At 67.9% G+C, this 54,854-nt stretch carries 53 protein-coding genes and 1 pseudogene (2 of these 54 cut by a window edge); 23 read left to right on the forward strand and 31 right to left on the reverse strand.

Annotated features, from left to right (window positions below; translation table 11 throughout):
* The 3 genes from argF to EIK80_RS19405 form a co-directional block, all read right to left on the reverse strand.
* Window positions 1-853: the 5' portion of an ornithine carbamoyltransferase gene (argF, locus tag EIK80_RS19395; protein ID WP_125158664.1), read on the reverse strand. Its footprint begins 83 nt before the window's first position; only the first 853 of its 936 coding nucleotides appear in the window; its start codon is at window positions 851-853; the stop codon falls past the left edge of the window.
* A gap of 69 nt (window positions 854-922) precedes the next feature.
* Window positions 923-2,137, reverse strand: a complete 1,215-nt coding sequence (locus EIK80_RS19400; RefSeq protein ID WP_125158665.1) for an aspartate aminotransferase family protein — start codon at window positions 2,135-2,137, stop codon at window positions 923-925.
* Window positions 2,138-2,290: 153 nt separating this feature from the next.
* On the reverse strand, window positions 2,291-3,112 hold the full coding sequence (locus EIK80_RS19405; protein WP_125158666.1) for an ABC transporter permease: 822 nt from the start codon (window positions 3,110-3,112) through the stop codon (window positions 2,291-2,293).
* Between the two features lie 239 nt (window positions 3,113-3,351).
* Here EIK80_RS19405 and gcrA point away from each other — a divergent pair, with 239 nt between their 5' ends.
* Complete coding sequence (gcrA, locus tag EIK80_RS19410) at window positions 3,352-3,873, forward strand: cell cycle sigma 70 cofactor GcrA (protein WP_125158667.1); 522 nt, start codon at window positions 3,352-3,354, stop codon at window positions 3,871-3,873.
* A 64-nt stretch (window positions 3,874-3,937) separates the two neighbouring features.
* Here the strand turns inward: gcrA and EIK80_RS19415 are convergent, their stop codons facing one another.
* Window positions 3,938-4,417, reverse strand: a complete 480-nt coding sequence (locus EIK80_RS19415; RefSeq protein ID WP_125158668.1) for a hypothetical protein — start codon at window positions 4,415-4,417, stop codon at window positions 3,938-3,940.
* Window positions 4,418-4,453: 36 nt separating this feature from the next.
* On the opposite strand from EIK80_RS19415, the gene xseA reads away from it, so the two are divergent.
* From xseA to EIK80_RS19435, 4 genes are all read left to right on the forward strand, one after another.
* A complete protein-coding gene (xseA, locus tag EIK80_RS19420) occupies window positions 4,454-5,980 on the forward strand; it encodes an exodeoxyribonuclease VII large subunit (protein WP_125158669.1) in 1,527 nt (508 codons plus the stop codon).
* Between the two features lie 28 nt (window positions 5,981-6,008).
* Complete coding sequence (locus EIK80_RS19425) at window positions 6,009-6,224, forward strand: DUF2093 domain-containing protein (protein ID WP_125158670.1); 216 nt, start codon at window positions 6,009-6,011, stop codon at window positions 6,222-6,224.
* Window positions 6,209-7,060 carry a M23 family metallopeptidase gene (locus EIK80_RS19430; RefSeq protein WP_125158671.1) on the forward strand — a complete coding sequence of 284 codons (852 nt, stop codon included), beginning with the start codon at window positions 6,209-6,211 and terminating at the stop codon, window positions 7,058-7,060. Before EIK80_RS19425 ends, EIK80_RS19430 begins: the two co-directional genes overlap by 16 nt.
* 132 nt (window positions 7,061-7,192) lie before the next feature.
* Window positions 7,193-7,711 carry a response regulator gene (locus tag EIK80_RS19435; RefSeq protein WP_125158672.1) on the forward strand — a complete coding sequence of 173 codons (519 nt, stop codon included), beginning with the start codon at window positions 7,193-7,195 and terminating at the stop codon, window positions 7,709-7,711.
* Here EIK80_RS19435 and EIK80_RS19440 read toward each other — a convergent pair.
* Window positions 7,708-8,655 (reverse strand): lysophospholipid acyltransferase family protein, encoded by a 948-nt coding sequence (locus tag EIK80_RS19440; protein ID WP_125158673.1) that lies wholly within the window; start codon window positions 8,653-8,655, stop codon window positions 7,708-7,710. The genes EIK80_RS19435 and EIK80_RS19440 overlap by 4 nt on opposite strands.
* Before the next feature lie 125 nt (window positions 8,656-8,780).
* Between EIK80_RS19440 and EIK80_RS19445 the strand changes: the two genes are divergently transcribed.
* Together EIK80_RS19445 and hisN are read left to right on the forward strand one after the other, a co-directional pair.
* Window positions 8,781-9,170 carry a helix-turn-helix domain-containing protein gene (locus tag EIK80_RS19445; RefSeq protein ID WP_125158674.1) on the forward strand — a complete coding sequence of 130 codons (390 nt, stop codon included), beginning with the start codon at window positions 8,781-8,783 and terminating at the stop codon, window positions 9,168-9,170.
* Between the two features lie 42 nt (window positions 9,171-9,212).
* A complete protein-coding gene (gene hisN / locus EIK80_RS19450; RefSeq protein ID WP_125158675.1) occupies window positions 9,213-10,049 on the forward strand; it encodes a histidinol-phosphatase in 837 nt (278 codons plus the stop codon).
* Here the strand turns inward: hisN and EIK80_RS19455 are convergent.
* The 5 genes from EIK80_RS19455 to EIK80_RS19475 form a co-directional block, all read right to left on the reverse strand.
* The gene (locus EIK80_RS19455) at window positions 10,024-11,007 is read right to left on the reverse strand and encodes an alpha/beta fold hydrolase (RefSeq protein WP_125158676.1); all 984 of its coding nucleotides are present in this window, start codon (window positions 11,005-11,007) and stop codon (window positions 10,024-10,026) included. The genes hisN and EIK80_RS19455 overlap by 26 nt on opposite strands.
* Before the next feature lie 6 nt (window positions 11,008-11,013).
* Complete coding sequence (locus tag EIK80_RS19460) at window positions 11,014-11,322, reverse strand: SCP2 sterol-binding domain-containing protein (protein WP_125158677.1); 309 nt, start codon at window positions 11,320-11,322, stop codon at window positions 11,014-11,016.
* A gap of 90 nt (window positions 11,323-11,412) precedes the next feature.
* Window positions 11,413-12,060 (reverse strand): hypothetical protein, encoded by a 648-nt coding sequence (locus EIK80_RS19465; protein WP_125158678.1) that lies wholly within the window; start codon window positions 12,058-12,060, stop codon window positions 11,413-11,415.
* The gene (locus tag EIK80_RS19470) at window positions 12,057-12,953 is read right to left on the reverse strand and encodes a class I SAM-dependent methyltransferase (RefSeq protein WP_125158679.1); all 897 of its coding nucleotides are present in this window, start codon (window positions 12,951-12,953) and stop codon (window positions 12,057-12,059) included. The genes EIK80_RS19465 and EIK80_RS19470 overlap by 4 nt, the downstream gene beginning before the upstream one ends.
* Window positions 12,954-13,011: 58 nt before the next feature.
* On the reverse strand, window positions 13,012-13,854 hold the full coding sequence (locus tag EIK80_RS19475; protein ID WP_125158680.1) for a class I SAM-dependent methyltransferase: 843 nt from the start codon (window positions 13,852-13,854) through the stop codon (window positions 13,012-13,014).
* 232 nt (window positions 13,855-14,086) lie between these two features.
* Here EIK80_RS19475 and EIK80_RS19480 point away from each other — a divergent pair, with 232 nt between their 5' ends.
* On the forward strand, window positions 14,087-14,548 hold the full coding sequence (locus EIK80_RS19480; protein WP_125158681.1) for an Hsp20 family protein: 462 nt from the start codon (window positions 14,087-14,089) through the stop codon (window positions 14,546-14,548).
* A gap of 75 nt (window positions 14,549-14,623) precedes the next feature.
* On the opposite strand, the gene EIK80_RS19485 is transcribed toward EIK80_RS19480, so the two are convergent.
* The 3 genes from EIK80_RS19485 to gpmA form a co-directional block, all read right to left on the reverse strand.
* A complete protein-coding gene (locus EIK80_RS19485) occupies window positions 14,624-15,886 on the reverse strand; it encodes a pentapeptide repeat-containing protein (RefSeq protein ID WP_125158682.1) in 1,263 nt (420 codons plus the stop codon).
* Between the two features lie 100 nt (window positions 15,887-15,986).
* Complete coding sequence (locus EIK80_RS19490; protein WP_125158683.1) at window positions 15,987-17,246, reverse strand: pentapeptide repeat-containing protein; 1,260 nt, start codon at window positions 17,244-17,246, stop codon at window positions 15,987-15,989.
* A gap of 93 nt (window positions 17,247-17,339) precedes the next feature.
* Window positions 17,340-18,053, reverse strand: a complete 714-nt coding sequence (gene gpmA, locus EIK80_RS19495) for a 2,3-diphosphoglycerate-dependent phosphoglycerate mutase (RefSeq protein ID WP_125158684.1) — start codon at window positions 18,051-18,053, stop codon at window positions 17,340-17,342.
* A 163-nt stretch (window positions 18,054-18,216) separates the two neighbouring features.
* Between gpmA and EIK80_RS19500 the strand changes: the two genes are divergently transcribed.
* From EIK80_RS19500 to EIK80_RS19510, 3 genes are all read left to right on the forward strand, one after another.
* Window positions 18,217-18,492: a hypothetical protein gene (locus EIK80_RS19500; RefSeq protein WP_233586896.1), complete on the forward strand. Its 276-nt coding sequence runs from the start codon at window positions 18,217-18,219 to the stop codon at window positions 18,490-18,492.
* Window positions 18,489-19,445 (forward strand): SIS domain-containing protein, encoded by a 957-nt coding sequence (locus EIK80_RS19505; protein WP_125158686.1) that lies wholly within the window; start codon window positions 18,489-18,491, stop codon window positions 19,443-19,445. The genes EIK80_RS19500 and EIK80_RS19505 overlap by 4 nt, the downstream gene beginning before the upstream one ends.
* A 98-nt stretch (window positions 19,446-19,543) precedes the next feature.
* Entirely contained in the window at window positions 19,544-21,040 is a 1,497-nt protein-coding gene (locus tag EIK80_RS19510; RefSeq protein WP_125158687.1) for a phosphomannomutase/phosphoglucomutase, read from the forward strand.
* 197 nt (window positions 21,041-21,237) lie between these two features.
* On the opposite strand, the gene EIK80_RS26915 is transcribed toward EIK80_RS19510, so the two are convergent.
* On the reverse strand, window positions 21,238-21,372 hold the full coding sequence (locus EIK80_RS26915; RefSeq protein WP_255414603.1) for a hypothetical protein: 135 nt from the start codon (window positions 21,370-21,372) through the stop codon (window positions 21,238-21,240).
* 174 nt (window positions 21,373-21,546) lie between these two features.
* On the opposite strand from EIK80_RS26915, the gene EIK80_RS19515 reads away from it, so the two are divergent.
* The 3 genes from EIK80_RS19515 to EIK80_RS19525 are packed head-to-tail and all read left to right on the forward strand — an operon-like array spanning window position 21,547 to window position 23,951.
* Window positions 21,547-21,984, forward strand: coding sequence for an acetyltransferase (locus EIK80_RS19515; protein ID WP_125158688.1), 438 nt, complete (start codon window positions 21,547-21,549; stop codon window positions 21,982-21,984).
* Window positions 21,985-22,044: 60 nt separating this feature from the next.
* Complete coding sequence (locus EIK80_RS19520) at window positions 22,045-23,322, forward strand: amidohydrolase family protein (RefSeq protein ID WP_125158689.1); 1,278 nt, start codon at window positions 22,045-22,047, stop codon at window positions 23,320-23,322.
* Entirely contained in the window at window positions 23,322-23,951 is a 630-nt protein-coding gene (locus EIK80_RS19525) for a hypothetical protein (protein ID WP_233586889.1), read from the forward strand. Before EIK80_RS19520 ends, EIK80_RS19525 begins: the two co-directional genes overlap by 1 nt.
* A 110-nt stretch (window positions 23,952-24,061) precedes the next feature.
* On the opposite strand, the gene EIK80_RS19530 is transcribed toward EIK80_RS19525, so the two are convergent.
* Window positions 24,062-24,439 carry a response regulator gene (locus EIK80_RS19530; RefSeq protein ID WP_125158690.1) on the reverse strand — a complete coding sequence of 126 codons (378 nt, stop codon included), beginning with the start codon at window positions 24,437-24,439 and terminating at the stop codon, window positions 24,062-24,064.
* 148 nt (window positions 24,440-24,587) lie between these two features.
* Here EIK80_RS19530 and EIK80_RS19535 point away from each other — a divergent pair, with 148 nt between their 5' ends.
* Both EIK80_RS19535 and EIK80_RS19540 read left to right on the forward strand, forming a co-directional pair.
* The gene (locus EIK80_RS19535) at window positions 24,588-25,490 is read left to right on the forward strand and encodes a 5'-methylthioadenosine/S-adenosylhomocysteine nucleosidase (RefSeq protein ID WP_125158691.1); all 903 of its coding nucleotides are present in this window, start codon (window positions 24,588-24,590) and stop codon (window positions 25,488-25,490) included.
* A 56-nt stretch (window positions 25,491-25,546) separates the two neighbouring features.
* Window positions 25,547-25,780 (forward strand): CsbD family protein, encoded by a 234-nt coding sequence (locus tag EIK80_RS19540; protein ID WP_199743549.1) that lies wholly within the window; start codon window positions 25,547-25,549, stop codon window positions 25,778-25,780.
* A gap of 8 nt (window positions 25,781-25,788) precedes the next feature.
* On the opposite strand, the gene upp is transcribed toward EIK80_RS19540, so the two are convergent.
* From upp to EIK80_RS19555, 3 genes are read right to left on the reverse strand one after another with little or no spacing between them, the layout of a single operon-like run.
* Window positions 25,789-26,418 carry a uracil phosphoribosyltransferase gene (gene upp / locus EIK80_RS19545; protein ID WP_125158692.1) on the reverse strand — a complete coding sequence of 210 codons (630 nt, stop codon included), beginning with the start codon at window positions 26,416-26,418 and terminating at the stop codon, window positions 25,789-25,791.
* A gap of 32 nt (window positions 26,419-26,450) precedes the next feature.
* Window positions 26,451-28,619: a xanthine dehydrogenase family protein molybdopterin-binding subunit gene (locus EIK80_RS19550; protein WP_125158693.1), complete on the reverse strand. Its 2,169-nt coding sequence runs from the start codon at window positions 28,617-28,619 to the stop codon at window positions 26,451-26,453.
* A 2-nt stretch (window positions 28,620-28,621) separates the two neighbouring features.
* A complete protein-coding gene (locus EIK80_RS19555; RefSeq protein WP_125158694.1) occupies window positions 28,622-29,086 on the reverse strand; it encodes a (2Fe-2S)-binding protein in 465 nt (154 codons plus the stop codon).
* A 290-nt stretch (window positions 29,087-29,376) separates the two neighbouring features.
* Between EIK80_RS19555 and EIK80_RS19560 the strand changes: the two genes are divergently transcribed.
* The 4 genes from EIK80_RS19560 to EIK80_RS19575 all read left to right on the forward strand — a co-directional run bounded on the left by EIK80_RS19560 (window position 29,377) and on the right by EIK80_RS19575 (window position 32,000).
* Complete coding sequence (locus tag EIK80_RS19560; protein ID WP_125158695.1) at window positions 29,377-29,946, forward strand: NUDIX hydrolase; 570 nt, start codon at window positions 29,377-29,379, stop codon at window positions 29,944-29,946.
* A 79-nt stretch (window positions 29,947-30,025) separates the two neighbouring features.
* On the forward strand, window positions 30,026-30,751 hold the full coding sequence (gene nth / locus EIK80_RS19565; RefSeq protein ID WP_125158696.1) for an endonuclease III: 726 nt from the start codon (window positions 30,026-30,028) through the stop codon (window positions 30,749-30,751).
* Window positions 30,752-30,782: 31 nt separating this feature from the next.
* The gene (locus tag EIK80_RS19570) at window positions 30,783-31,496 is read left to right on the forward strand and encodes a DUF72 domain-containing protein (protein WP_125158697.1); all 714 of its coding nucleotides are present in this window, start codon (window positions 30,783-30,785) and stop codon (window positions 31,494-31,496) included.
* Between the two features lie 90 nt (window positions 31,497-31,586).
* Window positions 31,587-32,000, forward strand: coding sequence for a hypothetical protein (locus tag EIK80_RS19575; RefSeq protein WP_125158698.1), 414 nt, complete (start codon window positions 31,587-31,589; stop codon window positions 31,998-32,000).
* Here the strand turns inward: EIK80_RS19575 and EIK80_RS19580 are convergent.
* From EIK80_RS19580 to EIK80_RS19615, 8 genes are all read right to left on the reverse strand, one after another.
* Window positions 31,997-32,980 (reverse strand): M15 family metallopeptidase, encoded by a 984-nt coding sequence (locus EIK80_RS19580; protein ID WP_125158699.1) that lies wholly within the window; start codon window positions 32,978-32,980, stop codon window positions 31,997-31,999. The two genes, EIK80_RS19575 and EIK80_RS19580, sit on opposite strands and share 4 nt — an antisense overlap.
* Before the next feature lie 16 nt (window positions 32,981-32,996).
* The gene (locus EIK80_RS19585; protein ID WP_125158700.1) at window positions 32,997-34,493 is read right to left on the reverse strand and encodes a CoA-acylating methylmalonate-semialdehyde dehydrogenase; all 1,497 of its coding nucleotides are present in this window, start codon (window positions 34,491-34,493) and stop codon (window positions 32,997-32,999) included.
* Window positions 34,494-34,558: 65 nt separating this feature from the next.
* Window positions 34,559-35,083 carry a flavin reductase family protein gene (locus EIK80_RS19590; protein ID WP_125158701.1) on the reverse strand — a complete coding sequence of 175 codons (525 nt, stop codon included), beginning with the start codon at window positions 35,081-35,083 and terminating at the stop codon, window positions 34,559-34,561.
* Window positions 35,084-35,121: 38 nt separating this feature from the next.
* On the reverse strand, window positions 35,122-36,126 hold the full coding sequence (locus EIK80_RS19595) for a hypothetical protein (protein WP_125158702.1): 1,005 nt from the start codon (window positions 36,124-36,126) through the stop codon (window positions 35,122-35,124).
* A complete protein-coding gene (locus EIK80_RS19600; protein ID WP_125158703.1) occupies window positions 36,042-36,962 on the reverse strand; it encodes a glycosyltransferase family 2 protein in 921 nt (306 codons plus the stop codon). The genes EIK80_RS19595 and EIK80_RS19600 overlap by 85 nt, the downstream gene beginning before the upstream one ends.
* Window positions 36,962-38,113: a GNAT family N-acetyltransferase gene (locus EIK80_RS19605; protein WP_125158704.1), complete on the reverse strand. Its 1,152-nt coding sequence runs from the start codon at window positions 38,111-38,113 to the stop codon at window positions 36,962-36,964. Before EIK80_RS19605 ends, EIK80_RS19600 begins: the two co-directional genes overlap by 1 nt.
* A 96-nt stretch (window positions 38,114-38,209) precedes the next feature.
* Window positions 38,210-38,704 (reverse strand): GAF domain-containing protein, encoded by a 495-nt coding sequence (locus EIK80_RS19610; RefSeq protein WP_125158705.1) that lies wholly within the window; start codon window positions 38,702-38,704, stop codon window positions 38,210-38,212.
* 50 nt (window positions 38,705-38,754) lie between these two features.
* The gene (locus EIK80_RS19615; protein ID WP_125158706.1) at window positions 38,755-39,843 is read right to left on the reverse strand and encodes a ChaN family lipoprotein; all 1,089 of its coding nucleotides are present in this window, start codon (window positions 39,841-39,843) and stop codon (window positions 38,755-38,757) included.
* Window positions 39,844-39,981: 138 nt separating this feature from the next.
* Between EIK80_RS19615 and EIK80_RS19620 the strand changes: the two genes are divergently transcribed.
* Window positions 39,982-41,073: a serine hydrolase gene (locus EIK80_RS19620; RefSeq protein ID WP_158624735.1), complete on the forward strand. Its 1,092-nt coding sequence runs from the start codon at window positions 39,982-39,984 to the stop codon at window positions 41,071-41,073.
* Here the strand turns inward: EIK80_RS19620 and EIK80_RS19625 are convergent.
* The 3 genes from EIK80_RS19625 to EIK80_RS19635 form a co-directional block, all read right to left on the reverse strand.
* Window positions 41,070-43,418 (reverse strand): methyl-accepting chemotaxis protein, encoded by a 2,349-nt coding sequence (locus EIK80_RS19625; RefSeq protein ID WP_125158708.1) that lies wholly within the window; start codon window positions 43,416-43,418, stop codon window positions 41,070-41,072. The genes EIK80_RS19620 and EIK80_RS19625 overlap by 4 nt on opposite strands.
* 121 nt (window positions 43,419-43,539) lie before the next feature.
* Window positions 43,540-45,855, reverse strand: a complete 2,316-nt coding sequence (locus tag EIK80_RS19630) for a glucan 1,4-alpha-glucosidase (RefSeq protein WP_125158709.1) — start codon at window positions 45,853-45,855, stop codon at window positions 43,540-43,542.
* A 34-nt stretch (window positions 45,856-45,889) separates the two neighbouring features.
* A complete protein-coding gene (locus tag EIK80_RS19635; RefSeq protein WP_199743551.1) occupies window positions 45,890-47,419 on the reverse strand; it encodes an MFS transporter in 1,530 nt (509 codons plus the stop codon).
* A gap of 317 nt (window positions 47,420-47,736) precedes the next feature.
* Between EIK80_RS19635 and EIK80_RS19640 the strand changes: the two are divergent.
* Window positions 47,737-48,758: pseudogene (locus EIK80_RS19640) on the forward strand (LacI family DNA-binding transcriptional regulator).
* Here the strand turns inward: EIK80_RS19640 and EIK80_RS19645 are convergent.
* Window positions 48,755-50,398, reverse strand: coding sequence for an alpha-glucosidase (locus EIK80_RS19645; RefSeq protein WP_199743552.1), 1,644 nt, complete (start codon window positions 50,396-50,398; stop codon window positions 48,755-48,757). The pseudogene EIK80_RS19640 and the gene EIK80_RS19645 sit on opposite strands and share 4 nt — an antisense overlap.
* The gene (locus EIK80_RS19650) at window positions 50,377-52,173 is read right to left on the reverse strand and encodes an alpha-amylase family glycosyl hydrolase (RefSeq protein WP_125158713.1); all 1,797 of its coding nucleotides are present in this window, start codon (window positions 52,171-52,173) and stop codon (window positions 50,377-50,379) included. The genes EIK80_RS19645 and EIK80_RS19650 overlap by 22 nt, the downstream gene beginning before the upstream one ends.
* A gap of 301 nt (window positions 52,174-52,474) precedes the next feature.
* On the opposite strand from EIK80_RS19650, the gene EIK80_RS19655 reads away from it, so the two are divergent.
* Window positions 52,475-54,854, forward strand: the 5' portion of a protein-coding gene (locus EIK80_RS19655) for a TonB-dependent receptor (RefSeq protein WP_125158714.1). 350 nt of this gene lie beyond the right edge of the window; only the first 2,380 of its 2,730 coding nucleotides appear in the window; it begins with the start codon at window positions 52,475-52,477; its stop codon lies off the right edge, out of view.

The following is a 54,854-nucleotide window of genomic DNA, read 5'->3' on the forward strand; positions in this document are numbered from 1 at the left end:
GCGGGCCGTCCAGGACGGCGTCGGTGACTTCCTCGCCCCGGTGGGCCGGCAGGCAGTGCAGGAAGACGCCGTCGCTCGCCGCCAGGTCCATCAGGGCGTCGTCGACCTGATAGGGTTCCAGCGCGGCCAGGCGCTCGTCATGGTCGGTGTCGCCCATCGAGACCCAGGTGTCGGCCACCACGACGTCGGCGCCGGCCACGGCGGCCTTGACGTCGGTGGTCATGCTGACCCGGCCCTGCAGGCTCTCGGCGCGAGCCAGGTCGTGGAGATCGGCATGATAGACCGCCGGGCAGGCGATCTTCAGCGTAAAGTCCAGCAGCGGCGCGGCGTGGACGAAGCTGGAGCAGACATTGTTGCCGTCGCCGACCCAGGCGATCGTCTTGCCGGCGATCGGGCCGCGATGCTCCTCGATGGTGAGGATGTCGGCCATGATCTGGCAGGGGTGGCTCTTGTCGGTCAGGCCGTTGATCACCGGCACGGTCGAGACCTGGGCGAAGCGCTCGACGTCGGCGTGGTTGTTGGCGCGGATCATCACCGCGTCGACCATGCGCGAGAGCACCTTGGCGGTGTCCTCGATGGTCTCGCCCCGGCCCAGCTGCATGTCCGACGAGGTCGAGATGATCGCCGACCCGCCCAGCTGACGCATGGCCGCGTCGAACGAGAAGCGGGTGCGGGTCGAGTTCTTCTGGAAGATCATCGACAGCACGCGATCCTTGGCCGGCGCGTCGGCGTCGACCTTGCCCTGCGGCCAGCCCTTGCGAGCGGCCTTGCGGGCGTGGGCGTCGTCGAGCAGCAGGCGCAGGGTCGCGCCGTCCAGCTTCCACAGGTCGATGAAGTGCCGGGGGGTGGTCATCTTGGCCATGTCCCTAACGGTTCCGCCCGCCCCAGTGTCCTGGAGCGGGCGGCCAATACGTGTTGTCGCCTAGGCGGCGGCCTTGGCGCGGGCGACTTCGCAAGCCTTTTCCAGCTTGGAGATCGCTTCGCTGGCTTCCTCGACGGTCAGGTTCAGCGGCGGCAGCAGGCGCACGCAGTTGTCGCCGCCCCCCGCGATCAGCAAGTGCTGGTCGCGCGCCATCACCATGAACTCGCGGTTATTCGGGATAACCTTGATGCCGATCAGCAGGCCCTTGCCGCGGATGTCGACGATCACGTCCGGGAAGCGGTCCTTCAGGCCGTTCAGTTGCTGGGTGAAGTAGCCGGCGACGGTCTTCACGTTGTCCAGCAGTTCGGGCGTGTTGATCGCGCTGAAGGCCGCGATGCCGACCGCCATGGCCAGCGGGTTGCCGCCGTAGGTCGAGCCGTGCGTGCCCGGGGTCATGCCCTTGGCCGCCTCGTTGGTGGCCAGGCAGGCGCCGACCGGGAAACCGCCGCCCAGGGCCTTGGCCACGCACATGATGTCCGGTTCGCTGCCCGGCGCCCACTCGTGGGCGAACAGCTTGCCGGTCCGCCCCATGCCGCTCTGGACCTCGTCATAGATCAGCAGAACGCCGGCCTCGCGGGTGATCTCGCGCAGCTCCAGCAGCTGGGCCTCGGTCAGGGCGCGCGCCCCGCCCTCGCCCTGCACCGGCTCGATGATCACCGCGGCGGTCTTGTCGGTGATGGCGGCCTTCAGGGCCTCCAGATCGCCGAACGGCAACTGGCTGAAGCCCGGCAGGCGCGGACCGAAGCCGTCCAGATAGCTGGCGTTGCCCGAGGCGTTGACCGCCGCGTACGAACGCCCGTGGAACGAGCCGTCGAAACCGATCACCTCGATGCGGTCGGCCTGGCCATTGACCGCGTGATAGCGACGGGCGGCCTTCAGGGCGCACTCGATCGCCTCGGTGCCCGAATTGGTGAAGAACACCACGTCGGCGAACGTGGCCGCGCACAGCTTGTCGGCCAGCGTTTCCTGCTCGGGGATCGTGTAGATGTTGGAGACGTGCCAGAGCTTCTCGCCCTGGGTCTTCAGCGCCTCGACCAGCGCCGGGTGGGCGTGGCCCAGGCCGCATGTGGCGATACCGGCCACGCAGTCCAGATATTCGCCGCCGTCGGTCGAGAACAGGCGCGCGCCTCGGCCTCGCTCGAACGCCAGCGGGGCGCGGTTGTAGACGCCCATGATGTGGTGCTGCGAGGGGTTGGACGACGTCGCGGTGCTCAAGACCGGCCTCCCAAAAAGGAAAGAAGCCCCCGTGCGTGAGCACGGGGACCGGAAGGCCGCAGGTTGTCGCCGTGGAACGACGTCCTGTCAATCAACGGACTATGAAGGCCGCTGAAAAACCGATGAATTTCGAGCCTTCCCCGGACGGGGGCCTCAGCTTTTCAGGCGATATCCCGTGACGAACAGGCGCCAGCACCACAGGAACATCCCCGCGGTCAGCACGCCCATGCTGATCACGCCGATCAGGATCGAGCCGTCGGCGTGGCCGATAAAGCCGTAGCGGAAGCCGTCGATCAGATAGAAGAACGGGTTGAAGTGGCTGGCCGAGCGGAACGGCTCGGGCAGCTTGTCGACCAGGTAGAAGGTGCCCGACAGGAAGGTCATGGGCATGATCAGGAAATTGGTCACGGCCGCCAGCTGGTCGAACTTCTCGGCCCACAGGCCGGCCAATATGCCGGCCAGGCCCAGGATCAGCGAAGCCGTCACGGCGAAATAGACGATGGCCCAGGGGTGGGCCAACTGCAGGCCAGCGCCCGGCAGCACGCCGATGACCAGGGCGGTGACGGCCCCGACCACCACGCCGCGCGTCGCCGCGCCCAGGGCGAAGCCCAGCACCTGCTCCAGCGCCGACAGCGGCGGCGTCAGGAAGTCCGGCGTCAGGCCCATCATCTTGGCCTGGATCAGCGACGACGACGAATTGGCGAAGGCGTTGTTCAGGATCGCCATCATGATCAGGCCCGGGGCCACGAAATGGCCGAAGGTCACCCCGCCCACGGCCGGCCGGCTGGCGCCCACGGCGACCACGAAGACCAGCATGTAGAGTAGGGTCGTCACCACCGGCGCGGCCACCGTCTGGGTGCCGACCTTCCAGAATCGGCGGATTTCACGCTGGTACAGCGTGACGAACCCGGACCAATTCCAGCCGTGATAGTCGCGCGGCTGCGGCGGAATGACGCTGTCGGCCATGTCTCTCATACGCTCAACCCGTTGTGTTGCTTGGCCATGTGCGCCCTGGGGCGCCTTTCCGCAAGCTTGGGCTTGCCTGAATCAACATCTTGTTTCTGTGGACAGAGTCGTTACCGCCTATTGTGCGCCTTAACACATTCTTTACGATATCTAGTAGGACGACCGCCGGCGGGGCGGTTTGAGCACCAGATATGGGGTGAGGAGCGTGGGGACGCGCTTCACCTCCATCGAAACGGCGGAGACGGGTTATGAGCTGGACCGACGAACGGGTTTCGACCTTGAAAAAGCTCTGGCTGGACGGCCTTTCGGCCAGTCAGATCGCCAAACAACTGGGCGGCGTCACGCGCAACGCCGTCATCGGCAAGGTGCACCGCCTGGGCCTGTCGGGCCGCGCGGCCCCCTCGCAGCCGGCGCGTCCGGCGTTCAAGGCTCCGCGTCCGGCGCGTCCGGCCGCCCAGGCCATGCCGTCGGCCCCGCGTCGCGTGACGCCGGTCGAGGCGCCGTCGTCGGTTCCGGTGGCGTCCGCCCCCGCGCCGCTGCCGGCCTTCCGGCATGAAGAGCCGGGTTCGGCCACCGTGCTGACCCTGGGCGCGCACATGTGCAAGTGGCCGATCGGCGACCCGTCGTCGGAAGGCTTCACCTTCTGCGGCCGGCGCTCGTCGGAAGGCCCCTACTGCGTCGAGCACGCCCGCGTGGCCTATCAGCCGCAGCAGACCAAGAAGAAGGGCGGCGCCACCGAGCTCGCCCGTTCGCTTCGCCGCTACATCTAAGAACAACAAAAGTCTCTCAGGCGGCGGATCCCGGGGCGCTCACGCGCCCCGGGATTTTCCATTTCTAGAGCCAGCCGAAGACCAGGGCCAATCCAGCCAGCACCACCAGAAGGCCCGCCGCGATCGCCAGGATCGGCGGCTCGGGCTTGACCGGCGCTTCGGTGAGATTGGGCTCCCGCCCCTCCAACACCGCCAGGATGCGGGGCCATTCCTCAGCCATCAGCTGCTTCTTCAAACCGCCGGTCAGGAACCGGCTCGCTTGCGGACGGCCTAAGGCCAACAGGATCCGCTCACGCAGGACATCCGCATCGAAGCCGGCCCATTCGCCCGCGACCTGCATCAGGTTGAAGGCCAGCGCAGGGAAGACCTCGCGCTCGAAGATGTCGCGGACCTGATCCGTCGAGAAGCCGCCCTCCCGCGCCGCCCGGGCGATCGCCTCGTAGTCCTGGCGCTGCATCTGGGTGTCGAGAAACAGTTCGGACAGCGCGCACCACAGCGGCATCCGCGCCGTGATCTGATCCTCGCTGAGCACACGTTCGACCATTTATCCTCGCCCCGGCTTTGGCCTATCTAGAGTCCCATGAGCGATCTGCCGCCAAGCGATTCCAACGCCCCGCCCTATTCGGTCTCCGAACTGGCCTTCGCCCTGAAGCGCACGCTGGAGGACCGCTACGGCTTCGTGCGGCTGCGCGGCGAGCTGTCCAAGGTCACGCACCACTCCAACGGCCACGTCTATCTGACCATCAAGGACGACAAGTCCGCCATCGACGGCGTTGTCTGGAAAGGCAATGTCCGGGCCTTGAGCGTGCGGCCCGAGCACGGGCTTGAGGTCATCGTCACCGGCAAGATCACCACCTATCCGGCCGGGTCGCGCTACCAGATCGTCATCGACAGCATGGAGGCGGCCGGCGTCGGCGCGCTGCTGGCGCAGTTGGAACGCCTGAAGGCCAAGCTGGCCGCCGAGGGCCTGTTCGCGCCGGAGCGAAAAAAGCCGCTGCCCTCGATGCCGGCCGTGGTCGGCGTCATCACCAGCCCGACCGGCGCGGTGATCCGCGACATTCTCCATCGCATCCGCGACCGCTGGCCGTGCCAGGTGCTGGTCTGGCCGTGCGTCGTGCAGGGCGACGCCGCCGCCGTTCAGGTCAGCGCGGCCATCCGCGGCTTCAACGCCATCGCGCCGGGCGGCCCCGTGCCGCGTCCCGACATCCTGATTGTCGCGCGCGGAGGCGGTTCGGTCGAGGACCTGTGGGCCTTCAACGACGAGGCCCTGGCCCGCACCGTGGCCGAGGGGACCATCCCGCTGATCTCGGCGGTCGGACACGAGACCGACACCACCCTGATCGACTTCGTCTCCGATCGCCGCGCCCCGACCCCGACGGCCGCCGCCGAGATGGCCACGCCTGTGCTGGCCGAACTGCGCGCCCTGATCTCGGACTTCGATCGGCGCCTGAACCGCTCGGGCGCGCGCCTGATCGAGGATCGCCGCACGCGCCTGGTCAGCGCCGCGCGCGGCCTGCCGCGGCCGGACGACATCCTGGCCCTCGCCCAGCAGCGGTTCGACATCGCCTCCGGGCGACTGGACGCGGCCCTGCATCGCAACACCACCGTCCACGCTCAGGCGTTGCTGAAGGTCACCGCGCGCCTGACGCCGGAGGTGCTGACCCGGCAGCGCGCCATCAAGGCCGAGCGTGTCGGCGACCTTGGCCGTCGCCTGGACCTGGCCGCCCGCCGCGCGCCCGACCGTGTCGCCCAGCACGCTCGCCTGCCCGCCCTGTGGCAGCGCCTGAACGCGGCGGGAGACCGTCGCCTTCAGCGCGACGCAGAACGCCTGGCCGGCTTGGAAAAGCTGCGTCAGTCGCTGAACCCGGAACGACCGCTGGAACTGGGCTTCGCCCTGGTTCGCAAGGGCGACGGCACGCTGGCCCGTTCGGCGTCCGACCTAGTCTCGGGGGAACGGGTGAGCCTGAAGTTCAAGAGCGGCGACCGCGACGCGGTGATCGACGGCGAAGGCGGGTTTGTCCCGCCGCCAGCGCCGACATCCGTCCCCGCGCCGAGGCCTCGCCCCAAGCCGGCCGCGCCGCCCGTCGATCAAGGCGATCTGTTCTGAAGCCCCTTCCTGGCGTAGAGTAGAATTCATGAACGCTTTCGATCGTGATCTCGGCAAGTCCGACGGCTTGGCCGTCCTGCACTATGGGGACGGCGAGTACGCCGTGCTCAGCCCCGGCCGCTTCGTGCTGTGCGCCATCACCAACAAGCCAATCCCGCTGGAAGCCCTTCGCTACTGGAGCCCCGAGCACCAGGAAGCCTATGCCGGTCCCGCCGAGGCGCTGAAGCGTTGGCAAGGGGCCTGAGCCGCCGCGCGGTCCTCGCCGCGCTTCCGCTCTCGGCCGCCTTCACGACGACAGCCCGCGCCGCCGCGCCGGGCCTGTCGCTGACGGGCAAGTTCGTCCAGGGCGGCTATGCGGTGGGCCGAACGACGCCTCGCGCGGTGATCGATCTCGACGGCCAGGCGCTGACCACCGCCTCGGCCAACGGGTGGTTCGTGATCGGCTTCGACCGCGACGCCCTCCCGACCAGCAAGCTGACCGTCACGACGCCGGACGGCTCGGCCGTCGACGACCGAACGATCGCGGTCGGCGACTTCGACGTCCAGCGCATCGATGGCCTGCCGCCGCAACAGGTGACGCCGACCGACCCGGCTCTGCTGGAGCGGATCACCGCCGAGAACGCCCGCAAGGTCGCCGGCTTCGCCAGCCAGGCCGATCTCGAGGGATTTCGCGATGGCTTCATACTTCCGGTTGTGGGCGCGCGCCGTTCGGCCCGGTTCGGCGGCCAGCGCATCCTCAACGGCGAACCCAAGCGTCCCCATTATGGGGTCGATCTGGCCACCCCGGTGGGCGCGCCGGTGCGCGCCCCGGCCGGCGGCCTGGTGTGTTTCGCCGAGACCGGACTGCATTATGAAGGCGGTCTCGTGCTGGTCGATCACGGCCAGGGCCTGGTCACCGCCTATCTTCACCTGTCGAAAATCCTTGTTGCGACGGGCACTTACGTCAAGCAAGGACAGCTGATCGCCGAAACGGGCAAGGAAGGCCGCGCGACCGGGCCGCATCTGTGCTGGCGGATGAAATGGCGCGGCCGCAATCTCGATCCGTCGCTGCTGGTCGGCGCGGGCCCCTTCCGCGCTTGAGATTCTGCCATTTCGCCCCTGGCGCGAATTTCAATCCTTAGGTAGCTATGCCGCCGCATCGGGACATGGAGACGCGGGGGAGCGGCTTCGGAGTTCCGGTCTTCCCGTATGATCTGAGGAGGCGGCTTCCGCATGTCGGCGGCGTTCGAAAAGCTGCGCTTTCTGCTGGTGGATGACAACCAGCACATCCGGTCGATCGTCTCGGCGATCCTCAAGGGCGTGGGCGTTCGGCACATCCGTGAAGCCATGGACGGGGCCGAGGGCCTGCAGATCCTGCGCGACTGGCAAACCGACATCGCCATCGTCGACTTCAAGATGACCCCCCTGGACGGGGTGCAGTTCACCCAGCTGGTCCGCAACTCGCCCGACAGCGTCGACCCGTTCTTGCCCGTCATCATGCTGACCGGCTTCGCAGAGCGTCACCGTGTGTTCGAAGCCCGCGACGCGGGGGTGACCGAGGTGGTGGTCAAGCCGGTGACGGCCCGCTCGCTGCTGGACCGGATCAACACGGTGATCTTCCATCCGCGGCCGTTCATCCGTTCGGAGGACTATTTCGGTCCGTGCCGCCGCCGCCGCGTCGACCCCTACTATAGCGGCCCCTTCCGCCGCTCCGGCGAGAAGGACGCGGCCGCCGACACGCTGGAAATCTAGGCGCTGGCGGCTTGCGCCGCGCGCTCGCGGTCGGCCAGTTCGGCATAGACCTCGTTCGGCCAGCGGCGGTGGACCCAGAACCACTCGGCCGGCCGCTCGCGGATGCGGTCTTCCATGAAGGCGTTGATCATCCTCACCCCGGCCTCGATGTCGGCCGTGCGATTGCCCGTGTTGGGCGGGACGATCGGCGGGTGCACCACCGCCCGGAACCGCGCGCCCTTCAGCCGCTGCACGGACATCGGCTGCAGCACCGTGCCAAAACGGATCGCCAGGCGCGTCGGCGCCGGTGCGGTGCGGGCGTCGTGGCCGAAGAACGGGGCGGCCACGCCGCTATTGAACTTCTGATCGTTCATCAGGGCGACCGACCGCCCCTCCATCATGCCCTTCAGCAGTTCGCGGGACCCGTCGCCGCCCTTGGGCGCAAACAGGCGCACCCCGTAGCGGAAGCGGCTGTCGCGGATGCGCTTGTCGACATAGGGATTGTTGGCCGCGCGATAGGTCATCTCGCAGATCACGCCGCTGTCGACGATGGCCGCGGGCATAACCTCCCAGTTGGACAGATGGCCTGACACGAACACCACCGGCGTCTTCTGCTCGGCGATCTGCGCCAAGCGCTCGGCATTGACCACCTCGACCCGGCCGGTGGACGGCAGGATCCTGTCCATCAAAGGAAACTCGGCGAACGAGCGGCCCAGGCCCTCCCATTGCTCATCCAGAATCCGCGCATGCCAGGCGGCGTCCTTTTCCGGAAAGGCCAGCTTCAGATTGCGCGTCGCGACCTTGTGCGCGCCGCTGAGGGGTCCGAACGTGCGGCCCAGCCAGCCGCCGAAGTCCGAGGCGCGGTCCACGCCCATCAGACGCACGGCGCCGATAAAGAGGTCGAAGCCCAGGGCCTCCAACCGCCACAGAATGTCCTGAACCCAGGGCTGACGCTTATCCGACATAGGTCCTAAGTAGGCTGGCTCCCACGTCCCGCGCAACTTCGCTTCGCCCGGCACGCGACTTGCGGCTGTCAGCCTAGGTCGTTCCGTTTCGGGACGGCTCCAGAAAGCTAGGGGGCACGGCTTCCATGGGTAACGACATCGATACGCACCTGGGCAAACGCCTGCGTCGCCGCCGTCGTCTGCTGGGTTTGACCCAGCAACAACTGGCGGGCGCCGTCGGCGTGCGGTTCCAGCAGATTCAAAAGTACGAGTGCGGCGCCAACCGCATCTCCGCCGCGCGTCTGTGGCAGCTGTCCGAGGCGCTGGAAGTGCCGGTCGGCTACTTCTACGATGGTCTCTCGGACGTGCGCCGCGAGAGCGCAGGCGAGTCGGCCGAAGGCGGCGAGATGTTCGCCCGCAAGGAGACGCTGGACCTGATCCGCGCGTACTACCTGCTAGGCGAGCGTCCGCGCCGTCGCCTGCTGGACCTGGCCAAATCGCTGAACGGCGGTGGTCCCGAGCACGCGGACGCCTGACAACGGTAGCTTACGTGAGGCGGGGGCGCTAAACCCCCGCTCATGACGCTTTCCGCTGACCGGCTCACGGCGCTCGACGCCTTCATCATCGATCTGAACCGCGCGTCCGCGGATGCGATCTTGCCGCTTTTCCGGGCCGACCATGGCCTGGAGGACAAGGGAGCCGGCAAGAACCTCCCGCGCGACAGCCACGCGGCTTTCGACCCCGTGACCGAGGCCGACCGCGGCGCGGAAGCGGCGATCCGCAAGCTGATCGGCGAGCGATTCCCCGAGCACGGCGTGATCGGCGAGGAGTACGGCGAGGATCGCCCGGACGCGGAGTTCGTCTGGGTGCTGGACCCGATCGACGGCACGCGCGCCTTCATCTCCGGCCTGCCGCTTTGGACCACCCTGATCGGCCTGCGCCACCAGGGGCGCCCTGTGCTGGGCTCGATCGGCCAGCCCTATGTCGGCGAGCTGTTCATCGGCCATGCCGGCGGCTCGCGCCTGCTGGCGCGCGGCCAGGAGACGCCGATCAAGGTCCGCGAATGCGCCGACCTGACCGACGCCGTGATCGCCACCACCGATCCCGACGCCTGCTTCGACGGGGCTGAACGCGGCGCCTGGCTGCAGGTGCGGGCGGCCGTCAAGCTGGCCCGCCTGGGCTGCGACGCCTATGCCTACGCCATGGTCGCCATGGGCAAGATCGACATGGTCATCGAGGCGGGCCTGAAGTCCTGGGACATCGAGGCCGCCATCCCGGTGGTCGAGGGCGCCGGTGGTCTGGTCACCAACTGGCGCGGCGAACCCGTCGGCCCGAACGGCGGCCAGATGGTCATCTCCGGCGACCGCCGACCGCTGGACGAGGCCCTGGTCAGTCTGAAGCGTTCGGCGAAGTAATCGGCTCACGCGGCGCGACAGGGTCCACCGTCTCGTCGAAGGCCTTCCAGAACAGCGCCCGGCGGGGATCGGTCTCGATCAGGATCTCGTGGAACGCGCCCGGGACCTCGACATAGCGCCCCTTGGGGATGCGGCCGGCGATCGATTCGGCGTCGGCGTTCAGGACGCGGTTGTCGAGCTCGGCCCCGACGATGGTCACCGGAATCTGGATTTTCTCCACGCCCTTGCCGTCCCGCAGCCAGGCGCAGGCCGAGATGGCGAAATCGGCCCAGCCCCAGGTCATGCCGCCCAGGGCGATCTCGGGATCAGCGCGCAGCTGCGCCTGATAACGGTCGTAGCGCGTCTCGTCATGGGTCAGGCCGTCGGCCTGGAAGGTCTGGGTCAGAGGATCATAGGCGGCGGACACGTAGTCCCCAGCCCGACCGATCCGCGACATCGTCCAGGCCAGCGGCTTGGCCAGCCAGGGCGGAACGCCGGCCGTGTTCAGGCCCAGCATCGGCGCGGACAGCACGGCGGCGGCGAACCGCGTCTCGCCACGAGCAAGGGCCAGCATGGTCAGGCAGCCGCCCATCGAGTGGGAAACCGCGATCCAGGGCTTGGGCATCCGCGCCTCGAACGTGTCGAGCAGCGCCGTGTGGTCGGAGACGAAGGTCTTGAAGCCCCGGGCGTGCCCCCTGAGGCGGTCCGGCAGGCCGCGGGCCGACAGCCCCTGCCCTCGCCAGTCATGCAGCAGCACGGCGAAGCCGCGGCTCTGGAGGTCCTCGACGACCTCGAAATATTTCTCGATCGGCTCGCTGCGTCCGGGGCTGAGCACCACCGTCCCGCGCGCCGGGCCCTCCGGGAAAAACGTCGCGGCGCGGAGGGTCGCCCCATCCGCGCCGCGAAACCACTCGGCCTTGCCGTGATCGGGAACCGGAGCCTCGGGAATCGAGACCAGACGCGCCGGTTCTTCCGTCATCGCGGGTTAGCGCATCTTGGCGAACAGGGCGCCCATCTTGGGCTGCAGGGCCATGGCCGTGCCCATGTCCGACAGCTTCAGCTTGCCGGTCATGACCGCCATGGTCGGGTCCAGCGAGCCGGCGCCGATGGCCAGCAGATCGTCCAGGCTGAGCGTCATGGTCAGGTCAGCCGGCTTGTCTTCGTTGGTCACCGAGCCGCCATCGATGTGGATGACGCCGGCGTCCTTAAGGTCGAACTTGAGGCTCTTGCCGAGACCGCTGTCGTCGCCCACGGCGCCCTTGATGCGATCGGTGATTTCCTGAAGCGTGGCCATGAGCGCGATCTCCCTCTGCGCGAAAAAGTGTGGCGGATAGCTAGACCGGGCCGTCTCGATAAGTAAACACCGTTCAGACGACCCAGGGCCTTATTTCTTCCCGTCGTAGAACCCGACCTTAGTTGGCGTTTTTGTCAACTTTACCCGTACGGCGCCCTGATGGTCCGCGGGACGGAAATAAGGGACGTCCTTGGCCTGGGGCAGCGGCGCGCTGTGGCCGTCGGCGAAGACGATCGTCCCGCCCTCGGCCTTGGAGAAGGCGATCCCGGTCATCTTGGGCGCCATGAACGACATCGGGCCGGCGGCCTTGCCGATCACGGTGTTGGCCTCGTTGACCGTCGCGACAAGCTCGCGGGCGTCGTATTCGCGGGCGGGCGGCAGCTGCGTGCCGAAACTCATCATCGAGCCCAGCTTCATGTCGGCGGGCACATCCAGGACGATAGTCGGATCGCCCTGCATCTGGGCCAGGGTCGGCAGGCGGTCGAAATAGCCCTCCCCGTTGACCGGCAACGGCGTGCGCGCGCCGCTCTTCTCGACCAGAGTCGCCTTCAGGTTCGGCATCATCTGGCCGTCGTGACGGATGGCATAGGACAGCTTCACGCGCGCGCTCTCGGCCGGCGGGACCTTCAGGAACCTGTCCAGGAACGGCAGCACCTTGCCGGCCGGCGCGCTCTTCTCGGCGAAGGCCGGGGTGGCGGCCGCCGCCAACGCGGCGGCCAGGATCAGGGCGCGCTTCATTTGGGCTTCACGAACTTCAGGGTCATGCGGTCGCTTTCGCCGATGGCGTCATATTTGGAATGGTCGAAGCCAGGTTCGGCCGGCTCCCCCCGCGGGGCGGACAGGCGCGTCGGCGGCAGGGTCCACACACCGAACGGGTGGTCCTTAGTGTCCTTGGGATTGGCGTTGATCTCGCTGGTTCCGGCCAGGACGAAGCCGGCCTCCTTGGCCATCTGGATCACGTAGTCCTGCTGGACATAGCCGTCGGCGGCCAACACGTCCTGCACGCGCCCCGGCTCGCCGCGATGCTCCTCGACGCCCAGGATTCCGCCCGGCTTCAGAGCCGCCAGGGCGTCCTTGAAGGCCTTTTCGGCGATGCCGCCAGCCATCCAGTTGTGCAGGTTGCGCAGGAACAGCACGAGGTCCGCCGCGCCCGCCGGGGCCACCGGGCCGCTGGTCGGGCCGAAGGCGGTGAAGGTCACCTCGCCATAGAGCTTCTTCTTCTCGGACAGCTTGCGACGGTAGGCCTCGACGATCTCGGCCGCGGCCGGCTCCGACGGGTCGTCGGTCTGCAGTTCGGCTTCGTAGAGCTTGCCGCGGGTGTCGGCCAGGAACGGCGCCAGGATGTCGGTGTACCAGCCGGCGCCAGGCCAGAACTCGACCACCGTCTGGCCGGGCTTCAGCCCCCAGAACTTCAGGGTCTCGACCGGATGGCGCCAGACGTCGCGGGCGCGGTCGGCGGGCGGTCGCCAGTCGCCGGCCACGGCCGTCTCGACGGTCGCCGGCCCAGCCTTCTGGGCCGCCTTGGCCTCGGTCTTGGCAGGGTCGTTCCGCTTACCGCAGGCCGAGAGTCCCAGCGCGCCGACGCTCGCCAGGACTCCTCGCCGCGACCAATACCCTGCTGGAAACATCATTCCCCCGTAATGCAGCCAGCTTGCCGGCCGACCTTGACCAAAGTCGGGCGGACCGAACCTAGGCGGGCTTCCGGAAGCGCAGGGTCATGCGATCGCTCTCGCCGATCGCGTCGTACTTCGTGCGATCGAAATTCGGATTGGCGGGCTGGCCGCCGGGCGCGGTGCGCTTGGTCGGCGGCAGGGTCCAGACGCCGAAGGGGTGGTCCTTGGTGTCCTTGGGATTGGCGTTGATCTCGGACTTGGCGTCCAGCTTGAACCCGGCCTTCTCGGCCAGGGCGATCACGGTGGCGGTGTTCAGATAGCCGTCGGCGCCGGCGTCCTTTTCCGAGCGCGGATCGGCGCGGTGATCCTCGACGGCCAGCACGCCGCCGGGCTTGAGCACGGCGAAGAAGTCGGCGAACACCTTGTCGGCCATGCCCGGCGCCTGAGTCCAGTTGTGGACGTTGCGCGCGGTCAGCACGAGATCGGCCGAGCCGGGCGCGCCCAGCGGGCCCGACTGGGCGCCGAAATTGACGAACCGCGGCTGGCCGTACTTGGCCGGGTCGGCGAAGCGGGCCTCGAAGTCGGCGCGGCCCTTCTTGGCCCCTTCCGAGATCTTGGGATTCGACAGGTCGGCGACGCCGGCGACATAGGTCCCGCCGGTGGCCTTGGCGTAGGGGGCCAGGATCTCGGTCCAGTAGCCGCCGCCGGGCGAGATCTCGATCACGGTCTGCTTGGGCTTCAAGCCCCAGAAGGTCAGGCTCTCGACCGGGTGACGCGCGCCGTCGCGGGCGACGTCGCCGGCGGGACGGGTCGGCGAGGCGACGGCGGCCTGCAGGGCCGGGTCGGTCGAGGCGAAGGCGGCGGGCGCGGCCAGGGTGATGGCGGCGGCGAGCAACAGCATGTGGCGGCGAAGCGGCATGGGGGACGTGTCCTTCGGCGTAACGGAGGCCGCGACCTTAGCGGGGGGAGCCGGTGCGTCAAACGATTCACGTTCCGTGAGCTTGCGCCCCTTGAACCCCCAAATTCGCTCACCAACTAGTTTCACGAAGGCGCTGGACACCCGGGCCTTCCGGACCACCTGGCGACGCCGATTTCGGGTCGCCGACGGGACGAACATTCAAAGACCTTGCTTGATGAGAAGGATCTGACCCATGCGTACGATCGACCTTTCGCCCCTGTACCGCTCGCTCGTCGGCTTCGACCGCCTCGCCGACCAGCTGGACGCCGCCGCCCGCACCGAAGCGGCCTCGGGCTATCCTCCCTACAATATCGAACGCACCGGCGAGAACGACTACCGGATCGAGATCGCGGTGGCCGGCTTCAAGCCCGATGAACTGACCGTCGAAGTGAAGGAAAACCTGCTGACGGTCACCGGCCGCAAGGCCGCCAATGACGGCGACGCCAAGCAGTACCTGCATCGTGGCCTGGCCGAGCGCAACTTCGAGCGCAAGTTCCAGCTGACCGACTACCTAGTCGTTGTCGACGCCGACCTGTCGAACGGCCTGCTGTCGATCGCGCTGAAGCGTGAGCTGCCCGAAGCCCTCAAGCCCCGCACGGTTGAGATCAAATCGAACGCCGGCTCGACCCTGATCGAAGGCGAAAAGGCCGCCTAACGGCGCGCCTCTCCCAGGTCTCCCCTCAATCCCCTCTGAACTTGGGCGGCGCAGCGATGCGCCGCCTTTTTCCGTTCAGGGCAGCGAGAAATCCAGGCCCTGGACCTGGCTCAGATCCACCTGGCGGAAACTGGCCTTGGCCACCCGAGCGCCGGTGAAGTCCGAGCCGCGCAGGTCGGCGCCGTCGAAGACGGCTTCGCTGAGATCGGCCGCCTGGACCAGGGCGTAGCGTACGCGCGCGCCCTGCAGGTTCGACTGGGTCTGGCGCGTCGGTCCGAGCGGCAGCGGCGACAGGAAGGCCTGGCGCAGGTCCGCCTTGGTCAGATTGGCGCCGGTCAAACGGGCGCCGCGCAGATCCGCGCCGCGCAGATTGGCCGTGCGCAGGTCGGCGTTCTGCAGGTTCGCGCCCTGCAGCTGGGCGCCGGACAGATCCAGGCCCACCATGCAGGCGCCCTTGGCGCTCATCGCCGTCAGGCGCAGCCCCTTCAGCTTGTCGCCCAGCGGACGCAGGTCCTCGCCGTCGAGGCGGGCGGCCGCGCCCTCCTTGCCGCCGGTCTGGCACCAGCGCTGGTTGCCCAGGCAGCGATTGTAAAGTTCCTGAGCCTTGCCGATCGCCTCGCGGGTCACCGTGACCACCGCGCCGGTCATGCTGGCGCCGCTGGTGCGCGCCGTGGACGTGTCGACCCCGGCCATCACGGCGCCCGACAGGTTGGCGCCCTCGAGGTTGCAGCCCTTGACGTCGGCGCCGTCGAGGATGGCCCCGACCAGATTGGCTTCCTTGAGGTTCGCGCCCGACAGCTTGGCCCCCCTCAGCGAGCAGTCGCTGAAGTCGGCCTTGAACGCGGAGACGCCCTCGAACTGCGAGCCGTCCAGGGTGGCGCCGGAGAAGTTGACTTCGTCGACCTCGCCCTGGCGCGTCTCGTGACGCAGGGTGTCGAGGCCCTTGCGGGGGTGCGGGATGGCGATCTGGCCTTCGCGGAAGTCGGCCTGAGTCAGGTCGGCCTGGGCCAGGTTGGCGCCGCGCAGGCAGGCGCCGCGCAGATCGGCTCGGACCAGCGAGGCCTGTCGCATGTCGCTCTTGCGCAGGTCGCAGCCGAACAGGCTGGCGCGGTCCAGCTTGGTGCGAACCATGCGGCAGTTTTCGAGGACTGAAGCGGTCAGGTCCGCGTCGGTCAGATTTCGGAACGACAGATCTAGGCCCGACAGCTGCATGAAGCGTAGGGAGGCGCGTTTGCCGCCCTGCTTGCCGGTAACGAATTTCTCGTGCGCCGTTACGATCATGTCGAGCTCGGCCTGGCTCAGGCGACGACGCCCGACCACGCTTTGCGCGGCGTTCATAACGTTGGTTCCCCGTTAGGTGCTTTTCTGAGTTACGCGGACTCTAGCGACGAGGGACGAGCGAAGCGTTAAGCATGCGTCCTTTTGTCGCGATATTTTCCTAAATCACATCGTCCAGGCCACGCGCCGCCAGACGGATCGCGCCGGTCAGGTCGACATCCTTGAGCTGGGCTCCCGTAAAATTGGCGCGCGACACGTCGGCCCCGGCCATCCGGGCCTGGCGAAGGTCGGCTCGCGCCAGGTCGGCATTGGCCAGGATGGCGCCGGTCAGGTCCACGGGCAGCACCCGGTCGGCGGCGATCAGCAGCGGCCCCAGCTGGGCGTCGCGCAGGTCCGAACCGGTCAGCTTGGCGCCCTTCAGGCGCGCGCCGCGCAGATCGGCCCGGCGCAGGTTGCAGGCGCGCAGGTCGGCGCCGTCCAGCTGCGCTCCCTGCATCTGCACGCCTTCCATGTCGAGGCCGTAGAACACCGCGGCCTTGGCCGACAGGGCCGTCAGATTGAAGCCCCGGACCGAGCGCAGATTGCGCAGATCGGCCTTGTCGAACACGGACGGCTTACCCTCGGCGCCGCCGGTGTCGATCCACCGCGCGTGGTCGGCGATCATCTGCTCGTACGGCAGGTCCGAGATGCTGGTGCCCGACGGCTTGTCGGTCAGGGCCCCTTCCAGATTGGTGTCGTTGATGTTCCACGACATGGTCTTGGCGCCGACCAGCACCGTGTTGCGCAGGTCGGCCCCGGCCAGATTGGCGCCCGACAGGTCGGCCCCCGCCAGGTTCGCCCCGTTGAAATTGGCCTGCTTGAGGTTGGCGCGGACCAGCTTGGCGTCCTTGAGGATGGCGTCGCTGAAGTCGGCCTTGGTGGCGACGATGCCCGACAGGCGCGAACGTTCCAGATTGGCGCCCGACAGGTTGGCCCCCTTGGCGTAGGCCTCGCGCTGGACCGGTTCGATGACGCGGTAGCCTTCCTTGCGGTCGGCGGCGGCGATGGTCCCTTCGCGCAGGTCGGCCTCGAACATGTCGGCGCCGGTCAGGTTCGCGCCGCGCAGGCTGGAGCCGCGCAGGTCGGCGCGACGCATCGAAGCGTCGGTCAGCTCCGCCCCCTGCAAGTCCGCGCCGTAGAGATTGGCGTTGTCCAGCTTGGTCTTGCGCAGGTCGCAACCGACCATCATCGCACCGGTGAAGTCGGCGTCGCACAGATTGCGGCCGGTCATCGACAGGCCCGACAGATCGCAGAAGGCGAACACGGCCCGCGCCCCGCCCAGGCGGGCCGACCACAGGCGATCGTGCTTGGCGCAGATGACGTCAACGTCATGCTGCGTCAGGCGCTTGTATTCCTGTGTCGTGCTGGCGGCGGCGCTCATGTCTGGCATGGAATCCCGGATAGGGGATCACCATGCACAGAGCAAAATTAACGCCGTGTTTCCAAGGGCTTCTGTTGAAGCTTGACCAGAATATTACCCAACTTGGGGCAGAGATTCGGCCCGACTTTCGTCAAGGTAGCGGGCGCTGATCGGCTTGAGCTGGTCGTCCAGCTCGATGACCAGCGGATTGCCCGTCGGGATCTCGACGCCGACGATCTTGTCGTTCGGCACGTTGAACAGGTGCTTGACGATAGCGCGCAGCGAATTGCCGTGGGCCGCGATCAGAACCGTCTCGCCGGCCTTCAGATGCGGGGCGATGTCGCTTTCCCAGTACGGCAGAACGCGGACCAGGGTCGTGGCCAGGCTCTCGGTCGACGGCAGATCGGCGCCCTTGTAGCGACGGTCCTTGCTGAAGTCGTACTCGCCGCCCGGAGCCAGTTCCGGCGGCGGGATATCGTACGAGCGGCGCCAGACGGTGACCTGCTCGACACCGTGTTTCTCGGCCGTCTCGGCCTTGTTCAGGCCGGTCAGGCCGCCGTAATGGCGCTCGTTCAGACGCCAGTCCTTGGTCACCGGCACGAAGCTCTGCTTGGCGGCGTCCAGCGCCAGATTGCCCGTGCGGATGGCGCGGGTCTGGACCGAGGTGAAGGCGTGGTCGATCTGGATGCCGGCGTCCTTGATCAGTTCGCCGCCCTTCTTGGCCTGGGCCTCGCCCTCGGCCGTCAGGTCGACGTCGACCCAGCCCGTGAAGCGGTTTTCCAGGTTCCACTGGCTCTGGCCGTGGCGGAGCAGGACGAGGGTCGGCATCGGGCGGCTTCCTTCGCGGATCGGGGAGGTATGGGCGCGGGCTAAGGCTCCGCGGCCGCAGCGTCAAGCGCGGAGCACGGCGCGATACGTGCGCGTCCCCGCTCTTCCCCCTCCCCCGCGCCGCGCCGCATGCTATAGGCGGGCCATGCCTGATCGCATTTTCATGCCGCTGATGGGACTGGTCGCCGCCGCGCTGATCGCCCTCTCCCTCGTCTGGCCCCAAGGCCAGGGCGACCGTTCCTGGGGTCCGTTCGGCCACACGCCCGTACAGCAGACGCCGGAGATGAAGGCCCGGATCCAGAAGGAAAAGGACGCCGCGATGCGTCGCGACCAGGCGGCCAAGAAGGCCGTCGAGGCCGTGGGCCAGATGCCGTCCGAGGCGCCGCCGCCCGCTCCGCCCCAAGCCCCCGCCCCGGCCCCGGCCCCGGCCCCGCAATGAGCGCTTTCGACGCCGTCGCGGTCGGCCGTCGCGTGCTGAGCACGGAGGCCGACGCGCTCAACACCCTGGCCGAGTCGCTGGGCGACACCTTCGTCCGCGCGGTCGAGGCCGTGTTCGACGCCAAGGGACGGGTCGTCTGCACCGGCATGGGCAAGTCCGGTCACGTCGCGCGCAAGATCGCCGCCACCCTGGCCTCGACCGGCACCTCGGCCATGTTCGTCCATCCGGCCGAGGCCAGCCACGGCGACCTCGGCATGATCGGTCCCGACGACGTGATCCTGGCCCTGTCGAAGTCCGGCGCGGGGCGCGAGCTTTCCGACACCCTGGCCTACGCCAAGCGTTTCTCGATCCCACTGGTGGCCATGACCGCCGTGGCCGACAGCCCGCTGGGCCAGGCAGCCGACATCCTGCTGCTGCTGCCTGACTCGCCGGAGGCGACGGCCGAGGTCAATGCGCCGACCACGTCGACGACCCTGCAGATCGCCCTGGGCGACGCCCTGGCCGTGGCCCTGCTGGAACGGCGCGGCTTCACGGCCAGCGACTTCCGCGTCTTCCACCCGGGCGGCAAGCTGGGCGCGATGCTGCGCACCGTGGCCGACCTGATGCATGGGCAGGACGAGCTCCCCTTGGTGAGCGTCGACGCGGCCATGCCCGACGCCCTGCTGGTGATGAGCGAGAAGCGCTTCGGGGCGGTCGGCGTCGTCGACGGCGCGGGCCTGTTGACCGGCCTGATCACCGACGGCGACCTGCGCCGGCACATGGACGGGCTGCTTCAGCACACGGCCGGCCAGGTCATGACTCGGGATCCTCTGACCATCGCCTCCGGCGCCCTGGCCGCCGAGGCGCTGAAGGTCATGAACGAGCGCCGGATCACCGTGCTGTTCGTCGTCGACGCTGGACGCCCCGTCGGCGTGCTGCATGTTCACGACCTGCTCCGAGCCGGCGTGATCTAGGTCACATTCGACTTTATCGAACTTTGTCATGTGAACGCGCTAGTCGCCCGGCGTCCGGGCGGCTACAGCCACATCACCTTAACTGAAACGAGCTTTCGATGTTCTCCGCGCCGCGCTCCGACCTCGTCCCGAATACCGCCGCCTACGAGAACGAGCCGCTGGTCAAGGCGACTGGCTTTCGCGAGTACGACGCGCGCTGGCTGTTCGGACCCGAGATCAACCTGCTGGGCGTCCAGGCGCTGGGCCTGGGCCTGGGGACCTACATCCACGAGCTGGGCCAGTCGAAGATCGTGGTCGGCCACGACTTCCGCTCCTATTCGACCTCGATCAAGAACGCCCTGATCCTGGGCCTGATCAGCGCCGGCTGCGAGGTGCACGACATCGGTCTGGCCCTCTCGCCCACCGCCTATTTCGCCCAGTTCGACCTCGACATCCCGTGCGTGGCCATGGTCACGGCCAGCCACAACGAGAACGGCTGGACCGGCGTGAAGATGGGCGCCCAGAAGCCGCTGACCTTCGGCCCAGACGAAATGAGCCGCCTGAAGGACATCGTGCTGAACGCCAAGTTCGTCGAGCGCGACGGCGGCAAGCTGATCCGTGTTCAGGGCGAGGCTCAGCGCTATATCGACGACGTCGCCAAGCGCGCCAGCATCACCCGCCCCCTGAAGGTGATCGCCGCCTGCGGCAACGGCACGGCCGGCGCCTTCGTGGTCGAGGCCCTGCAGAAGATGGGCGTGGCCGAGGTCGTGCCGATGGACACCGACCTCGACTTCACCTTCCCCAAGTACAATCCCAACCCCGAAGACGCCGAGATGCTGCACGCGATGGCCCACGCCGTGCGCGAGGAGAAGGCGGATCTGGCGTTCGGCTTCGACGGCGACGGCGACCGCTGCGGCGTGGTCGACGACGAGGGCGAGGAGATCTTCGCCGACAAGATCGGCCTGATGCTGGCCCGCGACCTGGCCCCGCTGCATCCGGGCGCGACCTTCGTGGTCGACGTCAAGTCGACGGGCCTCTACGCCACCGACCCGATCCTGGCCGCCCATGGCTGCAAGGTGATCTACTGGAAGACCGGCCACAGCTACATCAAGCGCAAGAGCGCCGAGCTGGGGGCCCTGGCCGGCTTCGAGAAGAGCGGCCACTTCTTCATGAACGGCGAGCTGGGCTACGGCTACGACTGCGGCCTGACGGCGGCGGCGGCCATCCTGGCCATGCTGGATCGCAACCCGGGCCTGAAGCTGTCGGATATGCGCAAGGCCCTGCCGGTGGCCTTCACCTCGCTGACCATGAGCCCGCACTGCGGCGACGAGGTGAAATACGGCGTCGTCGCCGACGTGGTGAAGGAATATGAGGACCTGTTCGCCGCCGGCGGTTCGATCCTGGGCCGCAAGATCACCGAGGTGATCACGGTCAACGGCGTGCGCGTCCACCTGGAAGACGGCTCGTGGGTGCTGGTCCGCGCCTCGTCGAACAAGCCGGAGGTCGTGGTCGTGGTCGAGAGCACCCGGTCCGAGGACGACATGCGCGCCCTCTTCCGCGAGGAAGTGAAGCCCCGGCTGGGCGACCGCGTCGGCAAGTACAATCAGGAGATCTGAGCCGGCGCGCCGGGCCCAAAGCAAAAGGGCCGGCGTGAAAGCGCCGGCCCTTTCGTCATTTGGCTCCGCCCTGGATCAAGACGTCTTGGTGCCTCGTTGAGCGACCGTATCCACGCGCTTCAGGGGCGGCGGGCCGCCAGTCGAGCGGGGATCGTTCAATCCGCGCAGCGGCGAAGGCAGGGTTCCCGTATAGGTTTTCATCGCGGCGTCGCCTTGGACGGGCGGTAGGGCGCGCGGGCGCGGCTGGGCGCCACGGTGAAAAGGCGGAAAACAGGAAGCATCATCGCCGCGGCGATCACGCAGGCGGCCGAAAGCTGGAAAAGCCAGTCCATTTGGAGAATCTCAAGCGCCGCCAAGCCCGAGCGTTGACCGCGACGCGGTTCGCTCCCGACGGCGACTGACCTTCATATGGGGGGCCATGGCCGAGTTTATCAGGGGCGCCGCGAAATATGCCGGGGCAGGCCGATCGACTGGCGCGGAAAGCGGCGACGGGTTAGGTCACCGCCATGATCAAGCTCCGCCCCTCGCGCCCGGAAGACGGCGCCCGCGTCGTCGAGATCTGGGCCGCCGCCGTCGACGCCACCCATGATTTCCTGTCTCCCGAGGACCGCGCCGCGATCGGCCGCGAGGTCGAGGGCTTCCTGCCCTACGCGTCGATGACGCTGGCCGTCGACGACCGCGATCGACCGCTGGGCTTCATGCTGGTCGTCGACGGCCAGATGGAGGCCTTGTTCATCGATCCCCAGCATCGCGGGGCCGGCGTCGGCGCCATGTTGATCGACTATGCCCTGGCGGTTCACCCGGTCCTGACCACCGACGTCAACGAGCAGAATGCCCAGGCCGTCGGCTTCTACGAGCACATGGGCTTCGAACGGATCGGCTGGTCGGCGACCGATGGCCAGGGCCGCCCCTACCCGCTGATCCATCTGCGCTTTGGCGTCTGATCACTTTGGTGGTTGGGGCGATTTCGGCTTAGCTGCATGACGTCAAACACGAGTCGTCCCATGCGCCGTCTGCTCACCGCCCTTGCCCTGATCCTGGCGCCCGGCCTCGCGCTCGCCGCCCAGCCCGTGCTGCTCAGGCCCGCCCGGGTCTGGACGGCCGAGAACGCCGGCCCGCCGCGCGAGGGCTGGGCCGTGCTGGTCAAGGACGGCAAGATCGCCGCCGTGGGCCCCGCCGCCCAGATCGACGCCGCGGGCGCGGAGATCGTCGACCTGCCCGGCGCAACCCTGATCCCCGGCCTGATGGACCTGCACAGTCACCTCTTCCTGCACCCCTATAACGAGACCCTGTGGGACGATCAGGTGCTGAAGGAGACGCCGACCTACCGCGCGCTGCGGGCGGCAGTGCAGGCCAAGGCGACGCTTGAGGCCGGGTTCACGACGCTGCGCGACCTCGGGACCGAGGGCGTCGGCGCGGCTGACGTTCCGTTGCGCAAGGCGATCAACGACGGCCTGATCCCGGGTCCGCGCCTGTTCGTGGCGACCAAGGCGATCGTGGCCACCGGCTCGTACGGCCCGGCCCGCAAGAACTACAATCCCGAAGCCGACCTGCCCCAGGGCGCGCAGGAAGCCAGCGGCGTGGCCGAAGTGGTCAAGGCCGTCCGCGAGCAGGCCGGCGCCGGGGCGGACTGGATCAAGGTCTACGCCGACTACCGCGTCGGACCCGATGGCTCCACGCAGCCGACCTTCTCGATCGAGGAGCTGAAGGCCCTGGTCGACGCGGCCCATTCCAGCGGTCGGCCGGTCTCGGCCCACGCCTCCAGCGACGAAGGCATGCGCCGCGCGATCGTGGCGGGCGTCGACACCATCGAGCACGGCTATGGCGGCAGCGACGCCACCTTCAAGCTGATGGCCGAAAAGGGTGTGGTGTTCTTCCCGACCCTGACGGCGGTCGAGAGCACCTCGACCTATTTCGGCGGCTATGTCGCCGGCAAGACCCCGCCGACGGCGGCCATGGTCAATGCCGAACGCGCCTTCAAGCTGGCGGTGAAGAACGGCGTCACCATCGGCATGGGCAGCGACGTCGGCGTCTTCCGGCATGGCGACAACGCCCGCGAGCTGGTCTGGCTGGTCAAGGAAGGCATGAGCCCCGCCCAGGCCCTGCTGGCCGCCACGGCGGTCGACGCCAAGGTGCTGGGCCGCGCGGGCGACCTCGGCCAGCTGAAGCCCGGCTACCTCGCCGACATCGTGGCGGTGAAGGGCGATCCGACCCGGATGATCGAGGCGACACAGGACGTCGTCTTCGTCATGAAGGGCGGCCAGGTCGTGCGGCGGCCGTGATGCGAGCGGCCCCTGTACTCGCGCTGCTCGTCCTGGCCGGCCCGGCCTTCGCGCAGGGCGATCCGGGAACGCTGCAGCAGCACGACACCTTCCGCGACGCCGCCACCGCGCCGCTGGAAGACCTGAACCTCAAGCGGAAGCCGATCCCGCCGGTTTTGGCCCGGGCGGTGACCGATCCCTACGACCTGACCGGCCTGACCCGCTGCGAGCCGATCGCCGCCGAGATCGGCCGGCTGGACGCGGCCCTGGGCCCCGACCTCGATGAGGCCCCGCCGCCCGACGACCGCTCGCGCGGCAAGAAGGTCGCCGACGCCGCCTATGGCGCGGGCGTGGCCGGGGTGCGCGACACGACCCACGACCTGCTGCCGTTTCGCGGCTGGATCCGCCGCCTGACGGGCGCGGCCAAGCACGACAAGGCCATCGCCAAGGCCATCCAGTCCGGCGGCGTGCGACGCGGCTATCTGAAGGGCGTCGGCATGCGGATGAACTGCGCCCCGCCGGCCGCGCCAAGCTGGTTCGTACCGGTCGATATCAAGCCCCCGCCTCCGCCCAGGCCCGTCAGCGTGTTCGAGAACTTCCTGGCGTGGTGCGGCGAGGTCGTGGCGTGGCTGAAGAGCCTGATCGGCTGACCTCAGAGCGTGGCAGCCGAAAGTGTGAGCGGTTTCGGCGCCCGCCACGCTCCAGATGCTTGAGATAGAGCCTGTCCGTTTCTGATGATTCCATCAGAAACGGACAGGCTCTAGGCGGACTCCAGCATCGCCAGCACTTCGGCGACCAGCTTGGGACCGTCGAACGGCTTCATCACATAGCCCTTGGCGCCCAGCTGCATGGCCTGGACGATGCGGTCCAGGCGGCCGTCGCCGGTCAGCATCAGCACCGGGATGTCGGCGTTTTCGGACTCCTTCAGCGCCTTCAAGGCGTCGAGGCCGCTCTGGCCGGGGATGCGCACGTCCAGCAGGATGGCGTCGGGCCGGCGCGCCGGGACCGCCGCCATCAGCCGGTCGGCGGCCGGAAAACCCACGACCTCCAGCCCGTCGCGGGCCAGATAGGCCTCGACCAGCTCGAGCGTCGCCTCGTCGTCGTCGGCGACATAGATCAGAGGAACGCGTCTGGACATCGAGCCAACGGCCTACGCGGTTTCGGACATTTCTTAAAGACTTCCCGTTTCACGATCACAATTCAAATGATGACCGCCGAATAGGCTTCCGCCCTTGGGGCCCGGCGGCTGGGACGCTAAGCAGAAGCTGTTCCGCCTCGGAGTCGCCATGCGCTTACCCGCCCTCGTCCTGGCCTGCCTGTTCCTCGTCGTCTCGCCCGCCTTGGCGCAGAGATTGGACGAGACCCCGCGCGTGGCGGTGATCTCGGCCTTCCCGCCCGAGATCGGAGCGCTTAACGCCGCGACCAGCGAGCAGAAGACCTTCGACGTCCACGGCGTCCGGTTCACGACGGGTCAGCTCGAGGGCAAGCCGGTCGTGGTGTTCCTCAGCGGCGTCTCGATGGTCAACGCCGCCATGACCACCCAGATGGCGCTGGACCGCTTCAACATCACCCGCATCGTCTTCTCCGGCATCGCCGGCGGCGTCGACGAGGGTCTGGACATCGGCGACGTGGTGGTCGCCGACCAGTGGGCTCAGAACCTGGAAAGCGCCTTCGCCCGCGAAACGGACAAGGGTTTCGAAGTCTCGGACAGCATCCGCAACAGCCCGCTGGCCAACTACGGCATGATCTATCCGCGCGCGATCATCCTGCCGGGGACCGACCTGTCGGCGCCGGCCCGCGTCTGGTTCCCGGCCGATCCGGCCCTGCTGGCCACCGCCCGCCAGGTCGCCGCCGATGTCGCCCTGCAGCGCTGCGCCGTCGACAAGTGCCTGGTCCATCCGCCCAAGGTGGTGGTCGGCGGAAATGGCGTGTCAGCCCCGGTGTTCCTCGACAACGCCGGTTACCGCAAATATCTGCGCTCCACCTTCGAGGCCCGCGTCGTGGATATGGAAAGCGCCGCCGTCGCCCACGTGGCCCTGGTCAACGCGACCCCGTTCATCGCTTTCCGCAGCCTGTCGGACCTTGCCGGCGGCGGCGCGGGCGCCAACGAGATGCACACCTTCATGGCCCTGGCCTCGGACAATTCCGCGACCGTGGTGAAGGCCTTCGTCAAGGCGCTGCCGAACTAGGCCCGGATCGCTAGGGCTCCGTTTGCGTTCCTTGCGGACAACACGGAGCTTTACCCATGACCCTGCAACGTCCCCTCGCCTTCGCCCTGGCCTCGATGATCGCGCTGACGACCTTGAGCGCCTGCGACAAGGAAGCCGGCCGCAAGCAGGAGACGATCGGCAAGGTCGAGTCCGGCGTCGGCAAGGTCGTCGGCGACAAGGACCTGAAGAACGAAGGCAAGAAGGACAAGGTCGCCGGCAACCTGAAGCAGGGCGAGCTGAAGGACGCCGTCAAGGACGCCAAGAAATAGGAGCGGGACTACCGCGTGCCAAACGTCCGGTCGCCGGCGTCACCCAGGCCCGGCACGATGTAGCCGTGCTCGTTCAGGGTCGCGTCGATCGCCGCCGTCCAGATCGGCACGTCGGGGTGCGCGGCCCGCAGCGCCTCGACGCCGGGTTGGGCCGCCAACAGGCACACAAAGCGCAGATTGGCGACGCCGGCGGCCTTCAGCCGCGAGATCGCCGCGATGGCCGAATGGCCCGTGGCCAGCATCGGGTCGACGACGATGACCAGGCGGCCGGCGATGTCTTCCGGCGCCTTGAAATAGTACTCGACCGCCTCGAGCGTTTCGTGATCGCGATAGAGGCCGATATGGGCCACGCGCGCCGAGGGCACGAGGTCCAGCATCCCCTCGCACATTCCCAGGCCCGCGCGCAGGATGGGCGCGAAGACCAGCTTCTTGCCGGCGATCTCATAGGCCGTGGTCGGGGCGACCGGGGTCTCGATCTGAACCGCGTCCATCGGCAGGTCGCGGGTGATCTCATAGCAGATCAGGGTCGCGACCTCGCGCATCAGGGCCCGGAAGGTCTTCGTCGAGGTCCGCTTGTCCCGCATCTTGGTCAGCTTGTGCTGGACGAGCGGGTGGCTGACGACGGTGACCTGGGACATGAAGGCGCTCGCTTGAAGAGTATCTCCCGGTCCTAGGCCAGTTGGTCGCCGATCGGCAAGCTGCGGATGCGCTTGCCCGTGGCGGCGAAGATGGCGTTGCACAGCGCCGCCGGGGTCGGCGGATAGGCCGGCTCGCCCAGGCCCGTCGGATTGTTGTCCGACAGCTTGAAGTGCACCTCGACGTCCGGCGCGTCTGCCATCCGCAGCAGCGGGAAGGTGTTGAAATTGCCCTGCTTGGCCGCGCCGTTCTCGAAGGTGATCTCCTGGCGCAGGGTCGAGCCGATGGCGTCGAGGATCGAGCCCTGCATCTGCTGCTCGGCTCCGTTCGGATTGACGATCTGCCGGCCGACGTCGGCGGCCGCCCAGACCTTTTCGATCTTCAGCGCGCCATCCTTGACCGTCACCTGCATGACCACCGCCACATAGCCCAGGTGGCTGTAGTGGCAGGCCAAACCCAGGCCCGAGCCCTTGGGCAGCGCGCGGCCCCAGCCGGACTTTTCGGCCACGAGGTCCAGCACGCCGCGCATACGGCCGGTGTGGAAGCTGTCGCCCTTGCCCGGCTCGCCCAGCAGGCGCGGCTCGCCCAGGAGTTCGCGACGGAACGCGACCGGGTCCTTGCCCGCCGCGACGGCCAGTTCGTCGGTGAAGCTCTGCAGCACGAAGCCGAAGGCGTTGTTGCCCGGCGCCCGCAGCGGCCCGGTCGGCACGCCCAGCGGCATGACCGAGACGTCGACGCGGTAGTTGTCGACCGCCCGGCACGGGAACTGGGTGGCGTTGAAGCCGCAGCTGGGCGCGAACTTGTCGCCCTCGCCGAAGCTGACGAAGTGGTCCTTCCAGGCCGTGACCTTGCCCGAGGCGTCGAGGCCGGCGGTGAGGTTGTGCCAGGCGCCCGGACGGTAGAAGTCGTGGCGCGTGTCGTCCTCGCGCGTCCAGATCAGCTTGACCGGCGCGCCGGCCTTGGCGGCGATCGCCGCGGCCTCGACCATGTAGTCGTTGTTCAGCCGCCGGCCGAAACCGCCGCCGCCGCGCACCAGGTGGATGGTGATCGCCTCTTCCGGCACGTTCAGGGCGGCCGCGACCAGCTTGCGTCCCGGCTCGGGGTTCTGGGTCGGAGCCCAGATCTCGACCTTGCCGTCCTTGACGCTGGCCGTGCAGTTCTGCGGCTCCAGCGGCGCGTGGGCGATGAAGGGATAGCTATAGGTCGCCGCCACGACCTTGGCCGCGCTCTTCAAGGCTGTGTCGACATCCCCGTCCGAGCGGTCCGTGCGCTGTGGCGGGGCCTTGGCCAGCTCGGCGGCCTTGGCGGCGAAGCCGGCGCTGGACTGGGCGGCGGTGGGGTGCTCGGCCCACTGGATCTCCAGCGCATTGCGGCCCTTGCGCGCCGCCCACCAGCTGTCTGCCACCACCGCCACGCCGGGCAGCAGGCCATTGAGGTTGGTCCCGCCCTCGATGACGAAGGCGTCGCGCACGCCCTTCACCGCCTTGGCCGGGGCCAGATCGACGCTGGCCACCTTGGCCCCATAGACCGGCGCCTTGACGAAGGTGGCGAACAGCATGCCCGGCACGACCACGTCGATCCCGTACAGCGGCTGGCCCGTGGTGATGGCGTCGAGGTTCTGGCTTTTATGGCTCTGGCCGATGATCCGGAAGGCTTTCGGATCCTTCAGGACCAAGGTCTTTGGATCGGGCGGGGTAAGAGCGGCGGCGGCTTCCGCCAGTTCGCCATAGGACGCGCGGTTCTTGCCCGAGACGACGAAGCCCGGCTCGGTCTCGCAGCTATCGACCGGAACGTTCCAGCGCGTGGCGGCGGCCTGGATCAGCAGCGCCCGCACGGTCGCGCCGACGCGGCGCAGGCCGTCATATTCCAGGGTCGTGGCCATGCTGCCGCCGGCCACCTGCCGGCCGTAGACCTTGGCGTCGGCCAGGGCCTGCTCGACGGTCACGGCCGACCACTCCACGTCCAGCTCTTCGGCGATCAGCATCGGCAGGGCCGTCTTGATGCCCTGCCCGACCTCCGGGACCTTCGAAGCGATCGTCACCTTGCCGTCCGGGGCGATGCGGACATAGGCGTTGATCCGCTTGGCTTCGACCGCATTCCCCTCGGCGGCCATGGTGAAGCTCAGCAGCAGGCCGCCGCCGGCGGCCGCGCCGCTCTTCAGGACGAAGCGGCGTGTCGGATCGCGCAGGAGTTCGCCGTCCATGATCAGACCTCCACCTGGCCGGACGCGGCCTTGATCGCCTTCTTGACCCGCAGATAGGTCGCGCAGCGGCAGAGGTTGCCATTCATCGCGGCCTCGATCTCGGCGTCGGTCGGCTTGGGCTTGGCGGTCAGCAGGGCCGTGGCCGACATGATCTGCCCGGCCTGGCAGTAGCCGCACTGCGGAACGTCGATCGCTTTCCAGGCCTCCTGGACCTTGGCCCCGGCCGGGGTCTTGCCGACGCCCTCGACGGTGGTGACGGCGCGCGCCCCGACCCGGCTGACCGGCGTGACGCAGGCGCGGACCGGCGCGCCATTCAGGTGCACCGTACAGGCGCCGCACAGCGCCGCGCCGCAGCCGAACTTGGCTCCAACCAGACCCAGCGTGTCGCGCAGCACCCACAGCAGTGGGGTGTCGCCATCGACATCGGCTGTCCGGGTTTCTCCATTGACGGTCAGCGTGAAGGCCATGACGCGGCTCCGATCCGGATTGAACGGGCGCGATCCTGCCTGAGGCATGCTCCGCACGCGAGCCCGCACCGCCAAAATACCGAACGAATTTGACACCCGTCCACGCCCGTGGTTTTCCCTCGCCCCCGGGGAATCGATCCGTTTACAGATGATATTCGCCGGAGCGGCTCCGCGCCCGGCGCGCGAGCGAGTTGTCGCACCGAGGTTCAACGCGACGACTCGGGCGACAGCAGCCATTATTCTGCGGGTCCGGCGGACCACGCGGTTCGCGGACTTGGGATTGGGGTGACGTGGCGAGGTCGAGCGGCAAGGCGGGAACAGGCAAGCCAGGCGGCGGTGGCGGCAAGCGCCGCCAGGTCGCGGCCCTGCCCTGGCGGGGCGAGGGCGAGGCCCTGCGCGTCCTGCTGGTCTCGTCGCGCGAGACCCGCCGCTGGGTGATCCCCAAGGGCTGGCCGATGAAGGACAAGGCCGACGCCGCCGCCGCCGCCCAGGAAGCCTATGAGGAGGCCGGCGTGGTGGGCGTGATCGCCGAACAGCCGATCGGCGAGTACGAGTACCTCAAGAAGCTGAAGAGCGGCGCGGCGCGGCTGGTAAAGGTCGACGTCTATCCGCTGGAGGTCACTACCGAGCTCCAGAGTTGGCCGGAAAAGGGCCAGCGCACCTTGGACTGGATGACCCCGGTCGAGGCCGCCCTCGCCGTCCAGGAACCGGCGTTGCGCGCGTTGATCGCCCGCTTCGTCGGCATCGCCTTGCCCGAGGAGGAACGTCCGGCGCTCGACCCGGCGCCGACGCCCGCGCGCGTCGCCTTCCAGCGTCTGCGCCGTCGGGTGACGGCGTTGTGGGGCCGCTACCGCCCCTGATCCGACCAAACAAACGCCTGTGGACAACGCCGCTCGGCGCGCATAATGTTCCCATTATGTTCTCATTCGGCGAGGTTCGATGCAGCTGTCCCTAGGCCTGGCCCGGTCGCCGCTGGAAAGCGTGCGCGACGCCCTGCTCTGCGAGTTCGGTCCGCAGCGACCCGTGGCGCGCATGGATCCGATCTCGCAGTTGGTGAAGTCGTCGATCAGCGGCCGCACCCAGGACGCCGTCTCATGGGCCGCCTTCCTGCGCCTGCGGGCCGAGTTCAGGTGCTGGGAGGACCTGGCCCAGGCGCCGGTCGCGGCCGTGGCGCGGATCATCGACGACGTCGCCTTCCCCGCCGACAAAGCCCGCCACCTGACCACCGCCCTGAAGATGATCGAGGCCAAGGTCGGCTGGCTGTCGCTGAACCACCTGAAGACCCTGGAGGTCGATCAAGCCCGCTGGGAGCTGCAGGTGCTGCCCGGCGTCGGCGTCAAGGTCGCCGCCTGCGTGCTGAACTTCAGCGAGCTGGCCATGCGCAGCCTGGTGGTCGACACCCATGTCCACCGCGTGGCCAAGCGCGTCGGCCTGGTCGGCGCGGGCGACACGACCCACGCCTACCACGCGCTGATGGCCCAGGCGCCGGACACATGGACCGCGGACGACCTCTTTGAGCTGCACTGGCTGCTGAAGCGGGGCCTGGGCCAGATGCTGTGCCCGCACGAAGGCCCCAAGTGCGGAGCGTGCCCCATCAAGTCGATCTGCGCCAAGGCCGGCGTCGGCCATAGCGCCGACGTCCTGGCCTGGCGACCGCGGGACTGAACCGGAGCGGCGCTTCGCGCGCTGATCCGGCATGACCATCCGCATCGGCACGGCCGGCTGGAGCTTTCCGCGCGACCTCGACTTCCCGGCCGAGGGAACGGGGCTGGAGCGCTACGCGACGCGGTTCGATTGCGTGGAGATCAACAGCGCATTCTACCGTCCCCATCAGCGCAAAACCTACGAACGTTGGGCCGCTGCGACGCCGGACGGCTTCCGGTTCGCGGTGAAGGTTCCGAAGACCATCACGCACGAGCGGCGGCTGGTCGGGATCGAGGATCTGCTGGCGCGGTTCCTCGACGAGACCGACGGCCTGGGCGGCAAGCGCGGGCCGCTGCTGGCGCAGCTGCCGCCCAGCCTGAGGTTCGAGGCCGAGCGGGCCGGCATGTTCCTGGAGACCTGGCGCGCACAGACCGATGCTCCGACCGTGCTGGAGCCCCGTCACGCGACCTGGTTTGAAGCGACGGCGGACCGGATGTTGGCCGACTCTCAGGTCGCCCGCGTCGCAGCGGATCCAGCCATCGTTCCGATGGCCGCCGAGCCTGGGGGCTGGCGCGGACTGACCTATCGCCGCCTGCATGGCTCGCCGGTGATCTACGAAAGCGCCTATGCGCCCGCCGCGTTGGAAGGTCTGGCGGCGCGACTGGCCGAGGAGCCCGAAACCTGGTGCGTCTTCGACAACACCAAGTTCGGCGCGGCGACGCGCGACGCCTTGTCGATCAAATGCATCCTGTCACCCCGGCCATAGCGGAGCGGAGAGTCAGGCCTCACACCGCCGCTTGCCCCTGGGTCGCCGATGGCGCTACGCGCTTGTCGGACGACACGCAGAGGAAACTCGATGCCCGCTCTCGACCCCGCCATGATGGCCGCGCCCGAAGCCCTGGCCCGCTTCCTCGAAACTGGCGACGAAGCTCTGCTCGACGGCGTCTTCTCCACCGGCGACGTCACCATTCTGGAGAACTTCCCGCCGCACATCTTCCACGGCCAGGCGGGCCTGGCCCTCTGGCGCGCCACGATGGCCAAGCATGTCGGCGCTATCGGCGACCTGCGTCACACGTTCGGGCGGCCTCAGGATTTCGGAGTCACGGGCGACCTCATCCACTTCACCCTGCCCACGCGCTGGAGCGGCGTGCGCGACGGCGCGCCGTTCAAGGAGCTGGGCGGCTGGACCTTCGTACAGGTCCGCGAGGACGACCGCTGGCGGATCCGCTCATACGGCTGGGCCGTCGTCGAATTCGCCTGGGAGGCCTAAGCGCCCGCCGCCAGCTCCGTGAAGGTCTTCGTCCCGATCGGGTAGCGGCCATAGTCTTTGAAGTCGAAGTGCCACCACTCCTCGGGGTAGACGGCGAAACCCTCGGCCTCCATCGCCTGACGCAGGATCGCGCGCCGGGCTCGCTGCGCCGTCGTACCGCCCACGAAGTCGGCATAGGATCGCGTCGAGAACTCGTCGTATAGGCCGGGCATTTCGACGGCCTTGCCGGTCTTGAGGTCGTAGAGGGTCAGGTCGACCGCGCAGCCGCGATTGTGGCGCGAACCCTGCGCCGGATCGGCGACGAACACATGGTCCTCCGGCGGCGTCGCCTCCCAGAACATCCAGGTCACGTACCAGGGACGGTAGGCGTCGTGGATCAGCAGGCCATAGCCCTGGGCCGCCAGCGCCTTGTGGATTCGCCCCACGGCTTCCGCGGCCGGTCGCTGCAGGTAGGCGGCGGGCTTCTCGTAGAGCGGGATGCCCATGAAGTTGTCCGATCCGGCATAGCGGATGTCGAGCTTGATACCAGGATCGATGGCGGTCACGTCGACCAGATCGGACGGCAAGCGCTCGCCCGGCTCGACCGGCGGCGTCGCGGCCAGGGCGCGCCGGCGCAGGGCGATCGGATCAGCGCGCACGGCCCTGTGGATCCGCTCGCGCGTCTCGGCCCCAAAGTCGTGGAAGGCCAGGGTCCTGCCGTCCAGGCGCGCCGCGCCCCTCTCCAGCACGAGCTGGCCGCCGCCCGCGATGGCGTAGCGACCACCGCCCCAAGGCGTCAGCCGCGCGGACTTGAAGCCCTCGCCGTCGATATGCAGCGCCCCATCCTTCTCGAAGACGGTGAAGGGCGCGGCCTTGTCGCCGTACTGGCCGATGGCGGCCCACTCGGCCTTCGCCAAAAGGGGCGTCCGCGCCAAGGCGGCCGGGGCCAGGAGCCCGGCGAAGGCGATGGACAGCAAGGATCGTCGAACCAGACCGCTCATCACCGCCCCCTGAAAGTTACTTCATCGTCGGGATGACGAAGCTGCTGTCGCCTGCCTCGCCTTCCGGCCAGCGGGCGGTCACCGTCTTGACCTTGGTGTAGAACTTCACGCCCTCGACGCCGTGCTGGTTGGTGTCGCCGAACGCCGAGCGCTTCCAGCCGCCGAAGGTATGATAGGCGACCGGCACCGGAATCGGTACGTTGATCCCGACCATGCCGACATTGACGCTGGCGGCGAACTCGCGCGCGGCGCGGCCGTTGCGCGTGAAGATGGCGACGCCGTTGCCGTACTGATGCTCGGACGGCAGGGCCACGGCCTCCTCGAAGCTGTCGGCGCGGACGATCTGCAGCACCGGACCGAAGATCTCCTCCTGGTAGGTCTTCATGCCCTTCTTGACGCCGTCGAACAGCGACGGGCCGATGAAGAAGCCCTTTTCGAAGCCCTGCAGCTGGAAGTCGCGGCCGTCGACCACGAGTTCGGCGCCCTCTTCCTGGCCGATACGGATGTAGTCGGCGATCTTGTCACGATGCGCGGCGCTGACCACCGGGCCGTAGTGGGCGTCGAGGTCGGTGGAGACGCCGACCTTCAAGGTTCCGATCTCGGCGACCATGCGCTCGCGCAGCTCGTCGGCGGTTTTCTTGCCAACCGGCACCACCACCGGCAGGGCCATGCAGCGCTCGCCCGCCGACCCGAAGGCCGCGCCCGAGAGGTCTTTCACGACCTGGTCCATATCGGCGTCGGGCAGGACGATGCCATGGTTCTTGGCCCCGCCCATGGCCTGGACGCGTTTCCCGTGCGCCGTTCCGGTCTGGTAGACGTAAGAGGCGATGTCGGAGCTGCCGACGAAGCTGACCGCGCGGATCAGCGGATGGCTCAGGATGGCGTCGACGGCGCTCTTGTCGCCGTGGATGACGTTCAGCACGCCGGGTGGCGCGCCTGCCTCCATCATCAATTCGGCCAGCTTCACGGGCACGGTCGGGTCCTTCTCCGACGGCTTGAGGATGAAGCTGTTGCCCACCGCGATGCTGATGCCGAACATCCACATCGGGATCATGGCCGGGAAGTTGAACGGGGTGATGCCCGCGCAGACGCCCAGCGGCTGGCGCATCGAATAGACGTCGATGCCGGGACCCGCGCCCTCGGTGTATTCGCCCTTCAGGATATGCGGGATGCCGCAGGCGAACTCGATGACCTCGAGGCCGCGCTGGATGTCGCCCTTGGAGTCGGCGATGACCTTGCCGTGCTCGGACGACAGGATCTCGGCCAGGCTGTTCATGTCGCGCTCGATCAGGCGCTTGAACTCGAACATCACCCGGGCGCGGCGCTGCGGGTTGGTCGCCGCCCAGCCGATCTGCGCCTTGGCGGCGACCTGGACGGCGGCGTCGAGCTCGGCGTCGGTCGCGAACTGCACCCGCGCCTGGACCTCGCCGGTGTTGGGATTGAAAACGTCGCCGAAGCGGCCGGAGGCTCCGGTCAGGGTCTGACCGTTCACGAAATGGGCGATGTCTCGCATGATGCGCTCCCTAACGCTGTTTTGCGCGTCAATAGCATCCAAGGTTCACGCCGTATCGCGCCAAGTCATTCCGCGTCCACATGGACGCGACGGAACCGGCCCTGCAGATAGACCAACGGCTCGTGGTCGGGATCGTAGCGCAGCTTGACCACCCGCCCGACATAGACCCGGTGGTCGCCGGCGTCGAAGACGTGGTGCGTCTCGCACTCGAAATTGGCCATGCAGCCGGGCAGGATCGGCGCGCCGGTCCGCCAGGTCTCGGTCTCGACGCCGGCGAAACGATCAGTATCCTTCTGGACGAACTGGCGGGCCAGGGCCTGGTGCTCGGCGTGCAGCACATTGACCGCCCAGCGGCCGGCGGCGTCCAGCGACGACAGGCTGGACGACTTCAGGTCGACGCAGACCAGGACCAGCGGCGGGTCCAGCGACACCGAGGTGAAGGAATTGGCCGTCAGCCCGACCTTGCGACCGTCCTCGCGGACGGTGGTGATCACCGTCACCCCGGTCGTGAAGCATCCGAACGCATTGCGCAGGGCCCGGGCGTCGTGCTCGGCGCCCTCTCCCAGTTCGATCGTAACCGCTTTACTCATCGCCCAAGCAGTGCGGCAAAGATCGGCGGTCGGCAAGGTCAGCCGTGCACGGGCTCGACCAAAACGCCCGGTCGCGCGGCATCCAGGCCGAAGGTGATCGGCAGGTGGCGCACGTGCGGCGTCTGCAGGCCCAGGGCCTTGGCTCCACGCGCCACGGCCAGCTTGCCCAGCGCCGTCGGCCCGAAGCCGTCCTGCACGCGCGGGCTCATGCCCATGCGCCGGCGCAGCACGCCGTTGGCGTAGATGACATTGGCCCGCATCAGGGCCGGCGGGGTCATGAATTCGATGGAGATCGACACGTTCAGCATCGGGCCGTTCTCGATCCGGTGCGGGGCGTTCTGCTTCCAGGTGACCATGTTCCCGGGCGTCAGCACCACTTCCTGGGCGCCCTTGTCCCATTCGGGCTCGAAGGCGAACTGCTCGGCGGTCTCGCGCAGGACGATCTTCTCCAGGGCCAGGTCGCCGACATAAGGATCGGCCACCGGATAGACCCATACCTTCTTCTCGCCGCGGAGCTGCCACAGCGACACCAGCGGCACGTCGAGGTGATAGAAGACCTGGGCGTTGGCGCTGGAGATCAACATGCCGACGTCGCGCTTGAAGGTGCGCAGGCCTGGCACGTGAGCCTCCTTGTCGGCGAAGATCTCATCGGCCAGGGCGGCGTATTCCGGCACATGGTCGTTGGTCTGGCGCAGGTTCAGCCAGATGCGGCCGGTCTTGGCGGCCTCCAGCAGCTGGTCGCCGCTCAGATTTCCGGCCGAGCCCTTGCGCCAGGTGGTCCAGGCCTTGGGATCATCGCCCATGGTGAAGACACCCAGCTTGTCGCGCGGATACTGGTCTAGCAGGCGCGCCAGGCCCTCGTCGTCGAACATCGGACGCTCATGCAGGGCGTGCTTGAACATCAGGTTCTCGCGGCCGAAGGCCTTGGCCTTGTCCGCCGTCCAGTCGGTGATCACGCTCATGCGGTCCTCCCGTAGAATTGGATCTTGAAGGGGCCCCACCAGAAGGTCTTGCCCAGGCCCCGCGCGGCGCGGTCCAGCCATTCGGCGCGGTCCTTGGCGCGGACCAGCCACTTGAAGCCGGCGACGGCGCCAAAGACGGCGGCCTGGCCCAGGCCGATGACCATCCAGCGGGCGACGCCCAGATTGTCGCGCGGGATGGCCGCGGCGCAGTGCGAGGTCGGGCCCTGGCCGTAGGCGAACGCCCGGGCGATCGTGTAGCGAAGGTTCATGCGGCTGGGCACGGGCTCTTCCCAGACCCAGGCCGCCGGCTCCCAGGCGAAGCGCGCGCCCGCCACGCGCATGTGACCGAACAGCATGTCGTCCTCGCCGCCGATATGATTGCGCTCGATCGCGAACGGTGAGACCGGGTCCGGCAGGGCGGCGCGGCGGATCAGGCTGTCGCCGCAACCGTAGTAGTGGTCGAGGACGCCAGCCACGGCGGGACCCTCGCGCGAGAAGAAGCGCTCCAGATAGTCGCGGTGCGCGACGATGTGATCCGGCGCGCGGGTTCGAACCGGACCGAACACCACATCGGCGTCGTAACGGACCTGGGCCGCCAGCAGCGCCGCCAGCCAACCGTCCGGGGCCTCCTCGTCATCGTCCAGGAAGGCGATCAGCTCGCCCGAGGCGCGGGCCATGCCGGCGTTGCGGGCGAAGGCGACGCCGGGTCGCTTTTCGTGGACGTAGATCACCGGAAAGGGCGCGGCCTTGGCCAGCATCTCGGCGACAGGCTTGGCGGAGGGGACCTGGTCGTTGTCGACGATCACCAGCTCCAGCTCGGCGCAGTCCACGCCGGTCTGGCCGAACACCGAGCGCGCCGCGACGGCCAGGCCGTCGGGGCGTCGCTGCGTCGGGATCATGATCGTCACGCGTGGCATCAGGCCTCCAGATTGTCCCCCTGGCGGCGATGCGCGCGCGAGGCCACGGCTCCCACGAAGTCGCGCACCCGGCCGGACATGGTCAGTTCGGTGCTGGCGATGGCGTCCATGCGGCGGCGCAGGCGGCCGACCGGACCCGCACCGTGGGCGCCGGCCATCGACCAGGCGTTCTCGATCGACAGCGCCATGCGCCCGCCGATCGTCGCGGCCGTCGCCGCGCCCTCGCCGATCGTAACGGTGTTGAGGCCGTAGGACCGCTTGTAGTGATCGTGGCCGGGACCGAGATCGTAGCGCGAGAGACCCAGTTCCGGCATGGCCGCGATGGCGCGCAGGAAGAAGATCTGGCCCGGCGACCAGGCGGCGTGCTCGGGCGAGGTCGAGGCGATCCACGGATGATACACCTCGCCGAGGCGAACCCCGAAGTGCCCCCCCACCAGCGTGTCGCCGGCATAGAGGTTGATCATCAGGCCGCGGAAGTCTCCCGAGCGGCGCGCGAACAGATCCGCCATCAGCTCGCGGGTCCAGTCGGCGCGCAGGAAGTCGTGGGCGCCGGTCCGCTCCAGCTGTTCGCGTTTCCAGTCGATCAGCTGGTTGAACGCGTCGCGCGAGACGTCGCCGGCGACCAGGCGCACCGGCCCGACCTCGCGGTCCAGCTTGTTGTCCAGGCGGCGGTAGTTCTTGATCTTCTTGGGACTCGCGGCGCGGATGGCCTCGAGATAGGCCTCGGCGGTCGCGCCCCCCAGATCGATCATATAGGCCGTGCGATCGGACTCCCGCGAGGCCGGGAACAGGCCATTGGGATCGATGAGACCCGTATACCGGAACACCGACACGTCGGCGGCGCGCAGCACCTGTCCCAGATCAAGTCCCGCATCGGGACGGCTCACCAGCCCGTGGTAGTCGGACAGCGGAGAGCCGATCGGACGCGCCAGACCGCCAGGACGACGGTGATAGGCTAGGAAGCCCTGGGTTAGGCCGTCGCGGCGGACGACCGCCACGCGCGCGTCTTCCCGAACGCTTCCAATGGCCTGCGCGAAGTCAGGGCCCAGCAACGGATTGCCGAAGCCCGGCTGGGCGGCCGCCAGGCTCCGCCACAGCGCCACGTCCTCGGCGCTCAGCAGGCTCGGGTGTAAGGTTTCGACGTCCAACATGTCCATCTGTCCTACTCCGGCTCGGGTTAGGGAAAGATGGACCAAGCCTGCAATCAGCGGGCCATATGTTAGGTTCCCGACAAGGTTGTGCCCGGCTTATGCAAACGTCGTCTTGAGGATCTTCTCCAGCCACAGCTGGTCGGTGGCGTCGAACGAGGCGGGCTTGTCGGAATCGACGTCGAACACCGCGATCAGCTGGCCGTCGGGGCCGAAGACCGGCACGACAATCTCGCTCTCGGATCGGCTGTCGCAGGCGATGTGGCCCGGGAAGGCGTGCACATCTGGCACAAGCTGGGTTTCGCCGGTCTCCGCCGCCGCGCCGCAGACCCCGCGCCCATAGGCGATGCGCAGGCAGCCCAGCGTGCCCTGATAAGGTCCGACCACCAGCTCGCGCGCCTTGGTCGGATCCACGACGTAGAAGCCGGTCCAGAAATAATGGTCGAAGCTGTTGGCCAGCATCGAGGCCACCGTCGCCATGCGGGCGGTGACGTTGGGCTCGCCGTCCAGCACGGACGCGATCTCTTCGGCGACCTCGGCATAGCGGGTCGCCTTGTCGGCGGAGAGGGTGAGGTCGTTGAACGCTTCGGCCATAGCGGGGATATAGCGCGGCTGGCGGCGGATGTCAGAGGGCGCGGCGCGGTTTAGGGCTTGGCCGGTTCCGGGGTCCCCGGCGGCGCGTACTTGCAGGCGCTGGCCTTGCGCTTGGCCATCAGCCCACGGACCCATTCGCTGGTGTCCTCGCCGTCCACGAAGGCGGGCGGATTGGGATAGATCAGCTGGATCAGCGTGCCATTCTCCAGGTCGGCGGCCTTGAAGGACGGCGCCTTGGCGTCTTCGACCTCCAGGGGGTCGATGACCGCGATCTTAAGGGCGGGATCACGTAGCTTCAGCCGCTCGACCGTCCCCAGGAAGGCGGCGCTGTGGAAATTGCCGTTCAGGTGCAGGACCTTTGAGCCCGAATGGGCCTTCAGCGCCAGGAAAATGGACTCGGCCATGGTGTCGTCGCGGGCGGTCTGGCCGGCCAGGCTCCGCTCGGCTTTCAGCAGCGCCTCGGGCGACCGGCTCGCGCCGCCGCCATGGGCCGCCGCGCCGGACTGGAAGCGCATGTACTTCGCGCGATAGGCGCCGGTCCCGGGATTGAGATCGCGCGCGATCCAGCCGCGCTCCTCCGGCGTGAACTGGCTCAGGACCTCGGGACCCCATTGGCCGATGCAAGAGATCGCCCAGGTCGGCGCCTCCGCGGCCACCACGGGCAGGCCGCGCATCCGCGCGAACTCGACCAGGGGCCGGTACGAGGTCGGATAGTTGTCCCAGGCCCGGCCCTTTTCCTTCAGGGCGTTCTCGCCGACCTTGCCGGCCAGATAGGCGTCGACCACCGGCTGGGTGTCGCGCTCGAACTGCTCCAGCGACAGGATGTAGCGCGGGTTCTTGGCGACCAGCGCCCGGAACAGCTCCTGCTGCCGCAGATGCACGCCGGGATGGCGGTGGCTCTCGCCGAAGAACACGACATCGTAGCCCGACAGAAGCGCGGCGGCCTCGGCCAAGCTCACGACCCGGGGCTTGCCGGTCTTGGCGTCCTTCATCACGAACGCGGTGTCGTAGAAGTCCTCCAGCCCCCGGCTCAGTTGATAGCCACCAGCGACCGGTTTCACGATCGGCGCGGTCTGGGCCATGGCGCTGCTGGCCAGGGCAAGCATCGGCAGGGAAATGAGCCAGGACTTCGTGAACATCGGCGCTCCGGGGATGAACCTCAAGTCCTGACCTATCCGGGTTGCCCGCCGCAACGCCAGCACTTTTGCGAATGACTTGCAAATGGACACATGACGGCGCTTGAGCGAACGTCGCTCCACCTCAAGTGGATTCTCGGCATGAAGCTTCGCCTGCCCGTTAGCCTCCTGGCCGCGCTCGCCCTGCCCGCATCGGCTATCGCCCAAGTCGCCCCAGCCCCCGCGCGCCTACCCGACGCCGCTCTGGTCAAGGCGATCGCCGGCAAGCTGGCGGAGATGGGCGAAAACTATTCCGGCGTGGTTATGGTCGCCCGCAAGGGCAAACTGGTCGCGACCTTCGCGCAAGGCTGGGCCGACCGCGAGCGCAAGATCCCCAACACGGCGGACACCAAGTTCCGGGTCGGATCGATGGACAAGACGTTCACCGCCGTCGCCGTGATGCAGTTGGCCCAGGCCGGCAAGCTGGACGTCCAGGCCTCCCTGATCACCTATCTGAAGGACTATCCGAACGCCGACTGGGCCCGGAAGGTCACCCTGCATCACCTGCTGACCCACCAGGGCGGCGCGGGCGAGATCTTCACACCGGAATACGAGGCCAGGCGTGACCGGGTGCGGACGCTGCAGGACTATGTCGACCTGTTCGGCAAGCGGGCCCCGGACTTCGAGCCGGGCTCCAAGGACGACTATTCCAACTACGGCTTCATCCTGCTGGGTCGGGTGATCGAGGCGGTCTCCGGCCAGAGCTACTACGACTATGTCCGCGCCCACATTTTCCAGCCGGCCGGCATGACCGGCAGCGGCTTCGAACCGGAGACCATGCCCGTGCCCGGCCGCGCGGTGGCTTACGAACATGAGAAGGCTGACTTCACACTGGCCGGAGGCCTGCCCTGGCGCGGAACCTCGGCGGGTGGCGGCTACGCGACGGCGGAGGACTTCGTGAAGTTCGCCATGGCGCTCTACGACGGCCGCCTGCTGGACGAGACGCATCGCAAGCAGATGACCACGGGCTTCGTCGATCTGGGCGACGGCATGAAGTACGGCTACGGCATCGCCATCTATCCGAGCCCCCTACCCATCGTCGGCCACAACGGCGGCGCCCCCGGCATGGCCGGCGACCTTCGGATCATCGACGGCGGCGAGGGCGTGATCGTCGCCCTCAGCAATGTCGCCCCGCCATTCCTGGCAGGGCGACTGAGCAAGTTCGTCTCGGATCGATTCCAGGTCGCGCCCTAAAACTCCTCCCACTCGCCCGGGCGCGAGTTCGGCTGGACCTTCAGGGCGTTCGCGCCCTGGACGTAGCGCTGACGGAAGCTCTCGCGGGTCGGGGCTGCGGCCGGACGCGGGACCGGAGCCGCTGGACGACGCTCGGCGCGGGCCGGCAATTCGTGGACCACCGCCCCGACCTGGAAGCGGCGGATCAGGCGTTCCAGTTCGGCGGCCTCGCTGGACAGGGCGTGGCTCGCGGCCGTCGACTGTTCGACCATGGCCGCGTTCTGCTGAGTGACCTGATCCATCTGGTTCACGGCCTGGTTCACCTCGGCCAGGCCCACGGCCTGCTCCTTCGAGGACGAGGCGATCTCGCCGACCAGCTCGTTGATCTCGGCCACTTGGGTGAGGATCTGCGCCAAGGTCTCGCCTGTCTCGCCGACCAGCTTGACGCCCTTGTCGACCTGGTCGGTCGAGGCCCGGATCAGGCCCTTGATCTCCTTGGCCGCGTCGGCCGAGCGTTGGGCCAGGGCCCGCACTTCCTGAGCGACCACCGCGAAACCCCGACCGGCGTCCCCAGCCCGTGCGGCTTCGACGCCAGCGTTGAGCGCCAGCAGATTGGTCTGGAAGGCGATCTCGTCGATGACCCCGATGATCTGGGTGATCGACTGCGAAGACTTCTCGATGCCGCCCATCGCCTGGACGGCTTCCTTGACCACCGCGCCGCTGCGTTCGGCGGCGGCCTTGGCGCTGATCGTCACCTGGCGGGCGCGCTCGGCGCCTTCCGAGCTGCGTTTCACCGTGGCGGTGATCTGGTCGAGGGCGGCGGCGGTCTGCTCCAGGCCGGCGGCCTGGCGCTCCGTCCTCTGCGAGAGATCGTCGGCGGCGCTGCTGATCTCGGCGCAACCGCCGCGGATGCTGCGAGCGGCGGTCAGGATGCCGGCCATGGTCGCCTGCAGGCTCTCGACGGCGGCGTTGAAGTCGCGCGGCATCTTGGCCGCGTCGCCCTGGAAGTCGTCCTCGCGCATCCGCCAGATCAGGTCGCCGTCGACCAGGCGTTCCATGCCCTCGCCCAGCGCGTGAACGGCCTTGGCCTGGGCGGCGGCGAAGGCGGCGGCTTCCTGCTCATGGCGCTGGCGCTCGGACTCGGCCTCGGCGCGCTCGGCCTCCTGCTCGGCCCGCCGGCGCTGGCCGTCGGCCAGGTCGTGGCGGAAGCCGTCCAGGGCGCGGGCGATGGCGCCGATCTCGTCGCCGCCGTCGATACCAGGAACGGCCTCGTCGTAGCGGCCCGCCGAGAGCTTGTCGACCGAGCGGGTCAGGCCCGTCAGCGGCTTCTTGACCAGGGCGGCGCTGGCGAAGAACAGCGCCGCCAGCACGGCCGCGGTGATGACCAGGCCGCCGATGAACAGGATCTTGGCCAGGCGGTCGGCGGGGCCGGTGATGGCGGCCACCGGCACGTCCATCACCAGGGCCCAGGTGGTGTTCAGGGCCGGGATCGGCACGGGACGGATGATGCGGGCCATGGGCGCGCCGTCGACAACAATCCCCTTGACCTCGACGGCCGCGCCGCCGGCCAGGACGCTCTGAACCTGGTCGGCGCCGATGTCGGCATAGGGCTGGGTGCGCTTGGCCGGATCGGGGTGGGCGATCCACTTGCCGCTCGGCGACAGCATCATCACGCGGCCGCCGCCCAGTGGCTTAAGCGCGCCCAGGGTCTTGGAGACGCTGTCCAGCGCCATGTCCAGACCAGCCACGCCGATGAACTGGCCGCGCGAGAACACCGGATAGACGACCGAGGTCATCAGCACCGACTTGCCGACGACGTCGTAGGCATAGGGCTCGACAACCGCCGACTTTCCCGTCCGCTTGGGGACGGCGTAGTACGGCTCCTGGTACTCGTTGCCCTGGTCCAGCGGCTGAAAGATCACCTTGTCGCCGTCGTGCACCCAGTACGGCGAGAAGTTGCCGGCCTTGTTCGAGCCCGAAGCCGTATTGCCGGCGAACTCCGCGTCCTTGCCGTCGAAGGCGTTCGGTTCGGCCATGTACCAGCTGCCCAGCACCATCGCTGAGGACTCGGCATTGGGTTTCAGCATCTGGACCACCGTGGCCCGGTCGGTCATGCCCGCCTCATGGGCCGCGCCGATCGAGACGGCCATCGACCGCGCCGTCGACTGGACCTTGCCAATGTCTGCCTGGACGCTCTGGATGGCGTCGTCGGCCACCGCGCCGGCATAGCGGTTGGTCAGGCCCGAGACGATCGCGCTGGTATGCGACGAGACGGCCACCGCCGCGGCGATGAGCAGGAAGCCGATCGCGAGACCCGCCACGAGGATCAATTTCCAGGCGATGGTCAATCGACGGAACGCTGACATGAAGGTCTCCGGCCACGAGCGGGGCTGTTAACCCTGTCTTCGCGGCCGAATCCTAAACCACCCGTTAACCATGCCGCAGACGCGCCGAACTGCGACAATCCGCGCGTCCGGAACCGTTACTCTAGCGGGAGAAACGGGCCTTCACAGGCGCGTAGTTGTCCCAGACCTGGCCGTCGCTGACCGAGCGCAGGAGCTTGACGTACTCGGCGTGGCTCCAGGCCAGGGGCGTGGCGCTGTCCGTTCCCTCGCCCCGCGTGTAGCCATGGGCGCTTGGCGCGCCAACGCCATCCCACACCTGCTCGGGGATCATCAGACCCTCGTTGGCGAATAGCTCCATGGCCTTGACATAGGTGTCGCGGATCCTCCTGACCGCCGCCGCGTCGGGCTTGCCCGCGACACCGGCCAGGGCCAGTTCGTAGTGACCGCGCTCACCAGTGAAGATCGGCCACACGCGGCCGCGCTGGCCCGGACGCATCTGGCCGTCGGCCCCGTAGTTGGCGCCGGTCTTGGTGTCCTCGCCATAGCCGTCGACGCCGTAGCGCCGCCAGCCGGGGAAGGTCCCATCGACGCCCGGGAACGTGAAGCTGTACCGGACGCGATAGAGGTCCTCCATCGCCTCGTCGTCCAGCTTGGGCAGGCTGGCGACAATGGCCGGGTCGTCGGCGCGCCGCACGCCGTAACGGACCAGCTCCAGGAAGCCGGCGTCCAGCATCTTGTTCTCGGGCACGGCGGCCTGGCCGTTGCGCTCCTCGACCGGGCTCTTGTTGTCCGGATCCTGGTCGCTGTTGAGGCGCAGGTAATAGTGGCCGTCGCCGAACGCGCCCTTGGTCGTGACCATGCGGGCCTCGACCTTGGACGAATAGTCGTCGGCGGTCTTGCGGTAGGTCTCGGCCGACGCCGTGTCGCCGGCGGCCTCGGCGATGTCGCCGGCCACCACCAGACCCGCGATCACGGCGGCGGTCGTCGAAGGCGAGTAGCCGCCCTGCTCTTCCCAGCGCTCCTGCTGGGTGAACGGCGGGGTGATGGTCGCGTGGTTCCAGCCCAGGTCGACCTTGCCGCCCTTGACCAGGAAGTCGGCCGCCGGCTTCAGCATCTCGCCATAGAAGGTCTTGAGGTCCTTGTCGGAGAGCCAGCCCAGCTTCCACAGCTTCCAGCCCAGCATGATCGGCATGGCCGTCTGGTCCAGCTGGACGCCGACCCATTCGGGCGTGCCGTCGACATGCGACTTCTGCAGGAACCAGCCGCCATCGCCCTTATTGCCGGGCGTCTTGGCTCCAACCTGCACCGTCGGCAGGTAGTGGAAGGCCGCCAGCGGCGTCTCCTTGTCGCCCAGAGCCGCCAGGGCCATGGCGCACTGATAGAAGTCGCGCGGCCAGACGGCCTTGTAGCCGGTGGAGGACTCGGTGGCGTCGACCGTATCGCCCCACGGGTTGGACAGCGAGGCGATCAGGGCGCCGGCGTGGGTGCGATCCTCCTGGACCTTCAGCATCAGGGCCGAGGCCTGGACCAGCTTGCCGCCGTCCTCCGAGGCCTCGCGCAGGCGCGGCAGCTCGGTCAGCGAGGCCAGGTAGTCTTCCCAGCCCACCCGCGCGCCCTCGCCGTTGAAGCGGGCCAGCACCTCGGCGTAGCCGGTCTTCAGCGTCGCGGCGGCGGTGGCGTCGGCGGTCTTGGCGTCCGGGCCGAAGCCGATGGCGAAGTCGAAGGTGGCTTCCTTGGTCACGGCCGGCAGCTGGCCGGTCAGGACGATGGCGCCCTTGGCCGAGGTAGTCGTGGCCTTAAGGCCGGCGAGCGCGTCATTGTCCTTCAGCGTGCTGGCCGAGGCCTTGGCGAAGGGCTTGGTCCCTTTCAGGCTCAGGAAGGCCCTGCCCTCGTAGGCGGTCAGCGCGGTCGCCGACGCCACGCCCGTATCGCCGCCGCCGGTGTTGGCCATGTGCGGCTCCAGCACCAGGGTCGGGGTCACCGGCCCCTTCAGCGCCTTGACCGTGACCCGCACGAACAGGCTGTTGCGGTCCGGATCGGTGAAGATCCGCTTCTCGATGACGAAGCGACCCTGCTTGTCCGTGGTGGTGATCTTGTAGGCCGGCGACAGCGGACGGCCGGCGGCGTCGACGTGCAGATATTCGGTCTTGGAGGTCGTGTCCGCGCCCTCGACCGCCAGGCCCGTCGCGGTCTGGACGGCGATACGCATCTGCTTGATCTGGGCCTCGTGGATCAGGCCGTACATGGTTTCGGTCAGCACGCCGTCGGCGATCGAGAACCAGACCTTGGACACCGCCCCGGTCTTGCCGCCGGCCTTGTAGGCGCCGTCGACATAGGCCTCGTAGGACGCGCCGACACCCGTCTTGGCCGAATAGGCCCAGGTGCTCGGCGCGGCGGCATGCGCCGCGCTGGCGGCCAGGGCGGCCGAAGCCAGGGCAAGAAGTTTCAGGCTGTGCATGGCGAGGACTCGTCAGGCTGGAAGGAAAAGGAATTCAAGCCGGCTTGACGGCGCCAGGACGGGCTTGAGGGACTGTGTCACGGACCGCGAAGGTGGCGGCCGCGGCGATGGCGAGCGAAGCCGCCCCCAGCACCAGGGCGTAGATGGCCTGGCCGGCGAAGAAGCTCTTCAGCAGCAAGCCCAGCACCGTCGCCGCCAGCAGCTGCGGGATGACGATGAAGAAATTGAAGATGCCCATGTAGACGCCCATCTTCCGGGCGGGCAGAGCGCCGGCAAGGATCGAGTACGGGGCCGACAGGATCGAGCTCCAGGCGAAGCCGACGCCGATCATGCCGATCCACAGCATCCCCGGCTCGCGGATCAGCAGGAATGACAGCAGGCCCAGGGCGCCCAGGATCAGGCACGCCGCATGGCTGACCTTGCGGCTGGTCGCCTGGACCATCAGCGGGATGACCAGGGCCGCCAGGGCCGCGACGCCATTGTAGACGGCGAACAGCACGCCCACCCAGTCCGCGCCCTCGTTATAGGCCTTGGACGTCGCGTCCACCGCATGGAAGTGGACCGCGGCTACGGCGGGCGTCGTGTAGATCCACATGGCGAACAGGCCGAACCACGAGAAGAATTGCACCACCGCCAGCTGGCGCATGGTCTTGGGCATGCGGAAGAAGTCGGACAGCACTTCGGAAAAGCCGTTGTCCGTGCGCCCGATCCGTTTGAACCGCGCGCCGACGACGCCCGCCACGCCGAACGCGAAGACCAGGCCGGCCAGGACATAGAGCTCCTTCTCCAGGCGCGCGCTCCAGACGATCAGGGTCAAGGCGAGGCCCGCCAGCACGCCGCCGACGCCCAGGACGACATAGGCGTTCACCGACGGCTCGGGCTCCTCGTGAGGCCCGAAGCCCAGCGCCTCGTGCTCGGCGACCTCGAAGGCGGCGAGTTGGTCGGGGCTATATTCCCGGGTCGTGAACACCGTCCACATCACGGCCAGCAGCAGGCCCGCCCCGCCGGCGTAGAAGGCGATCCGCACCGCGTCGGGAATCTGGCCGGCCGGAGCGGTGTTCGACACGTTGAGCCAGTTGGTCAGCATCCACGGCAAGGCCGAGGCCAGCACCGCGCCCAGGCCGATGAAGAAGCTCTGCATGGCGTAGCCCGTGGCCCGCTGCTCGTCGGGCAGGTTGTCGCCGACAAAAGCCCGGAAAGGCTCCATGGTGATGTTGATCGAGGCGTCCATCAGCCACAGGGCGCCCGCCGCCACCCACAGCGCGGGCGCGTTGGGCATGACGAACAGCGCCAGGGTGGTGAGGATCGCGCCCCAGAAGAAGTACGGCCTGCGGCGGCCCAGACGCCCCCAGGTCTTGTCGGAGAGGTAGCCGATGATCGGCTGGACCAGCAGACCGGTGGCCGGCGCGGCGATCCACAGGATCGCCAGGTGGTTCACATCGACGCCCAGGGTCTGGAAGATGCGGCTGGTGTTGGCGTTCTGCAGGCCGAAACCGATCTGGATTCCGAAGAATCCAAAGCACATGTTCCAGATCTGCAGGATACTGAGCCGCTGCCTGGCCATCGGTCCTCCGCCCCGCTCCGACCGCCGGTTGCTTCCGACTGGTTCGCAAGTTTTTTCATAATTCGTCGTGGCGGCCATTTGCGCACGCGTCATCGCGAGGCGCAACGATAAATCCATATTCCATTGAGCTTCGTGGCGCCACGAGCGCCACTTTCACCCATAATCCCCTTCAGAACACAGTCGGGTCCGCGCCAAGATTTGCAGGAGTTTTCACGTCAATTTTTACCGCGCCCGGCTTGCAAACCCCATGGAACGGCGCCTTATGAGCCTCTGAAAAAGTTTGCAAAAATCTTTGCAGCAACAACGATCAAACAGGGATGGACCTAGGGTGAGCAAGGGGGCGACGCGACTGGAAGACCTGGCCAAGCTGGCGGGGGTTTCGATCTCGACCGCGTCGCGGGCCCTCAACGACAGCCCGGCCGTCAACAAGCGCACAAAGCAGCTCATCTGGAAGCTGGCGCGAGAGATGGACTACCCCTTCCGCCGCTACATGCCGGCCGGCCCGATCGGGGCCGAGGCGACGATCGCCATCGTCACGCCCCGTCCGCAGGGCCGCGCCAGCAGCATGTCGGATCCATTCTTTCTGGAATTGCTGGCTGGCGTCGGCGAAGCCGCGCGCGAGCGCGGATGCGACGTGATCCTCAGCCACATCGCCCCGACCAATTTCGAGGACCTGTCCTCGGCCATGACCACCAGCCGGGCCGAAGGCGTGATCTTCCTGGGCCAAAGCTCACTGCACGCGGCCTTCAACCGCCTGGCCGAGACCGAGAACCGCTTTGTGGTCTGGGGCGCCCAGCTGCCGGACCAGAACTATTGCTCGGTCGGTTCGGATAATGTGATGGGCGGCCGCCGCGCCACGCTCCACCTGCAGCGCCTGGGGCGCAAGCGCATCGTCTTCCTCGGCGACACCGAGGCGCCGGAGGCCATGCAGCGCCATCGCGGCTATCTGGACGCCCTGGAACACGCCAAGCTGGGCGTCGACCCGGACCTGATCGTCCCGGCCCACTTCGAGGTCGAATCGGCCGAGGCCGCGGTCGACAGCCTGATCCATCACGACATCAAGTTTGACGGTGTCGTCGCCGCGTCCGACCTGATCGCGCTCGGCGCCATGCGGGCCCTGAAGCACGCCGGCCTGTCCGTGCCCGGCGACGTCTCGGTGATGGGCTTCGACAACGTCCCCTTCAGCCGCTACGCCAGCCCGGCTCTGAGCACCATCGCCCAGGACACCAACAAGGCCGGCCGGCTGATGGTGTCAAAGCTGCTCGACAGCGGCGAACGGGCCAGTCGGTCGGAACGCGTGCCGACCGACCTGATCATTCGGGAAAGCTGCGGCGGCTAGACCCGTCGCGCAATCAGCCCAGCGCACGGCGGCATTTCGCCCTCGCCGCCCAGATTGACCCCGTCAACGATCGCCCACCCCTCCGGCAGCGACCAGGTCACTGGCTCAAAGCCCAGGTTGAAGGCCAGCAGCACCGCGTCCGCGCCCTCCCCGCGCTGGAAGATCAGCAGCGAACTGTTGGTGTCGACGAAGCTGATCGCTCCGGTGCGCAGGGCGGGATAGGCCTTGCGCAGGCCGACCAGGCGACGCGCCACATGCAGGGTCGAGGTCGGGTCGTCCTCCTGGGCGTCCACCGCGAGCGGCAGATGCTCGGGGTCGACCGGGAGCCACGGCTCGATGGCCGAGAAGCCCGCGTTCGGCGCGCCGGCCGTCCAGGGCATGGGCGTGCGGGCCCCGTCGCGGCCGAGGGTCTGGGGCCAGTTGGCGATGGCTTCCGGATCCTGCAGGCGTTCGAATGGCACATTGGCCTGGGGCAGGCCCAGTTCCTCGCCCTGGTAGACGAAGACATTGCCACGCAGGCCCATCAGCAGCAGCAGGCACATCTCGGCGAAGGCCTTGCGATCGCGCCCCTCGGCCCAGCGCGACACCGCGCGCGGCGCGTCGTGGTTCGAGAAGGTCCAGGACGGCCACCCCTCCCCGTCCTCGCCCGGCCACATGGCCGCGCCCTTGAGGATCATGTCGACGGTCAGCTTGTCGGCGTAGAGATAGAGAAAGCCATAGGCGCTGTTCAGCCGGTCGTTTCCGGCCGTGAACAGCTTCATCTCGCGGTCGGCATGATCGCCGCCCACCTCGGCCACCGAGAACCGGCCGCCCGCGGCGTCGGTCAGAGTTCGGATGCGCGACAGGAAGTTCGGGATGTCGGCGTGGCTCTGGTTGTGGATCTTGTCCTGAAAGTCGAACGGCCGCGTACGCTTGCCGCCCGGCGGCAGCGGTGGGTTATCCGTGAAGGCCGGATCGTGCATCGAGAAGTTGATCGCGTCGAAGCGGAAGCCATCCACGCCCTTGTCGATCCAGAACTGGGTGACGGCCAGCAGGGCCTCCTGCACCGCCGGATTGTGCAGATTCAGCTGGGGCTGGCTGCTGAGGAAATTGTGCATGTAGTACTGGCCGCGGCGCGCGTCCCAGGTCCAGGCCGGACCGCCGAACACCGACTGCCAGTTGCTGGGCGGGCTGCCGTCGGGCTTGGCGTCGGCCCAGACGAACCAGTCGGCCTCGGCGTTAGCGCGGTCCTGGCGGCTCTCGGCGAACCAGGGGTGCTCGTCGGAGGTGTGCGAGAAGACCAGGTCGATGATGATCTTCAGGTCCAGGGCGTGGGCCTTGGCGATCAGGGCGTCGAAGTCGGCCAGGGTCCCGAAGATCGGATCGACGTCGCGATAGTCCGAGACGTCGTAGCCGAAGTCCTTCATCGGCGAGGTGAAGAACGGCGATAGCCACACCCCGTCGACGCCCAGAGAGGCGATGTGCTCGAGGTGTTCGGTGATCCCGGGCAGGTCGCCGACGCCGTCGCCGTTCGAGTCGGCGAAGCTGCGCGGATAGACCTGATAGATGACCGCCCCACGCCACCACTCGGTATTCATCGATGTTTCCGCGCCGGGGCGAACCAGAACCTGCACTGTCACTATCGTCCCTCGGAAACGCAAATCATGTAGTCGAGCGGCTTGAGCTCGATCGAATAGCTGCCGGGGGCGCTCGCCGTCTTGGCGCATGCGCCGTGCAGCGCCCGCCAGGCGACGGAACCGGCCTCGACCGGGATATTGACCCTCAGCGGTTGGTCGCCGCTGTTGAAGACAGCCACCACCTCGGTCTCGCCCAGAATGCGCGAGAACGCCAGCAGGCCCAGTTTGTCACCGGCGACGCGGGTCACCTGGCGACCGTCGCGCAAGGCTGGCGTGGCGACACGGATCCTCGCCAGCTCGGCGATGCGGCCGTAGAGCGCGCCGTCGGTTTCGAAGGCCGACCTCGGCCCCTTGGCGTTCGAGCCGATCAGACGATTGTCGTTGTAGCTGGCCACCTGGCTCGGAAACATATCCTCGCGGCTGTCGGCATAGTCGCCGTCGCCGGTAAAGCCCTGCTCGTCGCCATAGTAGATGGTCGGCACGCCGCGCGCGGTCAGCATCAGGGCGTTGGCCAGGGTGACGCGGGCCAGCAATTCCTCGTCGCCGATCGCCGGCTTTTCCTTGATCGCGAACCAGCCGATGCGGCCCATGTCGTGATTGCCCAGAAAGGTCGGCAGTTGGCGCGCGGTCGCTTCGCCGCCCTCGTAGACCGGGTCGGCGGCGAAAATGCGGGCCAGGCGATCGGTCCCGGTCCGGCCTAGGGCGACGTCCGTCGCGGCCGACTGGAAGGCGAAGTCCAGCACGGCCGGCAGCCTGTCGACGCGGGTGTGACTGGCCAGGATCGCGACGTCCGGATCGAACACCTCGCCGAAGATGTGGAAGTTCGGGATGCCCCGGGCCTTCGCGCGGGCCAGCATGGCCGGGACGAAGGCTTGCCAGAACTCGGGGTTCACGTGGCGGGCGGTGTCGATGCGGAAGCCGTCGACGCCGAAGTCGTCGATCCACTGGCCGTAAACCTCGATGAAGCCCGCGACGACTCGTGGGTTCTCGGTGAACACGTCGTCCAGCGTGGCGAAGTCGCCCAGCAGCGAGCTCTCGCCCGCGAAAGTGCTGTCACCGCGGTTGTGGTAGTAGATCGGGTCGTTCAACCAATCCGGTTTCTTGGCGTGCTCCTGGCCGACCGGGACGTAGGGCGTATAGGCCCAGTCGGTCCGCTTGAGCTTGCGAAAGTCCTTGCCGTCGAAGCCGTCATTGATCGGCGCGCCCGCCACGCCGCCCTGGCGCGTATAGGGATAGTCGGCGACGCCGCGATAGGCGCAGCGGCTTTCGGGGCATTCCTTATACTGGATGACGTCCGCCGTGTGGTTCACGACGATATCCATATAGACCTTCAACCCCCGGGCGTGGGCCGCGTCGACCATGGCCTTGAAGTCGGCCTTGGTCCCGAAATGCGGATCGACGTCGGTGAAGTCGGTGATCCAGTAGCCGTGATGCGCGGCCGACTCGTGACCCGGCGGCCCCTGCACCGCGCGGTTCTTGAAGATCGGCGCCAGCCACACCGCCGTCGCGCCCAGGCCCTGGATGTAGTCCAGCCGCCGGGTCACGCCCTCCAGATCGCCGCCGTGATAGAAGCCGGCCCGCGTCGGGTCGAAGCCGTCGACCAAAGGCCCGAGAGCGGGCCCGCCGTGATCATTGGTCGCGTCGCCATTCTCGAAGCGATCGGGCAGGACGAAATAGATCACCTCGTCCTGAGGCTTGCGTAGACGATAGGCGTCGGGAGCAGCGAGCGCGCTGGTCGCCAGCACGCCCAGCGCCGTCACGGCCAGCAGCGTTCGTCGCCAAGGCGTCAAGGCCAACATCGCTCCCCTCCCGTGGCGAACGACAACCGCCACTGCAATTATTTGCAAGAATTTGCAGAACCAAGGACGCCCTGTCAATCCGTTCGATTGGATGGGTTTGCAGGCCACTCCCACCGCCCTTCACGACTTAAGTGGCGCTATAAAGCCACACCACGCGCCATTTTGGCGGTCTCAGGGCGTGACTGACGCTAGATTTGCAATTTTTTGGGTTGATTACAGCGCGTTAATTTGCGGTAGTTTGCAGCAACGGCCAGATCGCAAATTTGCAAGAGCGCAGAGCCGGACAGGGAGGGAGCATTCCATGGACACCCAATTTTCGCGTCGCCGTGCGTGGCTGATGGCCGGTAGCGCCACGGGTCTGGCCCTGGCGTTCGCCGTGGCCGGCTCGGCCCAGGCCCAGACCCCCGCCGCCCCGACGACGCAGGACGACAGCAAGGTCGAGGAGATCGTCGTCACCGGCATCCGCCGCGGCATCGAAGGCGCCATCTCGCTGAAGAAAAGCTCGACCTCGATCGTCGAAGCCGTCTCGGCCGAGGACATCGGCAAGCTGCCGGACATGTCGATCGCCGAGTCGATCGCCCGCCTGCCCGGCCTGACCGCCCAGCGCCTGGACGGCCGCGGTCAGGTGATCTCGATCCGGGGCCTCGCGCCGGACTTCACCACCGCCCTGCTGAACGGCCGTGAACAGGTCTCGACCGGCGACAACCGCGGCGTCGAGTTCGACCAGTATCCGTCGGAACTGCTGAGCGCCGTCGTGGTCTACAAGACCCCGGACGCCGGCCTGATCGGTCAGGGCCTGGCCGGCACCGCCGACATGCGAACCGTCCGCCCGCTGGCCTTCGGCAAGCGCGCCCTGGCCATCGGCGCCCGCTACGAGTGGAACGACATCGGCGCCCTGAACGCCGGCACCAAGGCCCACGGCAACCGCCTGTCGATCTCGTATATCGACCAGTTCATGGACGGTAAGCTGGGCCTGGCCTTGGGCTACGCCCACATGGAGTCGCCCTATCAGGCCGAGCGCTGGAATTCGTGGGGCTATCCCACCGACTCCTCGGGCAACCTGGTGATCGGCGGCGCCAAGCCGTACGTGCAGTCCAGCATGCTGAAGCGCGACGGCGTCATCGGCGTCCTGGAGTTCAAGCCCACCGACAATTTCAGCTCGTCGCTGGACGTCTTCTATTCGAAGTTCAAGAACCACCAGATCCAGCGCGGCATCGAACTGCCGCTGGTCTGGGGCGGCGTGCCGCTGACCGGCGCCCAGGCCTCGGGCGGCTTCGTCAACAGCGGCGCCTTCAACGGCGTGAAGGGCGTGGTTCGCAACGACGGCAACGACCGCGACGCGACCATCAAGTCGGTCGGCTGGAACAACAAGTTCAACGTCGGCGACGACTGGACCTTGGCCAGCGACCTGTCGTGGTCGAAGGTCGACCGCACCGACCAGATCGTCGAGAGCTATTCGGGCACGGGCCGCTCGGGCGTCGGCGCGACCGACAACATGACGTTCTCGATGAATGACGACGGCGTGGCGATCTTCAAGTCGACCCTGAACTACGCCGATCCGAACGTGATCAAGCTGACCAGCCCGCAAGGCTGGGGCGGCGACATCATCACCGGCGGCCAGGACGGCTATCTGAACCAGCCGCACATCGAGGACGAGCTTAAGGCGGTCCGTCTGTCGGCCGCCAAGGCGCTGGACGACGGCTTGTCCAGCTTCGAAATCGGCTTCAACTACAGCGAACGCTCCAAGGGCCTCGTCAACGACGAATGGTTCCTGCGCGTGAAGGGCTCGCCGGCCAGCGTCGCGATCCCCTCGTCGGCCATCGTCGGCACGACCTCCCTGGCCTTCATCGGCATCGCCGGCATGGTCAGCTACGATCCGTTCGCCCTGATCAAGAACGGTACGTACGACCTGGTTCGCAACCCGAACGCCGACGTGCTGGTCAAGAGCTGGGACGTCGAGGAAAAGGTCACGATCGGCTATGTGAAGGCCAATATCGACGCGGCCGTCGGCAGCGTGCCGGTCACCGGCAACTTCGGCTTCCAGATCGTCAACACCGACCAGAGCTCGACCGCCCTGGGCGCCAGCGGCACCGGCGCGGGCGTCACCCGCGCCAACCTGTCGGGCGGCAAGACCTACACCGACTTCCTGCCCAGCATGAACCTGCAGTTCCACCTGCCGGCCGAGCAGACCCTGCGCTTCGCCGTCGCCCGCACCCTGGCCCGCCCGCGGATGGACCAGATGCGCGCCAGCACGCAGTACAGCTTCGACGCGGCCAAGGGCGGCAATACCGACATCAACTTCTCGCCGTGGAGCGGCACGGGCGGCAATCCGGACCTCGAGCCGTGGCGCGCCGACGCCTATGACGTGTCGTACGAAAAGTACTTCGGCCGTCAGGCCTATGTCTCGCTGGCCGCCTTCTACAAGGATCTGAAGACCTACGTTTACGACCAGAGCATCATCTACGACTTCACCGGCTTCCCGACTGGCGGCAACCCGGAACCGGCCATCCGCAAGGGCCTGGTGACGACCCCGCAGAACGGCAAGGGCGGCACGGTCAAGGGCGTCGAATTCGCCGCCTCGATCCCCGGCGCGCTGTTCACCGACGTGCTCGACGGCTTCGGCGCCACCTTCAGCGCCTCCTACACCGACAGCTCGATCCACCCGAACCCGAACGACCTGA

The organism is Caulobacter sp. 602-1, from assembly GCF_003931565.1.
Taxonomy (GTDB): Bacteria; Pseudomonadota; Alphaproteobacteria; order Caulobacterales; family Caulobacteraceae; genus Caulobacter.

What these genes read in the sequence shown, in the direction of transcription:
- EIK80_RS19405 (WP_125158666.1), bottom strand. Translation starts at nt 3,112, where the DNA reads ATGAGAGACATGGCCGACAGCGTCATTCCGCCGCAGCCGCGCGACTAT.
- gcrA (WP_125158667.1), top strand. Translation starts at nt 3,352, where the DNA reads ATGAGCTGGACCGACGAACGGGTTTCGACCTTGAAAAAGCTCTGGCTG.
- EIK80_RS19415 (WP_125158668.1), bottom strand. Translation starts at nt 4,417, where the DNA reads ATGGTCGAACGTGTGCTCAGCGAGGATCAGATCACGGCGCGGATGCCG.
- xseA (WP_125158669.1), top strand. Translation starts at nt 4,454, where the DNA reads ATGAGCGATCTGCCGCCAAGCGATTCCAACGCCCCGCCCTATTCGGTC.
- EIK80_RS19425 (WP_125158670.1), top strand. Translation starts at nt 6,009, where the DNA reads ATGAACGCTTTCGATCGTGATCTCGGCAAGTCCGACGGCTTGGCCGTC.
- EIK80_RS19435 (WP_125158672.1), top strand. Translation starts at nt 7,193, where the DNA reads ATGTCGGCGGCGTTCGAAAAGCTGCGCTTTCTGCTGGTGGATGACAAC.
- EIK80_RS19440 (WP_125158673.1), bottom strand. Translation starts at nt 8,655, where the DNA reads ATGTCGGATAAGCGTCAGCCCTGGGTTCAGGACATTCTGTGGCGGTTG.
- EIK80_RS19445 (WP_125158674.1), top strand. Translation starts at nt 8,781, where the DNA reads ATGGGTAACGACATCGATACGCACCTGGGCAAACGCCTGCGTCGCCGC.
- hisN (WP_125158675.1), top strand. Translation starts at nt 9,213, where the DNA reads ATGACGCTTTCCGCTGACCGGCTCACGGCGCTCGACGCCTTCATCATC.
- EIK80_RS19455 (WP_125158676.1), bottom strand. Translation starts at nt 11,007, where the DNA reads ATGACGGAAGAACCGGCGCGTCTGGTCTCGATTCCCGAGGCTCCGGTT.
- EIK80_RS19460 (WP_125158677.1), bottom strand. Translation starts at nt 11,322, where the DNA reads ATGGCCACGCTTCAGGAAATCACCGATCGCATCAAGGGCGCCGTGGGC.
- EIK80_RS19465 (WP_125158678.1), bottom strand. Translation starts at nt 12,060, where the DNA reads ATGAAGCGCGCCCTGATCCTGGCCGCCGCGTTGGCGGCGGCCGCCACC.
- EIK80_RS19470 (WP_125158679.1), bottom strand. Translation starts at nt 12,953, where the DNA reads ATGATGTTTCCAGCAGGGTATTGGTCGCGGCGAGGAGTCCTGGCGAGC.
- EIK80_RS19475 (WP_125158680.1), bottom strand. Translation starts at nt 13,854, where the DNA reads ATGCCGCTTCGCCGCCACATGCTGTTGCTCGCCGCCGCCATCACCCTG.
- EIK80_RS19480 (WP_125158681.1), top strand. Translation starts at nt 14,087, where the DNA reads ATGCGTACGATCGACCTTTCGCCCCTGTACCGCTCGCTCGTCGGCTTC.
- EIK80_RS19485 (WP_125158682.1), bottom strand. Translation starts at nt 15,886, where the DNA reads ATGAACGCCGCGCAAAGCGTGGTCGGGCGTCGTCGCCTGAGCCAGGCC.
- EIK80_RS19490 (WP_125158683.1), bottom strand. Translation starts at nt 17,246, where the DNA reads ATGAGCGCCGCCGCCAGCACGACACAGGAATACAAGCGCCTGACGCAG.
- gpmA (WP_125158684.1), bottom strand. Translation starts at nt 18,053, where the DNA reads ATGCCGACCCTCGTCCTGCTCCGCCACGGCCAGAGCCAGTGGAACCTG.
- EIK80_RS19500 (WP_233586896.1), top strand. Translation starts at nt 18,217, where the DNA reads ATGCCGCTGATGGGACTGGTCGCCGCCGCGCTGATCGCCCTCTCCCTC.
- EIK80_RS19505 (WP_125158686.1), top strand. Translation starts at nt 18,489, where the DNA reads ATGAGCGCTTTCGACGCCGTCGCGGTCGGCCGTCGCGTGCTGAGCACG.
- EIK80_RS19510 (WP_125158687.1), top strand. Translation starts at nt 19,544, where the DNA reads ATGTTCTCCGCGCCGCGCTCCGACCTCGTCCCGAATACCGCCGCCTAC.
- EIK80_RS26915 (WP_255414603.1), bottom strand. Translation starts at nt 21,372, where the DNA reads ATGGACTGGCTTTTCCAGCTTTCGGCCGCCTGCGTGATCGCCGCGGCG.
- EIK80_RS19515 (WP_125158688.1), top strand. Translation starts at nt 21,547, where the DNA reads ATGATCAAGCTCCGCCCCTCGCGCCCGGAAGACGGCGCCCGCGTCGTC.
- EIK80_RS19520 (WP_125158689.1), top strand. Translation starts at nt 22,045, where the DNA reads ATGCGCCGTCTGCTCACCGCCCTTGCCCTGATCCTGGCGCCCGGCCTC.
- EIK80_RS19525 (WP_233586889.1), top strand. Translation starts at nt 23,322, where the DNA reads ATGCGAGCGGCCCCTGTACTCGCGCTGCTCGTCCTGGCCGGCCCGGCC.
- EIK80_RS19530 (WP_125158690.1), bottom strand. Translation starts at nt 24,439, where the DNA reads ATGTCCAGACGCGTTCCTCTGATCTATGTCGCCGACGACGACGAGGCG.
- EIK80_RS19535 (WP_125158691.1), top strand. Translation starts at nt 24,588, where the DNA reads ATGCGCTTACCCGCCCTCGTCCTGGCCTGCCTGTTCCTCGTCGTCTCG.
- EIK80_RS19540 (WP_199743549.1), top strand. Translation starts at nt 25,547, where the DNA reads ATGACCCTGCAACGTCCCCTCGCCTTCGCCCTGGCCTCGATGATCGCG.
- upp (WP_125158692.1), bottom strand. Translation starts at nt 26,418, where the DNA reads ATGTCCCAGGTCACCGTCGTCAGCCACCCGCTCGTCCAGCACAAGCTG.
- EIK80_RS19550 (WP_125158693.1), bottom strand. Translation starts at nt 28,619, where the DNA reads ATGGACGGCGAACTCCTGCGCGATCCGACACGCCGCTTCGTCCTGAAG.
- EIK80_RS19555 (WP_125158694.1), bottom strand. Translation starts at nt 29,086, where the DNA reads ATGGCCTTCACGCTGACCGTCAATGGAGAAACCCGGACAGCCGATGTC.
- nth (WP_125158696.1), top strand. Translation starts at nt 30,026, where the DNA reads ATGCAGCTGTCCCTAGGCCTGGCCCGGTCGCCGCTGGAAAGCGTGCGC.
- EIK80_RS19570 (WP_125158697.1), top strand. Translation starts at nt 30,783, where the DNA reads ATGACCATCCGCATCGGCACGGCCGGCTGGAGCTTTCCGCGCGACCTC.
- EIK80_RS19575 (WP_125158698.1), top strand. Translation starts at nt 31,587, where the DNA reads ATGCCCGCTCTCGACCCCGCCATGATGGCCGCGCCCGAAGCCCTGGCC.
- EIK80_RS19580 (WP_125158699.1), bottom strand. Translation starts at nt 32,980, where the DNA reads ATGAGCGGTCTGGTTCGACGATCCTTGCTGTCCATCGCCTTCGCCGGG.
- EIK80_RS19585 (WP_125158700.1), bottom strand. Translation starts at nt 34,493, where the DNA reads ATGCGAGACATCGCCCATTTCGTGAACGGTCAGACCCTGACCGGAGCC.
- EIK80_RS19590 (WP_125158701.1), bottom strand. Translation starts at nt 35,083, where the DNA reads ATGAGTAAAGCGGTTACGATCGAACTGGGAGAGGGCGCCGAGCACGAC.
- EIK80_RS19595 (WP_125158702.1), bottom strand. Translation starts at nt 36,126, where the DNA reads ATGGCTGGACCGCGCCGCGCGGGGCCTGGGCAAGACCTTCTGGTGGGG.
- EIK80_RS19600 (WP_125158703.1), bottom strand. Translation starts at nt 36,962, where the DNA reads ATGCCACGCGTGACGATCATGATCCCGACGCAGCGACGCCCCGACGGC.
- EIK80_RS19605 (WP_125158704.1), bottom strand. Translation starts at nt 38,113, where the DNA reads ATGTTGGACGTCGAAACCTTACACCCGAGCCTGCTGAGCGCCGAGGAC.
- EIK80_RS19610 (WP_125158705.1), bottom strand. Translation starts at nt 38,704, where the DNA reads ATGGCCGAAGCGTTCAACGACCTCACCCTCTCCGCCGACAAGGCGACC.
- EIK80_RS19615 (WP_125158706.1), bottom strand. Translation starts at nt 39,843, where the DNA reads ATGTTCACGAAGTCCTGGCTCATTTCCCTGCCGATGCTTGCCCTGGCC.
- EIK80_RS19620 (WP_158624735.1), top strand. Translation starts at nt 39,982, where the DNA reads ATGAAGCTTCGCCTGCCCGTTAGCCTCCTGGCCGCGCTCGCCCTGCCC.
- EIK80_RS19625 (WP_125158708.1), bottom strand. Translation starts at nt 43,418, where the DNA reads ATGTCAGCGTTCCGTCGATTGACCATCGCCTGGAAATTGATCCTCGTG.
- EIK80_RS19630 (WP_125158709.1), bottom strand. Translation starts at nt 45,855, where the DNA reads ATGCACAGCCTGAAACTTCTTGCCCTGGCTTCGGCCGCCCTGGCCGCC.
- EIK80_RS19635 (WP_199743551.1), bottom strand. Translation starts at nt 47,419, where the DNA reads ATGGCCAGGCAGCGGCTCAGTATCCTGCAGATCTGGAACATGTGCTTT.
- EIK80_RS19650 (WP_125158713.1), bottom strand. Translation starts at nt 52,173, where the DNA reads ATGTTGGCCTTGACGCCTTGGCGACGAACGCTGCTGGCCGTGACGGCG.